Here is a 54,780-nt window from a genome sequence, read left to right as displayed (position 1 = left end):
GTGGGCACCACGCTGCTGAACCTGGTGTTCGCGCCGCTGATCCTGAGCGCCACGGACGTCGGCGCCCAGCTGGGCAGCGGGGCGGTCTGGCGGGCCGTGGCCCTCAACGGGCTGGCCTACCTGCTCTGGTCGGTGCTGGGCGTCGGGCTCGGTGTGCTGATCCGCAGCCAGATCGGCGCCACGGTGACCGGCATCCTGCTCTACCTGGGCGGCGCCATCGGCGCGGCCATCGCCATCGGCCTGCTGGCCGCGAAGTTCGGCGACTGGATCAACCAGCTCCAGCTCCTCGTGCCGTCGCTGGCGTCGTCGCTGATGGTGAGCGGCGCCGACATCCCCGGCAACCCGCCGCGCTGGGCGGGCGCCGCAGTGCTGATCGGGTACGCCGTGGTGGCCGGCGTGATCGGCGTGCTGACCATCCGGCGTCGCGACATCTCCTGAGTTCGATACCGACCCGGCCCCGGCCGGTGACCGCGCGTCACCGGCCGGGGCCGTCGTCGCCTAGCAGGAGTCGACGGACCACGCAGCGTTTGCCGAACTTCTCGCATCTTCTGTGAAACGGACCACCAGCCGGAGGCGAGAATGCCTGCGCCGATCGCACGGCGTAGCCTGGGACGCGTCTGCCGTGCCTCTCGAAACGGGCACGGGAGCCACCGCGTGACATTCACAACCGCGTGAAAGAGGCGATTAGCGGCCGTGTCGACCCAGCAGACTTCGCAGGAGAACCCACTGGCGGGTTTCGGCCCGAACGAGTGGATCGTCGAGGAGATGTACCAGCGTTACCTCGCCGACCCCTCGAGCGTCGACTCGGCCTGGCACGACTTCTTCGCCGACTACCGGCCGGCGCCGGGGGCCGCCACCCCACGCCCCGAGGCCAAGCCCGCTGAGGCCCGCCCCCAGCCGGCCGAGCAGCAGGAGGCCGTCGCCACGGTGAGCCAGCAGCCCGCCGCCAAGCCCGCGCCCGCCCCGGCGAAGCCCGCCGCCAAGCCGGCGGCGAAGGCCCCGGAGCCGGCTCCCGCGAAGAAGGCCGCGCCGGCCAAGCCGGCCGCCAAGGCGCCGACCGCGAGCGCCGCCGGCACCACCCCGCTGCGCGGCGTCGCCGCCAAGATCGTCCAGAACATGGACGCCTCGCTCGCCGTGCCGACCGCCACCAGCGTCCGCGCCGTCCCGGCGAAGCTGCTGGTGGACAACCGCATCGTGATCAACAACCACCTGGCCCGCGGTCGCGGCGGCAAGGTGAGCTTCACCCACCTGATCGGCTACGCGATGGTCCGGGCGCTCGTCGAGCACCCGGAGATGAACAACTCCTTCGCCGAGGTCGACGGCAAGCCGGCGATGGTCCGCCCGGAGCACGTCAACCTGGGCATCGCCATCGACCTGGCCAAGCCGGACGGCTCCCGCAACCTCGTGGTGCCCTCCATCAAGGGCTGCGAGCAGATGGACTTCCGGCAGTTCTGGCAGGCGTACGAGGACGTCGTCCGGCGCGCCCGCCGCAACGAACTGACCATGGAGGACTACGCCGGCACCACGATCTCGCTGACCAACCCGGGCGGCATCGGCACGGTCCACTCGATCCCGCGGCTCATGCAGGGCCAGAGCGCCATCATCGGCGTCGGCGCCATGGAGTACCCGGCGCCGTACCAGGGCATGAGCGAGGCGACCCTGGCCGAGCTGGCGGTCAGCAAGATCATCACGCTGACCAGCACGTACGACCACCGGATCATCCAGGGCGCCCAGTCCGGCGAGTTCCTCAAGGTGATGCACGAGCTGCTGCTCGGTGAGCGCGGCTTCTACGACCAGATCTTCACCTCGCTGCGCATCCCCTACGAGCCGGTGCGCTGGGTGCGGGACGTGGCGGTCGACTCCGAGGGTCAGATCAACAAGACCGCCCGGGTGCACGAGCTGATCCACGCGTACCGGGTGCGCGGCCACCTCATGGCCGACACCGACCCGCTCGAGTTCAAGATCCGCAAGCACCCCGACCTGGACGTCCTCCAGCACGGGCTGACCCTGTGGGACCTGGACCGGGTCTTCCCGGTCAACGGCTTCGCCGGCAAGCAGCGGATGAAGCTGCGCGAGATCCTCGGCGTGCTGCGCGACTCCTACTGCCGCCGGGTCGGCATCGAGTACATGCACATCCAGGACCCGGAGGAGCGGCGCTGGATCCAGGAGCGGATCGAGCGCCGTTACGAGAAGCCCGGCGCCGACGAGCAGAAGCACGTGCTCAACCGGCTCAACGCCGCCGAGGCCTTCGAGACCTTCCTCCAGACCAAGTACGTCGGCCAGAAGCGCTTCTCGCTGGAGGGCGGCGAGTCGCTGATCCCGCTGCTCGGCGAGGTCCTGGAGTGCTCGGCCGAGGGCGGGCTCGACGAGGTCGTCATCGGCATGGCCCACCGTGGCCGGCTCAACGTGCTGGCCAACATCGTCGGCAAGCCGTACGAGAAGATCTTCTCCGAGTTCGAGGGGCACCTCGACCCGCGCTCCACGCAGGGCTCGGGCGACGTGAAGTACCACCTCGGCCAGAACGGCAAGTTCACCACCCCGGACGGCGCGCACGCCGTCAAGGTGTCGGTGGTGGCGAACCCGTCGCACCTGGAGGCCGTGGACCCGGTGCTGGAGGGCATCGTCCGGGCCAAGCAGGACCGGATCGACCTCAAGCTGGAGGGCTACACCGTGCTGCCGCTGGCGGTGCACGGTGACGCCGCCTTCGCCGGCCAGGGCGTGGTCGCCGAGACCCTCAACCTGTCCCAGCTGCGCGGCTACCGCACCGGCGGCACCGTGCACGTGGTGGTCAACAACCAGGTCGGCTTCACCACCGCCCCGGAATACAGCCGGTCCAGCCTCTACAGCACCGACGTGGCCCGGATGATCCAGGCGCCGATCTTCCACGTCAACGGCGACGACCCGGAGGCCGTCGTCCGGGTGGCCCGGCTCGCCTTCGAGTACCGGCAGGCGTTCAACAAGGACGTCGTGATCGACATGGTCTGCTACCGCCGGCGCGGGCACAACGAGGGCGACGACCCCTCGATGTCCAACCCCGAGATGTACAAGATCATCGACTCGAAGCGCTCGGTCCGCAAGCTCTACACCGAGGAGCTGATCGGGCGGGGTGACATCACCGTGGAGGACGCCGAGGAGCTGCTGCGCGACTACCAGGGGCAGCTGGAGCGGGTCTTCAAGGCCACCCGCGACGCCGCGAGCACCCCGCGCAAGCTCAGCCGACCGCGCCGCGAGGCCGAGCCGGAGCCGCAGGTCGAGACCGCCACCGACGCCGCCGTGGTCAAGGCGATCGGCGAGGCGCACGTCAACCTGCCGGAGGGCTTCACCCCGCACAAGCGGATCCAGCAGCTGCTGGAGCGGCGGCGCAAGATGTCCGTCGAGGGCGGCATCGACTGGGGCTTCGGCGAGATCATCGCGTTCGGCTCGCTGCTGCACGACGGGGTCACCGTCCGGCTCGCCGGGCAGGACTCCCGCCGCGGCACGTTCGTGCAGCGGCACGCGTCGGTGGTCGACGCGAAGACCGGCGACGACTACCTGCCGCTGAAGTCGCTCACCGCCGACGGCGAGCGGTCCCGCTTCTTCGTGCACGACTCGCTGCTGTCGGAATACGCGGCCATGGGCTTCGAGTACGGCTACTCCGTGGAGAACATCAACGCGCTGGTCGCCTGGGAGGCCCAGTTCGGTGACTTCGTCAACGGCGCCCAGTCGGTCATCGACGAGTTCATCTCCTCCGGCGAGGTGAAGTGGGGCCAGCGCTCCGCCGTCACCCTGCTGCTGCCGCACGGCCACGAGGGCCAGGGCCCGGACCACACCTCCGGCCGCCCGGAGCGGTTCCTCCAGCTCTGCGCCGAGGACAACATGCGGGTGGCCATCCCGACCACCCCGGCGAACTACTTCCACCTGCTGCGCCGCCAGGCCCTGTCGCCCAAGCGCAAGCCGCTCGTGGTGTTCACTCCGAAGTCGCTGCTGCGGCACAAGCTCTGCGTCTCGCAGGTGGAGGACTTCACCACGGGCACCTTCCAGCCGGTGCTGGCCGACACCGCCGCTCCGGCGCCGGAGCAGGTGAAGCGGGTGCTGCTCTGCTCGGGCAAGATCTACTACGACCTGTTCCAGGCCCGGCAGGAGCGGGGCGCCACCGACACGGTGATCCTCCGCATGGAGCAGCTCTACCCGCTGCCCGTCGAGGAGGTCCGGGCCGCCCTGTCGCAGTACCCGAATGCCGAGGACTTCGCCTGGGTCCAGGAGGAGCCGGCCAACCAGGGCGCCTGGTCGTTCGTCGCGCTCAACCTGCTGGAGCACCTGCCCGAGGTCCGGCTGCGCCGCATCTCCCGCCCTGCCGCCGCCGCCCCGGCGGTCGGCTCGGCGAAGATGCACGAGGTCGAGCAGAACGCCCTGATCGAGGCGGCTCTCCCCCGCCCGTGACCTGACCGCACCGCCGGCACGAGGGGCAGCGACCGTACGACGGCCGCTGCCCCTCCCGCGTGGCGGACCTTCTCCGCCGAGAGGACGCAGATGTACTTCACCGACCGTGGCATCGAGGAACTGGTCGAGCGCCGGGGCGACGAGCAGGTCAGCCTGGAGTGGCTGGGCGAGCGGCTGCGCGACTTCGTGGATCTGAACCCCGAGTTCGAGACCCCGATCGAGCGGTTCGCCACCTGGCTGGCCCGGCTGGACGACGAGGACGACGAGTAGGTCGCCGGAGGCTCCGGTTCAGCGGGCCGCCGCGCCGATGAGGCGCAGGTACCGCTCGACGACCGCCGTCGCGCGCTCGGCGTCGCCGGTGGCCAGCAGGTCCAGCAGGGCGCCGCGCAGCACCGCCAGGCCGAGGGCCGGATCCGCGTCGGCGTCGGCGTCACGCTGGACCTCGGTCAGCAGTCCGAGCCAGTCCGTCACGGTCTGCCGGGCGAATCCCGCCCACGGCCCGTCCGGCTCGCTCAGCGAGCGGCCGTACGCCTCGACCCAGAGGACCAGCATCGGCCGGTGCGCCGGATCCACGAGCCAGCCCCAGGTCGTCCGCACCGCGGCGACGAAGTCGTCGGCGCCGCCCGCCTCTCGGGCCCGCCGGAGCGCGGCCAGCTCGTCGACCCTCGCGCGGCCGAGCAGGGCACGGATCAGCTCGTCCTTGGAGCCGAAGAGGAAGAGCAGGACCCGCGGGCTGGACCCGATGGCGGCGGCGAGCGGGCGCAGCGACAGCTCGGCCAGCCCGTGCGCCAGGGCATACCGGTACGCCCGCTCCAGGAGTTCGTCGCGGCGGGCGCTCCGGGGTCGCTCGTGCTGAGTCACAGCGCTACTCTGCCACTGAAACGACTGTTTCAGTAGTGGAGGGGTTGTCGATGAGCGCGGAGATCCTCATTCGCCCGCTGGGCCGTCCCGGTGACCTCGGCTGGGTGGTGTTGGCCCATGGTGAGACGTACGCGGCCGAGTTCGGTTGGGACGCGAGCTTCGAGGCGCTCGTGGCGCGGATCGTCGCCGACTACGCCGCCGGCCACGACCCGGCACGGGAGGCCGCCTGGATCGCCGAACTCGACGGGGAGCGGGCCGGGTGCGTGTTCTGCGTCACGGCCGACGACCAGACGGCCCAGCTGCGGATCCTGCTGGTGGATCCCGCCGCCCGGGGGCGCCGTCTCGGCGGCCGGCTGGTCGACGAGTGTCTCGCCTTCGCCCGGCGCGCCGGATACGCCCGCATCCGGCTCTGGACCAACCACCCTCTGGTCGCCGCCCGCGCCATCTACCTCTCCCGCGGGTTCCGCCTCGTCGCGGAGGAACCACACCACAGCTTCGGCGCGGACCTCATGGGCCAGGTGTACGAACGGGAGCTGGCACCGGCCGGCGGGTGAACCGACCGTTGACGCGGACGGCGCCCGTCGCGTCCACTGGAGAGTGAGGCGACCGACGAGGACGCGCCGGAACGCCCGCCGCCCGACTCCGGGGAGGCACGGATGAACCCCGAACCGCGCAAGCCGCCGCAGGACGCGGTAACGGTCCGCCACCTGCGCCTCGGCATCGGATCCGTCGGCATCGCGCTGCCGGTGGCGCTGGTCGTCGGGCACCTGGTCGCGACCCGCCGGCTCACCCTGCTCGACTCGCTCAGCGGCTATTACCACACCGAGATGCGCGACGTCTTCGTCGGCGCGCTCTGCGCCATCGGGGTGTTCCTGATCGCGTACCGGTACCGCTGGCCGGACGACGCACTGGGCACCGTCGCCGGGGTGCTGGCGGTCGCGGTGGCCCTCTTCCCCACCACGCTGGGCGCGGCGGCCGGCACCACCAGCCAGAGCGACCGGTGGGTCGGCGTGGTGCACCAGGTGGCCGCCGCGGCGCTCTTCGTGCTGCTCGCGGTCTTCTGCCTCGCCCTGTTCACCCGCCCGGACCGGGTCGGGGTGCCGCCATCCCCGTCCGCCGTGCGGTTCTACCGCGCCTGCGGCGGGATCATCCTGCTGGCGATCCTGCTCGCCCTCGCCAGCACCCAACTGCCCGCCGACGTGCGGCACACGCTCAAGCCGGTGCTGTGGTGCGAGACCGTGGCCGTCTTCGCCTTCGGGGCGGCCTGGGTGGTGAAGAGCGACGCGCTCCTCCGGGCCGCCGGTGACGGGTCGAAGGACCCGGGCGAGGCACCCCGCGATCTTGTAGCGTGAGGTCGTGGCGCGCAGCGTGTACCTGACCAGCGTGGGGTCGGGCGGGGGCAAGTCGACGGTCGCGCTCGGGCTGGCCGAGCTGCTGTCCCGGCAGGTCGAGCGGATCGGCGCGTTCCGGCCGCTGGTCGCCGGCCAGGGCCCCGACCCGATCCTCGCCCTGCTCACCGAGCGCTACCGGGTGCGGCTGCCGATCGAGGAACTGCACGGCGCGACCTACGCCGAGGCCGCCGCCCTGGTCGCGGACGGCCGCCGGGAGGAGCTGATCTCCCGCATCGTGGCCCGCTACCGGGCGGTCGAGCGGCAGTGCCCGGCGGTGGTCGTGGTGGGCAGCGACTTCGCCGACGGTGACGGCGCCGGCCCGCGCGAGCTGGCCTTCAACGCCCGGCTGGCGACCGAGTTCAGCAGCGTGGTGGTCCCCGTGGTGGACGGGTTCGGGCAGGCGCCCGAGGCGATCGCGGGGGCGCTGCGCGGGGCGTACCACGATCTGGAGGACCTGGGGGCGACGGTGGTGGCGGTGGTCGCCAATCGGGTGCCCGAGCCCATGACGCTGCCCGAGCTGCCCGTCCCCGCGTACGCCATCCCGGAGGTGCCGACCGTGTCGGCGCCGACGGTGGCGGAGGTGGCGGCGGCGCTCGGCGCCACCCTGCTCGCCGGCGACCAGGCCGCGCTGGAGCGGGACGTGCTCGACTACGTGGTCGGCGCGGCGCACGTGCCCACCCTGCTGGAGCACTTCACCGACGGGGCGCTGGTGATCACCCCCGGCGACCGGGACGACCTGCTCGTGGCGGCCGGCGCCGCGCACGTCGCCGGTCAGGTCTCCCTGGCCGGCCTGGTCCTCACCCTCGGCGAGCAGCCCGACCCGCGGGCCATGCGCCTGTTCGAGGCGCTGAACACCGGGCTGGCCGTGCTCTCGGTGACCAGCGACAGCTACGACACGGTTTCGGCGTCCAGCCGGATCGAGGGCCGGCCCAGCGTGGCGAACCCGCGCAAGGTGGAGGCGGCGCTGGGCGCCTTCGAGCGCTGCGTGGACACCGTCGACCTGGCCCGCCGGCTGCGGGTCAGCCGGTCGGAGCGGGTCACCCCGCTGATGTTCGAGAACGACCTGATCGACCGCGCCCGGGCGCAGCGCCGGCGGCTGGTGCTGCCCGAGGGCACCGAGGAGCGGATCCTGCGCGCCGCGGAGGTGCTGCTGCGCCGAGGCGTCGCCGACCTGACCCTGCTCGGTCGCCCCGACGAGGTGGCCCGGCGCACCCGCGAGCTGGGCATCGACGTCGGCGACGCGCAGGTGGTCGACCCGGTCACCAGCGAGTGGCGCGACGAGTTCGCCGCCGAGTACGCGAAGCTGCGCGCCCACCGCGGCGTCACCGTCGAGCTGGCGCACGACATCGTGGCCCAGCCCAACTACTTCGGCACCATGATGGTGCGCACCGGCCGCGCCGACGGCATGGTGTCCGGGGCGACCCACACCACGGCGGCCACCATCCGGCCGGCCTTCGAGATCATCCGCACGGTGCCGGGGGTCTCCGTCGCCTCCAGCGTGTTCTTCATGCTGCTCGCCGACCGGGTGCTCGTCTACGGCGACTGCGCCGTCAACCCCGACCCGGACGCCGCCCAGCTCGCCGACATCGCCATCTCCTCGGCCGACACGGCCGCCCGGTTCGGCATCGAGCCGCGGGTGGCCATGCTGTCCTACTCGACCGGCGACTCCGGGTTCGGCGCCGACGTGGAGAAGGTCGCGGCGGCCACCAAGCTGGTCCGGGAGCGCCGGCCGGAGCTGCTGGTCGAGGGCCCGATCCAGTACGACGCGGCGATCGACCCGCAGGTCGCGGCCACCAAGCTGCCGGACAGCCCGGTGGCGGGGCGGGCCACGGTGTTCATCTTCCCGGACCTGAACACCGGCAACAACACGTACAAGGCGGTGCAGCGCTCGGCCGGCGCCGTGGCGGTCGGCCCGGTCATGCAGGGCCTGCGCCGGCCCGTCAACGACCTGTCCCGGGGCGCCACCGTGCCGGACATCGTCAACACGGTGGCGATCACCGCCATCCAGGCCGCCGCCGGGGAGTCGGAATGAGCCGCATCCTGGTCCTCAACTGCGGGTCCTCGTCCGTCAAGTACCGGCTGTACGACGGCGACGAGGTCCGCGCCAAGGGCACCGTCGAGCGGGTCGGCGAGCCGGGCGGCGGGTCGGCCGACCACGAGAGCGCCGTGCGGCAGATCATCGACGGGCTCGACCTGACGGGGCTGGCCGGGGTGGGGCACCGGGTGGTGCACGGCGGGCGGAAGTTCAGCGCCCCGATGCGGATCGACGACAAGGTGCTCGCCGCCATCGAGGACCTCGTCCCGCTCGCCCCGCTGCACAACCCGGCCAACCTCGCCGGCATCCGGGTGGCCCGGGAGGCGCTGCCGGACACCCCGCAGGTCGGCGTCTTCGACACCGCGTTCCACCACACGCTGCCCGAGGCCGCCGCCACGTACGCCATCGACCGCGACCTCGCCGAGCGGTACGGCGTGCGCCGGTACGGCTTCCACGGCACCTCGCACGCGTACGTCTCACGGCGCACGGCGGAACTGCTCGACCGGCCGTACGACGAGCTGAACATCATCACCCTGCACCTGGGCAACGGGGCCAGCGCCTGCGCGGTGCAGGGCGGGCGCAGCGTGGCCACCTCGATGGGCATGTCCCCGCTGGAGGGCCTCGTCATGGGCACCCGCAGCGGCGACCTCGACCCGACGATCATCTTCCACCTGCGCCGCGAGGCCGGGATGGGCGTCGACGACATCGACGACCTGCTCAACCACCGCAGCGGCCTGCTCGGGCTGACCGGGGCCAACGACATGCGCGAGGTGCTGGCCCGCCGCGACGCCGGCGACCCGGCCGCCGCGCTCGCCTTCGACGTCTACCGCCGCCGGCTCACCGGGTACGTGGGCGCGTACTACGCCCTGCTCGGTCGGGTCGACGCGCTCACCTTCACGGCCGGGGTCGGCGAGCACGCCGCCGCGGTCCGCGCGGCGGCGCTCGCCGGCCTGGAGCGCCTCGGCATCGCCGTGGACCCGGCACGCAACGCCGGCAGCGGCGACCGGGTCATCTCCCCCGACGGCGCCGAGGTCACGGTCTGCGTCATCAGCACCGACGAGGAACGCGAGATCGCCCGCGAGACCCGCGAAGTCCTGAACCTCTGACCCCGCGCACCCACCACACCCGCACCCACCGCGCCCACCGCGCCCACCGCGCCCACCGCGCCCACCGCGGCGATCATGAGGCTGGCGGCAGCGAATCGGGAGGAATCGCGCCGCCAACTTCATGATCAACGGGCCGGGCCGGGTGGGACCGACCCGGCCGGATTGGGCCGGGTGGGGCGGGCGGGTAGACGGGTGGGTGGCGGGTCAGTTCAGGGCGAGCCAGGCGATGACGGCGACGACCACCACGGCGGCGACGCCGATGCCGACCATCAGGGGCAGGCGGGAGGGGGCCTCCGCCGCGGTCGCCGCGCTGTCCGGCGAATCGACGAAGGCGCGGAACTGCGCGGTGTTGCCACTCGGGTCGGTGTAGTTCTCAGCCATGCGCGTGACCCTAGCGAAGCCGGCCGGCGCGGACGATCCCGCCGGGCCGGTGGCGGCACAGCGCGGTCCGGCCGGTGGAGGCGCGTCGGGCCGGTCGGCGGGGCCGGACCGGCCGGCCGGCCGCCTACCGTGAGGGCGTGAGGGTGCAGCAACTGGTCGCCGCGCTGCTGGTGGCGCTGGTGGCCGGTTGCGGCCCGGCCGTCGCCGCCACGGACGACCGGGTCCCGTCCTTCCGCCCGGCGCCGCCGCGGCCGTACGCCGTGGGCGTGCGCCACCTCGTCGTCGACCCCGACGGGTCCCGGCCACTGCCGGTCACCGTCTGGTACCCGGCGGAGCCCGCCGCCCCGGCGCACGCCACCACCCAGGAGAGGGGCGGGCCGGTGTCGTCGCCGGACGTGCCGGTGGCCGCCGGGCGGTTTCCGGTGGTCGTCTACAGCCACGGGCTGCACAGCCTCCCCGACCTGCACGCCCCGCTGACCACCCGGTGGGCGGCGGCCGGGTTCGTGGTGGCCGCGCCGACCTACCCGCGGACGAACCTGCGGGCGCGCGACTTCACCCGGGCCGACGTGCGGAACCAGCCGGCCGACGGCTGGCGGCTGATCCGGCACCTGGTCCGCCTCGACGCCCGGCCCGCGGACCCGCTCGCCGGGCACCTCGCGGTGGACCGGTTCGCCGCGGCCGGCCACTCGGCGGGTGGCTTCACCACGGCCGGCATGTTCACCTCGGGGCACTCGCGCCGGCTGCGCGCCGGCATCGTGATCGCCGGCGGCGGGCTGGCCGGCAGCTTCGCCGGTCCGGTGGCGCCCCTGCTGTTCGTGCACGGTGGCGCGGACCCGATCGTGCCGGAGTCGGTCGGCCGGGCCGCGTACGCCCGCAGCCTCGGGCCGGCCGCCTTCCTGGGCCTCCCCGGCCAGGGCCACGGCGAGTACCTGACCCCGGGCCGCCCCGGGTTCGCGCAGGTCCTCGCCGCCACCACGGACTTCCTCCGGTGGACCCTCTACGACGACCGTCGCGCCCGGGACCGCCTGCCCGCCGACGCCGTCCTACCCGGCGTGACCACCCTCACCACCCGCGCCCTCCCCGACCGGGCATGATCCACTCCCCTGCCGCACCGATTCGGCGGTAGCGTCGCTCGCGTGGACGGGCTGGCGGGGCGGCAACTCGACGCGATCCGCGAGGTGGTCGAGCTCACCGGGGCGGCCACGATCGCGGTCTGGCTGCGCGGCGGGTGGGCGATGGACTTCCACCTGGGCGCGGTGAGCCGGCCGCACGTGGACGTCGACTGGTACTGCTGGCGGCGCGACGCCGGCTCGCTGGCTCGCTGGCGGCCCGCCTCGGCGGGCGGGGCTGGCGCGTCGACCCCCGGATGCCGGTCGAGCAGCAGCTCGACCTGGTGCGGGGCGACGTCGAGCTGAGTTTCGCGTACCTGGACCGGGACCGGGAGGGCCGGGTGGTGGTCGGGGCCGGGCCCTGGGCGGGCACCCCGCTGCCGGAGGGGATGCTGGACGCCCCGCCGGGCCGGATCGGCCCGCACACCGCCCCGGTGATCAGCGTCGCCGCTCAGATCGAGTTCAAGGAGATGTTCCCGGTCTGGATGCCCGAGCGGCCCCGCCGACCCAAGGACGCCGCCGACCTGGCCCGGCTGCGCGCGGGCCGGCCGACCGGCTGAGGCGACCGCGCCACACCGGGCGCCACGCCAACCACCCCCTGACCAGCTGAGCCGATCACGTCACGCTGGGTGCGATGCCGGCCGGCCACCCCGGAGCGCGAGGCACAATCGAGTTCATGCGCCGTCGCCCTGCCGCCCTGATCACCGCCGCCGCCCTGCTCAGCACGGGTCTGGCCGGCTGCTCGGGCGACACCGCCCCGGCCGGGCGACCGGCGCCCGCCGTCCCGCCGAAGGCCACCACCCCCGGCCCGCGGGTGCCCGCCGGGCACGCTCCGACGGAGAGCTTCGCGGTCGGCGTACGCCAGCTGAAGCTGAACCGCGACGGCGACCGCCCCCTGCCGGTGACCGTCTGGTACCCGGCGGAGGGCGCGGCCGGTGGCGCCCCGGTGCGGTCCGTGCCGGCGGCGGCCGGGCGGTTCCCGGTGGTGCTGTTCAGCCACGGGCTGGGCGCCCGGCCGGAGGACTATCAGGTGCTGCTGACCCGCTGGGCGGCCGCCGGGTTCGTGGTGGCCGCGCCGAAGTTCCCGCACACCGGCGCCGGTGGTGACGGCAACCCGCTCGACGTGCTCAACCAGCCGGCCGACGTGTCGTACGTGCTGACCCAGGTGCTCGCCCTCGACGGGAAGGCGGGCGACCCGCTGCGCGGCCGGCTGGACCCGGAGCGGGTGGCCGCCACCGGGCACAGCGCGGGCGGGGTGACCACGATCGGGCTGTTCACGGCGGGCCGGGACGAGCGCCTGGACGCCGGCATCGTCTTCGCCGGTACGGCGCTCGGCGTCGGCACCGCGTTCGCCGGGGCCGCCGCGCCGCAGCTCTTCGTGCACGGCGAGGCCGACGAGGTGGTGGGCTACGCCGCCGGAAAGGCGGTCTACGACGCGGTGCCCTGGCCGAAGGCGATGCTCAGCCTGCCGAAGGGCGACCATGGGCGGGTACTGCTCGGCGACGGCAAGGCGTTGCGGGTGGTCGCCGACACCACGGTCGAGTTCCTCCGCTGGACCCTCTACGGCGACGCCGCGGCGAAGAAGCGGCTCCCCGCCGACGCCACCCGTGGCGGCGTGGCCACCCTGGACGACCACCTCTGACCGGTCGCCCAGGGCGGCGGCGCGGTCAGGCGGTGTGGTCGACGACCAGCTTGCCGAAGACGTCGCCGGAGTGCAGGCGGGCGAAGGCGTCCTCGATCCGGCTGAACGGCACGACGCTGTCGACCACCGGGCGCACCTCGTGCTCGGCGCAGAACGCCAGCAGCTCGGTCAGCTCCTCGGGGGTGCCCATCGAGGTGCCGAGGATCTCCAGCTGCATGGCGAAGACCCGGCGGAGGTTCACCTTGGGCTCGTGGCCGGCGGTGGCGCCGGAGACCACGATGCGGGCCATCGGGGCGGCCGACTTCAGCGAGTGGTCGAAGGTGGCCGCGCCGACCGTCTCGATCACCACGTCGGCCCGCTCGGGCAGCCGGGCGCCGGGCTCCAACGCGGTCGCGCCCAGCGCGGTGATGCGCTCCCGCTTGGCGGCGTCGCGGCTGGTCGCGTACACCCGCTTGCCGAGGGCGACGCCGAGCGCGACGGCCGCGGTGGCCACGCCCCCGCCGGCCCCCTGGACCAGCACCGACTCGCCGTCGCCGACCCGGCCCTTGGTGGTGAGCATCCGCCACGCGGTGAGCCAGGCCGTGGGCAGGCACGCCGCGTCGGTCACGGAGAGGCCGTCGGGCAGCGGCAGCAGGTTCATCCGGGGTACGGCCACCCGCTCGGCGAAGGTGCCCGCGTAGTGCTCGGAGAGGATGGAGACCCCGCGCGGGTCGCTCGGGGTGGGCACCACGGGGTAGATGACCACCTCGTTGCCGTCCGGGTCGGTGCCGACCGCGTCGCAGCCGAGGATCATCGGGAGCTGGTCGGCGCTGAGGCCCACCCCGCGCAGCGACCAGAGGTCGTGGTGGTTGAGCGAGCTGGCCCGCACCTGCACGGTGACCCAGTCCTCCTGCGGGTGGGTCGGCTCGGGACGGTCGCCGACGGTGAGCGCGGCGAGCGGGTTGTCGGCGTCGAAGGCCGAGGCATAGGCGGCACGCATGATCGGCACCGTAACAAGCTGAGCGCCCGTTAAGAAGGGGCCCTTCCTGTGCAAAACACGATAAGAAGGGCCCCTCCACGGTCAGCGGCGGGCGACCCCGTCGCGGCGGGCGGCCTCGGCGACGGCCTCCGCCACCGCGGGGGCGACCCGCGGGTCGAGCGGGGAGGGCACGATCGCCTCCGGGGTCAGCGACTCGGCGACCACGTTGGCGATGGCGTCGGCGGCGGCCACCTTCATCCCGTCGGTGATCCGGGTGGCCCGGGCGTCCAGCGCGCCACGGAACACCCCGGGGAACGCGAGCACGTTGTTGATCTGGTTGGGGTAGTCGCTGCGCCCGGTGGCGACCACGGCCACGTGCCGGGCGGCCACCTCGGGGTGCACCTCCGGGGTGGGGTTGGCCAGCGCGAAGACGATGCCGCCCGGCGCCATGCCGGCCACCGCCGCCTCGGGGATCTGCCCGCCGGAGACGCCGACCAGGACGTCCGCGCCGCGCAGCGCCTCGGTGATGTCGCCCTGGCGGCCGTCGGCGTTGGTGGTCTCGGCCAGTTCGGCCTTGGTCCCGGTCAGCTCGCGGTGCCGGCCGATGATGCCCTTGGAGTCGCAGACCACCACCTGGTCCGGGTTGACGCCCCCGGCGACCAGCATCTTCGTCACCGCCACGCCGGCCGCGCCGGCCCCGCTGACCGCGACCCGCAGGTCGCCCAGCTTGCGGTTGAGCAGGGTGGCGGCGTTGCGCAGCGCGGCCAGCACCACGATGGCGGTGCCGTGCTGGTCGTCGTGGAAGACCGGGATGGACAGCGCCTCGTCCAGCCGGCGCTCCACCTCGAAGCAGCGCGGGGCGCTGATGTCCTCCAGGTTGATCCCGCCGAACGAGGGGGCGAGCGCCCGCACGATCGCCACGATCTCGTCCACGTCCTGGGTGTCCAGGCAGACCGGTACGGCGTCCACGCCCGCGAACTGCTTGAACAGCACCGCCTTGCCCTCCATCACCGGCAGCGCCGCGCGCGGGCCGATGTTGCCGAGGCCGAGTACGGCGGAACCGTCGGTGACCACGGCGACGGTGTGCGACACCCACGTGTAGTCGTCGGCGAGGTCGGGGTCGGCGGCGATCGCCTCGCAGACCCGGGCCACACCCGGGGTGTACGCGAGGGAGAGGTCTTCCCGGCTGGTGAGCGGCACGGTCGAGGCGACGGCCATCTTGCCGCCGAGGTGCAACCGGAAGACGGGATCAGCGGGGTCCGGGGTGGACGTAGACATCGGTGACTCCAGGATCTGTCGAGCAGACGGACCGGCCGGCTCGGCGCGCGTGGTCAGCGGCCAGCGGGGCGGCGGTGCGGGGGTCACCCGGGCACTTTCCGAGCATAGCCAGGCACGCCGCACCGGTATGTGATCGGGGTCATATCCACCGCGGCTGTCCGGTGACCCGCCCGGGACGCGGCCAGTACCGGACCACCACCCGGCCCCGCACGTCCGCCACCCCGTACGCCCGGGAGTCGTCGGTGACCAGGTCGTTGTCGCCGCGCAGCCACCAGCCGCCGTCCTGCGGGCGGACCGCGCGCTTGACCACGAGCAGGCCGGGGCGGCTGCGGAAGACCGCCACCACCACGTCGCCGGGGCGGACGGGGCGGCCCCCGGTCCGCACCAGCACGGCGTCGCCGTGCCGCAGGGTCGGGGCCATGGACGGGCCGGTGACCAGGACGGGCGACAGGGGGCCGCGCAGCGCGGGCGCGGCGGGGTCGTCAGCGGCACGCACCGGGGTTTCACCTCCCGCCCGCCGGGGAGCATCTCCAGGAGTAATGTCGTCTTGGATCATCGCAAACATCCCATGGAGGACCCTGATGCGCCTTCCTCGCATCCTCACGCCCCGGGTGACCGCTAGCGCCCACTGCGACCTGCCCTGCGGCGTCTATGACCCGGCGCAGGCCCGGATCGAGGCCGAGTCGGTCAAAATGATCTGCGAGAAGTACCAGTCGAACACCGACCCGGAGTTCCGCACCCGGGCGATCATCATCAAGGAGCAGCGGGCCGAGCTGGTCAAGCACCACCTGTGGGTGCTCTGGACCGACTACTTCAAGCCGCAGCACTTCGAGAAGTACCCGCACCTGCACCAGCTGTTCAACGAGACCACCAAGCTGGCCGGCGCGGCCGGCGCCAAGGGCGCCACCGACCCCGCCAAGGCCGACGAGCTGCTCTCGAAGATCGACGAGATCTCGAAGATCTTCTGGGAGACCAAGCAGGCGTGAGCCTGCCCGCCCAGGCACCGACGATCCGGCCGGCGCGTCCCGAGGACGTGCCGGCCGTCGTCGCCATGGTGCACGAACTCGCCGACTACGAGCGCGCCCCCGAGCAGTGCCACCTCACCGGGGAGCAGCTCACCGCCGCCCTGTTCGGGCCTGCTCCGGCCCTGTTCGGGCATGTCGCGGTGGATGCCGCCGACGAGCCGATCGGCTTCGCCCTCTGGTTCCTCAACTTCTCCACGTGGGAGGGCGTGCACGGCATCTACCTGGAGGACCTGTACGTCCGGCCGGCCGCCCGCGGCACCGGCGCGGGCCGGCTGCTCCTCGCCACCCTCGCCGCGATCTGCGTCGAGCGCGGCTACCGGCGGCTCGACTGGTGGATGATCAACTGGAATCCGGCCGCGCGCTTCTACGCCGCCATCGGTGCCACCCCGATGGACGAGTGGGTGCCGTACCGGCTGGCCGGGAAGGCGCTGCACGAGCTCGCCGCGCAGGTGCCGGCCGCCCCCACGCAGCCGGACGCCTGACCGGGTAGAGTCCCGCACCGGGGGGATGAGGCGTGACTCAACTGACCGGCCAGCCCACGACGGACGACGACGTCGTGCACCTCACGGTGCCCGCCGACGGCGGCTACCTGGGCGTGCTGCGCACCGCCACCGCCGGTCTCGCGGCCCGGCTCCAGTTCGCCCTCGACGAGATCGAGGACCTGCGCATCGCGGTCGACGAGGCGTGCGCCATGCTGCTCGCCATCGCCACCCGCGACGCCGAGCTGGAGTGCCGCTTCGCGGTCACCGAGGACGCCCTCACCGTCGAGGTGACCGTGCCGACCGTGCGGGGCGCCACGCTCCCCTCGGAGTCGTCCTTCGCCTGGAAGGTGCTCACGGCGCTGACCACCTCGGCGAGCGCCCGGGCCGCCGACGGCCGGGCCACCATCTCCCTGCTCACCCGCCGCGCCTCCGGCTTCTGACCGTTCCGGCGCGCCGGCGCGGCCTCACTCGAAGCCGAGCGCGCGGTTGGTCGGGGTGCTCACGAGCAGGCCGGTGACGCCGAGGCCGAGCGCCATGAGCGGCACACCGAGCCAGCCCAGCCCGCCCTGGATCATGTACCAGCCGATCGGCAGCAGCATGAGCTGGAGCACGATGGCCGGCGCCCGGGCGCCGGACCGGCGGCGGGCCAGCGCGCCGCCGAGCGCCCACAGCGCGACCGCCCCGCCGACCGCGAACGCGGTGACGAGCAGCGCCGAGGTCAGGTCGGTGGTGCGCGCCGTCAGGTCGGACCAGATCAGCCACGCCGCGACCAGGCCGAGCGCCACCGCCTCGGCGCGCAGCAGGAGCACCGCCCAGCGGAGCGTGCCGGGGACCGGGCCGGAGTCGATCGTCACGCGCGACACGATACCCGTGGGTAGGCGCGGTACAGTGCCGCCCATGCGGGCCGTCCTGGTGGTCAATCCGAAGGCCACCACCACCAGCGAGCGCAGCCGGGACGTGCTGGTCCGGGCGCTGCGCAGCGAAGTCGACCTGTCGGTGCGCTACACCCGCCGGCGGGGCCACGCCATGGATCTGGCGCGGGAGGCCGCCCAGGAGGGCGTCGACCTGGTGGTCACGCTCGGCGGCGACGGCACGGTCAACGAGGTGGTGAACGGCCTGATGGCCGCCGAGCCGCCGACCTTCCGCACCGGGCAGACCCCGGCGGAGCGGCTGCCCGCGCTGGCCACCGTCCCGGGCGGCTCGACAAACGTCTTCGCCCGCGCGCTCGGCCTGCCCCGGGAGTGGCCGGACGGCACCAGCATGATCCTGGAGGGGCTGCGGCTGGGCCGGTCGCGCACCATCGGGCTGGGCCGGGCGGACGACCGCTACTTCACCTTCTGCGCGGGCTTCGGCATCGACGCGGCCGTCATCCAGCGGGTCGAGCAGGCCCGCAAGCGGGGCCGGGTGTCCACGCCGGCGCTCTACTTCCGCTCCACGGTGAGCCAGTACTTCCTCGCCTCCGACCGCCGGCATCCGGCCATCACGCTGGAGCGCCCCGGCGAGACCGCCGAGACCGATCTGGGCACGGTCATCATCCAGAACACCGCGCCGTGGACGTACCTGGGCGACCGGGAGATCAATCCGAACCCGGACGCCTCGTTCGACCTCGGCCTGGACGTGCTCGCCATGCGGCGGCTGAAGGTGGCCAGCACGGCACGCACGGTGACCCAGTTCTTCTCGCGCCAGCCCGACCCGCACGGCCGGCAGGTGCTCCGGCTGCACGACGTGGCGGAGTTCACCCTGCTCTCGGCCCGCCCCCTGGCCTTCCAGCTGGACGGCGACTACCTCGGTGAGCGGGAAAAAGTCAGATTTGCATCCGTGCCCGCCGCACTGAGAGTAATCTGCTAGGTCTCGGGTACTGCCGTCGGTTGACGCGGACCCCTCACCGCCTCCGGCGGTGTCCGCCACACCGAGGGAAGGTGCCGGAAATGTCAGCAACGTCACGCAGACCGTACTATATTGATCCTCGACTGTGGCACGCCGGGTAACCAGAGCGCTCTGAAACCCGGACAAAAGGGTGGTGAGCCCGCTCACTGTTCGGAGTTTTTCCGAGCGTCACCCTTGACATCACGACAGTTCGTGAAAGTATTCACAAGCGAAGTCGTGTTACCGGGACATTGCCTGGATATGCTCGGCAGGTTGAGCTGTTCCAGCAGGTCCACGGGCCCGCAAGCCTGCTCACGCAGCGCCGAATTGATGGATGCTGACCGTCACCGATCGGCAATGCGGACGCATATAGGAATAGCAACGAAGCGTTATCTGGCCACCCACTTAAGAATGAGGAGTGTTGCCGCCATGGACTGGCGCCACGATGCCGTCTGCCGCGACGAGGACCCGGAGCTGTTCTTCCCGATCGGGACGTCCGGTCCGGCCCTCCTGCAGGTGGAGCAGGCCAAGGCTGTCTGCCGGCGCTGCCCGGTGACCGACCACTGCCTGCAGTGGGCGCTGGAGTCCGGTCAGGACGCCGGCGTCTGGGGCGGGATGAGCGAGGAGGAGCGCCGCGCGGTCAAGCGCCGCGGCGGGCTCCGGGTGCTGCGCGCTCACTCGGCCTGACTCACACGCTGCACGCCCCGGCCGGACACCGGCCGGGGCGTTCTGCTGTCCGGAGCACATGACACCCGGCTACCCCGGCGCCATCCTCGTTGATCATGATGGCGACGCGCGTCACACCGGGCTGCCGACCGGCACGGCGTCGACCCGCCGCAGGACCAAATCGGCCAGTTCGGGAAGGTCGGTCAGCGGTTCGGCGACCGCCGCGGCGCCGGCCCGCTCCGCCGCCGACCGGACCGCGTCGTGGAACAGGCCCGGAGCCAGGAAGTAGGCGGCCACCGCCACCCGGCGGGCGCCCGCCGCGCGCAGCCGGGACACCGCGACACCGGTGCCCGGTGGCGCCGCCGAGGCGTACGACACCCGGGAGGGCACGCCCAGCTCGGCGCCGAGCGCCGCGGCCACCCGCCCCACCGAGCCACGCGCCCGGGGATCGCGGGTGCCCGCCGCGGCCAGCACGACGGCGTCGACGCCGCCCGGCGCCGCCTCGGCCAGCCGGCGGCGCAGCCCGGCCAGCAGCCGGGTGTCCACCGTCCCGTCGGCCGGCCCCAGCACGTCGGTCACCCGCACCTCGATGTCCGCGCCACCCTGACGGGCCGCCGCCACCGCCGCCGGGACGTCGACCTTCCGGTGGTACGCGGCCGTCAGCAGCAACGGCACCAGCACCGCCCGGGGGTGGCCGGCGGCGGCCAGGTCCCGCAGCACCGCGGCGGGACCGGGGTCGGTGTGGTCCAGCCAGCTCGGCAGCACCGGGACGCCGGGGCGGGCGGCCGCCACGGCCCGGGCCAGCGCCCGGGTCGCCTCGGCCGCTCGCGGATCCCGGCTGCCGTGCGCCACCAGCACCACCGGCGGCTCGGCGGTCAGGTGTGCAGACCGCACTCGGTCTTCTCGAACATGGCCCAGCGGCCCGCCCGCGGGTCCTCCCCCGCCCGGGTGCGGCGGGTGCAGGGCCAGCAGCCGATCGAGCCGTAGCCGCGGGCGAACAGCTCGTTCACCGGGATGTCGTAGCGGGCGATGTAGGCGTCCACGTCCCGCTGGCTCCACGCCGCGATCGGGTTGACCTTGACCTTGCCGCGCCGGGCGTCGAAGGCCACCACCGGGGTGTTGGCCCGGGTCGGCGACTCGTCCCGGCGCAGCCCGGCGGCCCAGGCGTCGTACCCGGTCAGCGCCCGCTCCAGCGGCTCGACCTTGCGCAGCTGGCAGCAGTCGTCCGGGGACTTGCTGAACAGCCGGGGGCCGTACTGGCCGTCCTGCTGGCCGACCGTCATCCGGGGGCGGATCGAGCGCACGTTCACGGGCAGCCGCCGGGCCACCTCGTCGCGGACCTTGAGCGTCTCCGGGAAGTGCAGGCCGGTGTCCAGGAAGACCACGTCGACCCCCGGGGCGACCCGGGAGACCAGGTGGGCCAGCACCCCGTCCGCCATCGAGCTGGTCACGCAGAACCGGTCCCCGAAGGTTTCGGCGGCCCAGCGGGCGATCTCCAGCGCGGGCGCGCCCTCCAGCTCCCGGCCGGCCCGCTCGGCCAGCGCGCGCAGCTCCTCCGGGTCGCGCCGGGCCGGGTCGACCGGGGCCGGCCCGCCGATCCCGACCAGGCCCAGGCCGGCGGCGGAGGGCAGGGCGCTCATCGGTTCACCGCCCGGCTCAGCAGGCCGGTGAACTTCACGGTGAAGACCCGGGCGCAGGCGTGGCACTCCCAGGCGCCGTGCCCGGCCTCGTGCGGCCGCAGGTCCTCCTCCCCGCAGTACGGGCAGTAGAGAGGCGCAGATCGGGCATCGCTCATCGCAATTCCTCCTCGTCGACCCTGATCACCCAGTTGGCGAAGCTCTCGCCCTCGGTCCGGCCGGCCAGGTAGCGGCGGGCCAGGCGTTCCACGTACGCCGGAAGCTCCTCGGCGGTGGTCTTGAGGCCGCGCAGCTTGCGGCCGAAGCCGGCGGTCTGCCCCGCGGCCATGCCCAGGCCGCCGCCGAGGTGCACCTGGAAGCCCTCCACCTGCCGGCCGTCCGGGCCCACCACGAGCTGGCCCTTGAGCCCGATGTCGGCGACCTGGGTGCGGGCGCAGGCATTCGGGCAGCCGTTGAGGTGGATGGAGATGTCCGCGTCGAAGTCGCGCAACCGCTCCTCCAGCCGGGCCACCAACTCCTCGCCGCGGCGCTTGGTCTCGACGATGGCAAGCTTGCAGAACTCGATGCCCGTGCAGGCCATGGTGCCGCGCCGCCACGCCGACGGCCGGGCCTCCAGGCCGATCCCGCGCAGCTCCGCCACCAGCGAGTCGGTCCGCTCCGGCGCCACGTCCAGCACCAGCAGCTTCTGGTACGGGGTGAGCCGCACCCGGCCGCTGCCGTGCGCCTCGGCCACGTCGGCGAGCCGGGCGAGCTGGGTGCCGGAGACCCGGCCCACGATCGGGGCGGCGCCGACGTAGTTGTTGCCGTCGCGCTGCGGGTGCACGCCGATGTGGTCGACCGGCTTCGCCGGCAGCGTCGCGGCCGGGCCGTCGAGCAGCGCCCGGCCCAGGTACTCCTTCTCCAGCACCTCGCGGAACTTCGCCACGCCCCAGTCGGCCACCAGGAACTTCAGCCGCGCCCGGTTGCGCAGCCGGCGGTAGCCGTAGTCGCGGAAGATGCCGACCACCCCGGCCCAGACGTCCGGCACCTCGGCCAGCGGCACCCACACGCCGAGGCGCTTGGCCAGCATCGGGTTGGTGGAGAGGCCGCCGCCCACCCAGACGTCGAAGCCGGGACCGAGCTCCGGGTGCTCGACGCCCAGGAAGGCGATGTCGTTCGCCTCGTACGGGGTGTCGACCAGCCAGGAGATCGAGGTCTTGAACTTGCGGGGCAGGTTGGAGTACGCCTTGTCGCCGACGTACCGGCGGACGATCTCGTCGACCGCCGGCGTGGGGTCGAGCACCTCGTCCCGGGCCACCCCGGCGACCGGGCTGCCCAGCACGACCCGGGGGCAGTCGCCGCACGCCTCGGTGGTCTGGAGGCCGACCGACTCCAGCCGGCGCCAGATCTCCGGCACGTCCTCGACCCGGATCCAGTGGTACTGGATGTTCTGCCGGTCGGTGATGTCGGCGGTGTCGCGGGCGAACTCCCGCGAGATGTCCGCGACGACCCGGAGCTGGGCCAGGGTGAGCTCGCCACCGTCCACCCGCACCCGGAGCATGAAGAACTCGTCCTCCAGCTCGTGCGGCTCCAGCACGGCCGTGCGCCCGCCGTCGATGCCCGCCTTGCGCTGGGTGTAGAGGCCCCACCAGCGGAACCGGCCGCGCAGGTCCTGCGGGTCGATCGAGGCGAAGCCCCGGTGGGCGTAGATGTTCTCGATCCGGGCCCGCACGTTCAGCGGGTCGTCGTCCTTCTTGATGCGCTCGTTGGCGTTGAGCGGCTCCCGGTGCCCGAGCGCCCACTGCCCCTCGCCACGCGGCCGGCGCGGGGCCCGGGCGACGGGCGCCGGGGTGTCGGGCCGGGTCGTGGTGGTGCTGCTGACCGCCATCGCGGCGTCCTCCGTTGTCTGCTGTGCCTGGAAGCGCGGACGCGGCGGCCGGCCCTGGGTGAGGGGCCGAGGACGGCGATGTCGATGACGGCCGGCGCGGAACGCGCCCGAGACGGATGGGTCGGGCGTCGTCAGTGGGCCGGACAGATCGCGCTGCGGACGCGGCCGTAATCGACGTGGCGGCGGGCCACGAAGCGGCGGATGACAGCGGCGGTCATAGGGCTCATGCTCCCACAGCCGGCGATGACCGGCCAATGACCGAGTGTGTGATCCCACATCACGGGCAGCGGCGGTCATCGACCTCGGTCCACCGCGTCGGCCCGACGGGGGTGGGGACAAATCGGCGGACCGGCACGGCGGGCGCCGCCGCCGTGTGACGCTGCGGAATGTGAACCCGCCCGCCGAGTCCGAACGGTCCCGCCACCGTCGGGCTCGGCTGGTCTGGGCGGCCCCCGGCCTGCTCACCCTGGTGGTCACGCTGGCCGGGATCGGGCACGCGCAGCCGTGGCGGGACGAGCTGGCGACGTGGAGCGCCGCCACCCGCCCGGTCCCCGACCTGGTCCGGCTGGCCGGCACCATCGACGCGGCGACCGGGCCGTACTACCTGCTCATGCACGGCTGGACCGCGCTGTTCGGCACCTCGCCGACCGCGCTGCGGCTGCCGTCGGCGCTGGCCATGGCCGGGGCCGCCGCGCTCACCGCCCGGCTGGGCGCCCGGCTGGCCGGTCCCCGGGCCGGGCTGCTCGCCGGCCTGCTCCTCGCCGTGCTCCCGGTCACCTCCCGGTACGGCCAGGAGGCCCGCCCGTACGCACTGGCCACCCTGCTGGCCGTGCTCGCCACGCTGCTGCTGGTCGGGGCGCTGCACCGGCCCACCTGGCGGCGCTGGGTCGGGTACGCCGTCGCCGTGGCCGCGCTCGGGCTGCTCCACCTGATCGCCCTCACCCTGCTCGCCGCGCACGCCCTCGTCGTGCTTCTGGTCGCGGCGTGTGGACCGGCGGCGGCCGGACTCGACCCGCCGGCCGGCCCGACCTCCCCGACCGACGAGGCGCAGGCCGTGACCGGCGAAGCCGCCCCGACTGCCGGCAGCACGCAAGCCGTGACCGGGGAGGCCGCCCCGGCTGCCGGCGCGCGTGGCCCGGGCGTCATCTGGCGGTGGCTGGTGGCGCTGCTGCCGGCGGCCGTGCTGGTCGCCCCGCTGGTGCTGGCGGCCGGAGGGCAGCGCGGCCGCCAGCTCGACTGGGTACGCCTGGCCCGCGTCGACGACCTGGCCGCGCTGCCCGGCGCGCTGGCCCAGAGCGGGGTGGTGGGCGGCCTGCTCGTGGGTCTCGCCGCGCTCGGCGCGGGACGGCTCAGCCGGCGGGCGCTGCTGCCGGGGGCCGCCGTGCTGCTGCCGGTGCTGCTGCTCTTCGCGGCCGGCACGGCGGTGCCGCTCTGGGTGACCCGGTACCTGGTCTTCACGGTGCCGTTCGCCTGCCTGCTGGCCGGGGCGGCGCTGGCCGGCGTACGCCTGGCGCCGGCGCTGGCCGTGGTGACCCTGGCCGGCCTGCTCGGGCTGCCCGACCAGGCGGCGCTGCGGCGCACCCACGAGTGGCCGCGGAGCGCACGCGTGGACTACGCGGGCGTGGCCCGGATCGTCGCCGACCACGAGCAGCCGGGCGACGCGGTCGTCTACTCGCCCCGGGACAGCTGGCTCTTCCCGGACCTGGGCCTGACGTACCACCTGGGGGCGCGGCGACCGCGCGACGTGCTGGTGGTGCGCGACCAGCGGCAGCGCGCGGACCTGTGGGCGGCCGAGTGCGACCGCCCGGCGGAGTGCCTGGCCGGCGTGGACCGGGTCTGGCTGGTGGTCACGGGTCGGCGCGCCGACCCGCTGGCGGCGGTGCCCGGTGCCAAGGGCGACGCCCTCCGCGACGCCTTCACGGTCCGCCAGGTCTGGCCCCGCCCCGGCCTCACGGTCGCCCTCCTCACCCGGTGAGCCCTCACCCGCCGGGACCGGGACGACGACCCGGCGCTTACTCCACGGCCGGGGAGGCGCCACACGCGGGAGCGGTCAACCGGCGAGGCGGTCGGCGGTGCCGCGGGCCAGGGGGACGACCAGGACGGCCTCGGTGCCGCCCCGGGCGCCGTTGCGCAGCTCGATGGTGCCGCGCAGCTCGCCGGTGACCAGGGCCCGGACGATCTGGAGGCCGAGGTTGCCGCCCTTCTCGGCGTCGAACTGCTCGGGCAGGCCCCGGCCGTTGTCGGCCACCGAGACGTGCAGCTGCTTGCGGAACCGGTGCGCGGAGACCACCACGGCCGGCTCCGGCGCGCCCTCGGTGCCGGGTGCGCCCTCCTCGCCGGCCGGCGGGAAGCCGTGCTCGACGGCGTTGAGCAGCAGCTCGTTGAGGACCATCACCAGCGAGGTGGCGATCTCGGCGGGGAGCACGCCGAAGCTGCCCTGACGGCGCATGCCGACGGACACCTCGGTGGCCGCCACCTCGGTGGCCGCGCTGGCGACCCGGTCGACGATGCCGTCGAACTCGACCGCCTCGTCGCTGGACATGGAGAGCGTCTCGTGGACCAGCGCGATGGAGGCGACCCGGCGTACCGACTCCTCCAGGGCGACCCGGGCCTCCGGCATGGCCACCCGGCGCGCCTGGAGGCGCAGCAGCGCGGCGACGGTCTGGAGGTTGTTCTTCACCCGGTGGTGGATCTCCCGGATGGTGGCGTCCTTGGTGATCAGGGCGCGGTCGCGGCGGCGTACCTCGGTGATGTCGCGGACCAGGACCAGCGCGCCGATCGGCACGCCCGCGGGCATGAGCGGCAGGGCCCGGGTGAGCATGGTGGCGCCCCGGGCGTCGATCTCCCGCCGGGGCGGGGCCTCGCCGCGCAGCGCGGCCAGCACGGCGTTGCCGGCGTCGGTGCCCTCCAGGGGGTCGCTGGCGAGCCGGCGGTGCAGCTTGGCCAGGTCCTCCCCCACCAGGTGCGAGGCGTAGCCGAGCCGGCGGTACGCGGACTGCGCGTTGGGGCTCGCGTAGGTCACCTTCCCGTTGGCGTCGAGCCGGACCAGGCCGTCGCCGACCCGGGGCGCCGAGGTGGTCTCGCCCGGGTGCCGGGGCGGCGGGAAGGTGCCGTCGGCGATCATCTGGGCCAGGTCGTCGGCGGTGGTCAGGTAGTTCAGTTCGAGCTGGCTGGGCGTGCGGGCGGTGGAGAGGTTGGTGTCCCGGCCCACCACGGCCACGACCTCGCCGGACTCCCCGTCGGCGGTGCGCAGCCGCACCGGGATGGCCTCGTGCCGGGCGGGCACGTCGCCGTACCAGACCGGGTCGCCCTCCCGCCAGATCCGGCCCTGCCGGTGGGCGACCTCCAGGTGCGCCACCTCGGGCCCGCCGACGATCCGGCCGACCTGGTCGTCGAGGTACGCGGTCGGCGCGGTCGTCGGGCGGACCTGGGCCACGCAGAGGAACGTGCCGTCGCCGTCGACCGGCACCCAGAGCAGCAGGTCGGCGAAGGACAGGTCGGAGAGGAGCTGCCAGTCGCCGGCGATCCGGTGCAGGTGGTCGATGTCGGCCGGCCGGAGCGAGGTGTGCTCCTCGGCGAGGTCACGGAGGGTGGACACGCTGAACAGCGTGCCACGCCGGGCCTCACATCGTCGCCGTGACCTTCTTCAACCCGCGCGGGGCGTCCGGGTCCTCGCCCCGGGCCAGCGCCAGCGCCAGGGCGAGCCGCTGCAACGGCAGGATGTCGAGCAGCGGGGCGTACCGCTCGTCGACCTCGGGCACGGCCATCCGGGCGGTCGCCTCGACGTCGGCGGAGCCGACCACCACGACGTCGGCGCGGCGCTCGCCGAGCCGGGGCAGCACCTCGCGCATCGACTGCCCGCCGGGGCCGGAGCCGACCACGGCGAGCACCGGCACGTCGGGGTCGGTCATGGCGAGCGGACCGTGCAGCAGGTCGGCGCCGGAGAAGGCGAGCGCCGGCAGGTAGGAGGTCTCCATCAGCTTCAGCGCCGCCTCCCGGGCCGTCGGGTACGCGTAGCCCCGGCCGGTGGTGACGAGCTGGGCGGCGAACCGGTAGCGCGGGGCGAGCTGGGCCGGGGTGGCGTCGGACAGGGTGCGCTCGGCCAGTTCGGGCAGGCGGGCCAGGCAGGCGCGCTCCTCGGCGGGGAGCACGCCGTCGCCGGCGCGTACCCCCTCGACGAGCATGAGCAGCGCGAGCAGCTCGGCCGTGTAGGTCTTGGTGGCGGCGACGGCCCGCTCGTGGCCGGCGGCGATGTCGATGCTCAGCTCGGCGGTGTCCACCAGCCGGGAGTCGGGGTTGTTGGTGACGGCCAGGGTGAGCGCGCCGGATTCCCGGGCCACCCGCAGCACCTCGGCCAGGTCGGGCGAGCCGCCGCTCTGGCTGACCCCGACCACCAGGGCGTCGGAGAGGTCCGGCCGGGCGCCGAAGACGGTGACGGCGCTGGGCGAGGCCAGCCCGGCGGGCAGGCCGAGGCGGATCTCGGTGAGGTAGGCCGCGTAGAGCGCCGCGTGGTCGGAGGTGCCCCGGGCCGTGAACACCACGTGGCGGGGCCGGCGCTCGGCGATCACCGCCGCGACCCGGGCGATCGGCCCGGCGTGCTCGGCGGAGAGCAGGCGCTCGTAGCCGGCCGGCTGCTCGTCGATGTCGGCGGCCATCCCGGCCCCTGGACGCGTCACTGAGGACCCCCTCCTGCGCGATTGCCGCGCGTTCGGTGCTCAGTCTTGCACCTTTCAGCGGCAACGAGCAACGGAACGAACAGTAGTGCGCAGTGGATCACCATCCGGCCGCATGATCCCCTAGGCTTGCCCGGCTGGCGGACCGACCACCGAGAGGACGACGTGCCCGAGGACGACCCCGCGCTCTCCGCGGAGGAGGAACTCGCGCTGGCCCGGCTGGCGCTGGCCGAGGGAGACCTCCGGCACGCCGCCGACCACGTCGCCGCCGCGCTCGTCCAGGCCCCCACGCTGCCCGAGGTGCACGAGACGCTGGCCCGGCTCGCTGCGGCCGGCGGCGGCGACCTGGACCTGTTCCCGCTCGGCCACCACGCCTTCGTCGGCGCGGTGGTGGCCCGCGCCCACCTGCTCGCCGCCGCCGGCCGCCCCGCCGAGGGGCTCGACCTGCTGGCCGCGGCCACCGGCTACGCCCCCGCCGCCGAGTGGGCGGCCGTGCCCTGGGTGACCGCGCCCGACCTGCCCGAACGGCTCGACCCCGAGCGCACCGCCCGGATCCTCATGCAGATCTGCGCGGCCGCGCCCGACCCGGTCCCGCGCCGGCTGCGCGACCCGCTGCGCCCGTACCTCACCCTGGCCCGCAACGCGGTCACCGTGCACCCGGCCCACCCGCTGCTGCTGGGCGCGGCGTCCGCGCTGGCCCGGCGCCTCGGCGAGGTCGCCCTCGCCGTCACCTGGGCTTCCCGGGGGGTACGCGCACAGCCCACCAAACTCGGCGAGGTGTGGCTCGGTTACGCCTACCGCAGCGCGGGCCGGACCCGGGACGCGCTCGCCGCCCTCGAACGGGCCGTCGCCCTCGACCCCGACGACCTGGCGGTCTACGCCGACATCGCCGGCACCCTCGCCGACAACGGCCGGCTCGACGAGGCGCTGGCCTGGATCGACCGGGCCCTGACCCGGGACCCGACCTTCGACTGCGCCGTGCACACCGCGCACCGGCTGCGCTTCCAGCGCGACGGGGACGTGGCCCACCTGGTGGCCCTCGCCGACTTCGTCCGGGACCACCCCGACGACACCCACGAGCACGGCGACCTGGCCGAGTGCTGCCGCGGCCGCCCCTGGCTCGGGCAGGTGACCCCGGCCGGCGGGCCGGTGCTGGACGCGCTGCGCCAGGCGCTCGCCGCCGAGGCCGGCGCCCCGGTCGCCGTACGCCTCGACGGGCTGGAACCGCCGAGCGCCATGCGGACCGCGGCGACGGCCGCACCGGGGCTGGCCGTCGAGGTGGCCGCGGTGGCCGACCCGGACCCGCGCGAACCCCGCCGGGCCACCACCTGCCAGCTCTGGCGGTACGACGGCACGGTGGCCGCGCCCACCCTGCCCACCCCCTCGGCCGAGGCGGCGGAACGGATCCGGCAGCTCGCCCACCCGGCCTGGCCGCACCCACCGGCCGCCTACGACGCCGCGGTGGCACTGGCCACGCTGGACCTGTCCGATCTGCTCGCCCTGCTGGTGCACCCGCCGGCCGCGCCGGCCACCGCGCTGGGGCGGGTGCTCGCCGGCCAGGACCCGTCGCTGTGGGTGCGCTGCGTGCAGGTCTGGGCCTGCCTCGGCCTGCTGCACCACCGCACCGACGAGCCGTGGGCGGAGTCCACCCGGCGCCGGACGCTGCTGGAACTCGTCTGGGGCGTGGAGGACTGGATCACCGAGGCGGCGTTGTTCGCCCTGGTCACCGCCGCCTGGGTGGACCCCGCCGTACGCCCGGACGTGGCGCGGGCGGTGGCCGAGCGGCTCGCCGACGTGGCGGCCGTGGCCCGCGAGCGCCCGGTGCCGATCGCCGTCTCGCTGGCCCACCTGGCGCTGGCCACCCCGGACCTCGACCCGGCCACCCGCGCGCTGGCCGACGGCCTCATCGGCGGCCCGGCGCCGGACGCCCCGGCCGGTCTCCTGCGCCGCCTCTGGCACCGCCTCACGGGCCTCTTCCGCCGCCACTGACGGAGAAACGGCGCGGCCACGCCGTACCCGGTGACGGGTTCGGCGTGGCCGCGACGGGAGGGTCAGGCGACGGGGGCCTTGCCGAGGGCGGCCTCGGCCTGGTCCTCCGGGGTGGCGTCCGCCGGCGGGGCGTCGTTCGACGACCGCAGCGGGACCTCCTTGATGAACCAGGCGAGCACCGGGACCGCCACGGTGAAGAAGACCGCCCAGAAGAAGACGTGCGAGATGGCGTCGGAGAGCGCGCCGAGCACGATCTCCCGCGCCGGACCGGTGAGCTTCTTGAGCTTCTCCAGGTCCATGCCGCCGCCCTCGCCACCGCCACCGCCACCGGCCAGGGCCGGACCGGCCGCGGAGTCGGCGAGCCGGTTGGCGAAGATCGCGCCGAAGAGCGAGACACCGAAGGAGCCGCCGATCGACCGGAAGAAGGTGGCCGCGCCGCTCGCCGCGCCCAGGTCCTTCTGCTCCACGCTGTTCTGCGCGATGAGCATCGAGGTCTGCATGAGGAAGCCCATGCCGACGCCGAGCACGATCATGTAGGCCGAGGACTCGATCTTGCTGGTCCCCAGGTCCAGGCGGCTGAGCAGGTACATGCCGAGGGTCATCGCCACGCCGCCGACGATCGGGAAGGCCCGGTAGCGCCCGGTCTTCGTGATGGCCCGGCCGACCACCAGCGAGACCACCAGCATGCCGAACATCAGCGGGAGCAGCAGCAGGCCGCTGTTGGTGGCCGAGGCGCCCTGCACGGTCTGCTGGTAGAGCGGCAGGAAGTTCATGGCGCCGAACATGGCGAAGCCGAGCAGGAAGCCGATCACCGAGATGAGGGCGAAGTTCCGGTTGGCGAACAGGCCCAGCGGCAGGATCGGCTCGGGGGCGCGCCGCTCGACGAGACCGAAGGCCACCAGGGCGACCAGGGCGAGCGCCGCGAGGCCGAGGATCTGCGGGGAGGCCCAGTCGTACTGGTTGCCGCCCCACGTGGTGACCAGCACGATCGCGGTGATGCCGACGGAGAGCAGCGCGGCGCCCAGCCAGTCGATCTTGTGCTCGGTGCGGTACTTCGGCAGGTGCATGGTGGTGGCGAGGACCAACAGGGCCACGCCGCCGAGCGGCAGGTTGACGTAGAACGCCCAGCGCCAGGAGAGGTTGTCGGTGATGAAGCCGCCGACCAGCGGGCCGGCCACCATGGCGATGGCCATGATGCCGGCGATCATGCCCTGGTAGCGACCCCGCTCGCGGGGCGGCACCAGGTCACCGATGATCGCCATGACGCCGACCATGAGGCCGCCGGCGCCGAGGCCCTGGACCGCGCGGAACGCGATCAGCTCGATCATCCCGGTGTCGACCCCGCCGAAGAAGCCGGAGCCGGACATGCCGCAGAGCGCGGAGCCGATCAGGAAGACGACCACCGCGGTCAGGAAGACGGTCTTGCGGCCGTAGAGGTCACCGAGCTTGCCCCAGATCGGGGTGGAGACCGTGGTGCCCAGCACGTACGCGGTGACCACCCAGGTGAAGTGGTCGGCCCCGCCGAACTCGAAGACGATCCGCGGCAGCGCGGTGCTGACGATCATGTTGTCGAGCATCGCGAGCATCATCGCGATCATCAGGCCGAACAGCACGACCCGGACGTTGGGCCTCGCTGCCACCTGTGCTGGTTGACTCATGGGTAAGCTCCCCCGAAGATCTGTGACCAACTTACTTGCCGTCCGGCTAGCTACCTTACTAGCCGGACGGTAAGTTGGACACCAGGAACCGTCAAGCGAATTGGGTGGTACGGGTGAGGGAGAGCACAGGCGGCACGCGGGAGCGTATTCAGGCCGTCGCGCTGGAGCTCTTCACCGAGCAGGGGTACGAGAAGACCTCGCTCCGGGAGATCGCCGAGCGGCTCGGCGTGACCAAGGCGGCCCTCTACTACCACTTCAAGAGCAAGGACGAGATCGTCAGCAGCTTCGTCGACGACCGGCTGCGCCGGATGGACGAGCTGATCGAGTGGGCCGGCACGCAGCCCGCCACGCTGGCGACCCGGCGCGAGCTGATCAGCCGGTACGCGGACGCGATGTTCGCCGGCGAGCTGCCCACGGTCATGCGGTTCTTCGAACAGAACCAGACGGTGCTCAAGAGCCTCGCCGCGGGCCAGCAGATGCGCGAGCGGATGATGCGGCTGGCACACGAGCTGAGCCGGGGCGACGACACGCCGGCCGCCCAGCTGCGCGCCGTGCTCACCCTGTTCGCCGTGCACAGCAGCTGGTTCGCGGTCCGCACCCCGGGCGTCACCGACGACGAGCGCAAGAAGATCGCCCTCGAGGTGGCCGACGAACTGCTGGCGAAGATCGCCGACGAGTCCTGACCCGGGCCGGCCGACGGCCGGTGGCGGGCCGGCGGGCAGGGCGGTGCGGTCAGGCGGGCGGCGTGAGGTCCAGGCGCAGGCCCAGCAGTTCCACGCCGGGCACCGGGCTCCAGTCCTTCTCCGGCGCCCGCACGAAGCCCAACCGCGCGTAGAGTCGCCGCGCCACGGGGGCCAGCCCGCTGCGTACGCAGATCACCACGGCCGAGCAGCCCAGCTCGGTGGCGCGGGCCACGCAGGCGTCGACCAGGGCCGCCCCGGCGCCCCGGCCCTGCGCCGCGGGGTCGACGGCGAGCATCCGGAACTCGGCCTCGCCCGGGCCGGCGAGTTCGGCGTACGGGGTGCCGGGCAGCACGAACGTCACGGCGCCCAGCACCTCGCCGGTGACCTCGTCGGCGGCGACCAGCACCTCCCCGGTCTCCGCCCGGGTGGCCACGTCGGCGAGCACCGGGGCGTAGCCGGTCTCGCCCTTGAGCTGCCCGTCGGCCTCGTACGCGGCGACCGTCAGGCGGGCCACCGCCGGGAAGTCCGCCGGCTCGGCCCGGCGGACCAGGAGGCCGCTCAACCGATCACCGCGATGAGGTCACCGTCCTGCACGACGTCGCCCTCGTTGACCGCGATCTGCTGCACGACACCGTCGGACTCGGCGATGACCGGGATCTCCATCTTCATCGACTCCAGGATGACCAGCGTGTCGCCCTCGGACACGGTGTCCCCGGCCGACGCGACGACCTTCCAGACGTTCGCCACCATCTCGGCGCGGATCTCCTCGGCCATCTTCGGGCCCTCCCTCTCGACCGGTTTCCTGCGAACGGTATCCAATCATGACTCCGCTCACGTCCGGCACAGCGCGCCCGGCACGCCGGATCCGCCCCCACCGGTCCCCGGGCACCGCCGTCGGCACTAGCATCAGCGCCGTCGGTTCCCGGCGCCCGGGAACCGGTACGCGACCTCCGCCGCGCTCGCCCGCGGCCGGACCGTGACCAGCACAAGGAGGCAGAGCATGGCGAAGAAGGCCCGCAAGAAGAAGGCCCGGAAGAAGAGCGGCGCCAACCACGGCAAGCGCCCCAACTCCTGATCCCGGATCAGCGAGGAGCCGGCCCCCGGGGCCGGACACACCGGTGGCCCGGGTCCGCACGGACCCGGGCCACCGGTGTGTTCAGCTCGTTCCCGCCGCCGTCAATCGGCCAGCTCGCGGGACTCGGTGGTCTCGAAGACCACCAGCTCGGTCAGGCGCACCCGCAGCCGCTCGCGCAGCTGCTCCGGCGCGGTCTCGTTGCCGCAGCAGCGGGCGACCAGCGCCTTCACCTCCTGTTCGAGGCCGTACTCGCGCAGGCAGGGCCCGCACTCCTCCAGGTGCTCCCGGATCAGGACGCGGCGGTCCTCGCCGCACTCCAGGTCCAGGTAGAGGTAGACCTCCGCCAGCACCTCGCGGCAGTCCGTCTCATGCGGCTGTCCACAGCTCACGGTCACACCTCCCGGCCGGCAGCGGCGGTCGAACCCTTCGACGGCGCGGCGCTGAAGCCCCGCTCCGCCGCGTACTGCTCGAGCAGCTTGCGCAGATTACGACGGCCCCGGTGCAGCCGGGACATGACGGTGCCGATCGGCGTGCCCATGATGTCGGCGACCTCCTTGTAGGAGAAGCCCTCGACATCGGTCAGGTAGACGGCCAGGCGGAACTCCTCCGGCAACTGCTGGAGGGCCTCCTTGACGTCGCTGTCCGGCAGCCGGTCCAGCGCCTCGGTCTCCGCCGAGCGCAGCCCGCTGGACGTGTGCGACTCCGCCTCGGCGAGCTGCCAGTCGGTGATCTCGTCCGTGGGGGCCTGCACCGGCTGGCGCTGCCGCTTGCGGTAGGAGTTGATGTAGGTGTTCGTCAGGATCCGGTACAACCAGGCCTTCAGGTTGGTGCCCTGCTCGAACTGGTGGAAGGCGGCGTACGCCTTCAGGTACGTCTCCTGGACCAGGTCCTCGGCATCCGCCGGGTTGCGGGTCATCCGCAGCCCGGCAGCGTAGAGCTGATCGACGAAGGGCATCGCGTCCCGCTCGAAGCGGGCCCTGCGCTCGTCCGTCTTCTCGGTCGTCAACCGCACGTCCCCTCGCGTCGGATGCTTTCTCGCCGAGGATACGCGTACCCACCTGTCGGCAGATTCACTTCCGGACTCTGTGCCGGTGCTCACCGTCGTCGCCCCCGCGGGCCACTCCGGCGCGTCGAGCAGCTGCCTGAGCTGCCGCGCGTCCCGTTCGTCCCGCTCCCGGCTCCGTGTCTCGGTCGGCACCGGTCACCCCCCTCGGCTGGAAATGTCATCCGGAGGTAGTAACGCGCGCCGTGGGGCGGGACATTCCGTCACCGCCCCACCCGTTCCCGGTCCCGGCCTCGGCCGCGACCGACGCTGGGACCAGGAAGGGCCTGGGAGGGTGGCCCCGGACGCCCGAACCGGACGCCCGACACCATCCGTAGCAACGACCCGCCGCCACCGACGGTCACGCCGCCCCGGCGCCGCCGCCGCGTGTCGCCCCGCCCGGCGCCCGAGGTCGCGGGCCCGGGAGCCACGGTCAGGCGGGGAGCCAGCCGCGGTCGCGGAGCCAGTCGCGGACGACGGCGGCCGTGGCCGCCGGGTCGCCGCGGAGGTCGTGCCGCTCCCCCGGGCGGGTCACCACCTCGACGCCGGGACCCGGCTCGGGCACCCCGAACGGGTCCCGGTCGCCGTTGACCACCAGCGTGGGCAGGCCGGTGCGCAGTTCCCCGTCCCGCGACCGTTCCGGGCGCCCGGGCGGGTGCAGCGGGAACGCCAGCGCGACGATGCCGGCCGCGCCGACGGTGTGCGCCGTGCGGCAGGCCACCCGGGCGCCGCTGGACCGGCCGCCGACCAGCCAGCGGGCCGCCTCCGGGTGGCGGGAGCGGAGCTCGGCCAGCACCGCCGTCCACGCCTCGTCGAGGTGCCCCGCCGGGGCGGGGGCGCGCCGGCGGGCCACCCGGTACGGCTGGGTCACCCGGATCACGCCCGCCCCGGCGCCGACCAGCGCGTCCCGGACCGCCACCAGGTCCGGGGCGTCCACGTCGCCGCCCGCCCCGTGGCCGAGCACCAGCACGGTGGCGCCGCCGGCCGCCGGCAGGTCGGTGTGGACGCGGGCCGGTCCGCGGGGTGTCCCGATCTCGTCGCTGTGCCGCACCGGCCCATTCTGCGGGCGGCGCCGGCCGCGCCGGCCGTCAGGTGGAGAAATGCGGTCGCCCGCGCCCCCGATGGCGGGAACGCGGGCGACGGCGGAACGGAAATCAGCCCGATGGCACCAATGTGAGAAGGCGGTCACGGACCGGCGGGCCGGCCTCGTCGACCGCGTCGGGGTCCGGTTGCACCTCGCTGCGCCAGGCGACCAGCATGGCCCGCCGCTCGCGGGGCGTGGTGCCGCCCCAGACGCCGTGGCAGTCGCCCACCTCCAGCGCCCAGGCCAGGCAGGACCCCTGGACGTCGCAACCGCGGCAGAGCGCCACGGCCGCGTCGGCCGGTTCGTTGGGTGCCGGAAAGAACGTCTCCGGGTCCACGCTCTGACAGGTTCCTCTGGTCCGCCACGCCTCGTCCTGGCGCCGTTCGCGCAGGGCCCGCAGCAGTCGCGGATCTCGCCGCGCGGCGGCCACCTCGTGCGGGCGGGGCATACGTGCCCGTGTCAATACACCCACCTCCCCCGTGGGACCGGCAAAGATCATGAAAGATCGATGGGTGTCATCCGCCCCGTGCGAACAGACGCCCACCACCGGCGCTGTGTTCTATCGCACTTGCGCAGGCGGGGACAAGGGTCTTCGGTAAACATGGCTAAACGGCCGGGCGACGTTTCAGGCGCAACCCCGGCAAATCAGCACACGACAATGTGCTGAGCGTGATCAGAACAACGTCATTTCCGTGTCGGCCTCCGCACGCGCCAGCGGGACCCGGGCGGTCAATTCCGGGCCGTCGTTGCGGACGTCGCCGACCGCCGGGGAGACCGGCCGGATCTCCAGCCCGGCGAGCCACTCCGGAGCCGGCGGCGCGAGCAGCGTGCTGGGCTCGTCGGTCGGGCCGAGCCAGGACGCCCAGCGCTCCCGGGGCAGCAGCAGCGGCATCCGGTCGTGCACCTCGGCCAGCTCGCCGACCGCCGCGGTGGTCAGCACGCTGAACGTGAGCCGGGCCTCGCCGTCCGGGTCCCAGACCGACCAGATGCCGGCGAAGGCCAGCACCGAGCCGTCACGCGGGGTCATGAAGTAGGGCTGCCGCCGGCCGTCGGCCTGCCGGACCCACTCGTACCAGCCGTCGGCCGGAACGAGGCAGCGCCGGCGGGCGAACGACGGGGCGTACGCCCGGCTCGCGGCGACCGTCTCCACCCGCGCGTTGATCATGCGGGCGGCGCCCGCGGCGGTGCGCGACCAGTGCGGGACGAGCCCCCAGCGGCCGACGGAGAGCAGCCGGTGGCCCTCGGGCGCCAGCCGGACGAGCGGCACGGGATCGGTCGGCGCCACGTTGAAGTCGGGCCCCACCCCGCCGGTGGAGTCGGACGACTCGAACAGCGCGCTCAGGTCCCCCGCGCTCCGGGTCGTCGCGTACCTCCCGCACATGGCGCCAACGCTAACCCGCCGCCGGCGTTCCGGCTGTCCCGCCAACCGGGAGCGGGCGCGACGCCCGGTTCCACCGGCCCGCGGAGTTGGCAGAATGTGAGCGTGGGGAATCTGACCGCGACCCGGCCGCCGCAGCCGTGGACCGCGCCGACCGCGAGCGACCCGGTCGCCGCGACGCTGCGCCTGCCCGGCTCCAAGTCGATGACCGCCCGGGCCCTGGTGCTCGGCGCGCTGGCCAGCGGCCCGTCGACGCTCGACCGGCCGCTGCGGGCCCGGGACACCGAGCTGATGGCCGGCGGCCTGCGCGCGCTGGGCGCGTACATGTCGATCTCCGACGACGACCGCTGGCTGGTCCGGCCGCATCCGCTGGTCGGCCCCGCGCACGTCGACGTGGGCCTGGCCGGCACGGTGATGCGGTTCCTGCCGCCCGTTGCCGGCCTGGCCGAGGGCCGGGTCACCTTCGACGGCGACCCGCACGCCCGGACCCGCCCGCTCGGCCCGCTGATCGGCGCGCTGCGCTCCCTCGGCGTCCGCATCGACGCCCCGCCGACCGGCAGCCTCCCGCTGGTCGTCCAGGGCGCCGGCCGGGTCACCGGCGGCGAGGTGGTCATCGACGCCTCCGCCTCCAGCCAGCTCGTCTCCGGGCTGCTGCTGGCCGGGCCCCGCTTCGACCGGGGCGTGGTGGTCCGGCACGAGGGTCCGCCCGTGCCGTCCGCGCCGCACCTGCGGATGACCGTGCAGATGCTGCGCGCCGCCGGAGCCGCGGTCGACGACACCACCCCCGACGTCTGGACGGTCGAGCCCGGCCCGCTGAGCGGGCGGGGCTGGGAGATCGAACCGGACCTCTCCGGCGCGGCGCCGTTCTTCGCCGCCGCCCTGGTCACCGGCGGTGAGGTGACCCTCCAGGGCTGGCCGCGCAGCAGCCTCCAGCCGGTCGAGCAGCTGCGCGGGCTGCTGCACCGGATGGGCGGCGAGGTGACGCTGGGCACCGCCGGGCTGACCGTGCGGGGCACCGGCAGGGTCCGCGGGCTGGACGCCGACCTCTCCGACGTCGGCGAGCTGACCCCGGTGCTGACCGCGCTGGCCATGCTCGCCGACTCCCCGTCCCGGCTGACCGGCGTCGGCCACATCCGGGGGCACGAGACCGACCGGGTCGCCGCGCTGGCGAAGGAGTTCACCGCGCTGGGCGCGGACCTCACCGAGACCACCGACGGGCTGGAGATCCGCCCCCGCCCGCTGCGCGGCGGGACGTTCCGGACGTACGACGACCACCGGATGGCGCACGCCGCCGCGGTGGCCGGGCTGGCCGTCCCCGGCATCGAGGTCGACGACGTCTCGTGCACCTCGAAGACCATGCCGGAGTTCCCGGCACTATGGTCGGGGATGGTGACCGGCAAGAGCTGACGGGGGGACGTCCTGGCGACGAAGCGGCGGGAGTACGACGAGGACGACGTCCGGGTCCGACCCGGCAGGTCGTCGCGCCCGCGTACGCGCACCCGGCCCCGCCACGAGGACGCCGTCGACGGGTTCGTGATCGCCGTCGACCGGGGTCGCTACACCTGCGTGTTCCCGGACGCCGGGCCGGACGACCCGACCGTCACCGCCATGCGGGCCCGCGAGCTGGGCCGCAAGTCGGTGGTGGTGGGCGACCGGGTGAGCCTGGTCGGCGACACCTCCGGCGCCCCCGGCGCGCTGGCCCGGATCGTCCGGATCGCCGAGCGCCGCTCGGTGCTGCGGCGCACCGCCGAGGACGACGCCACGACGGCCGAGGGGCGGCTGGAACGGGTGGTCGTGGCGAACGCCGACCAGCTCGTGATCGTCAGCGCGCTGGCCGACCCGCCGCCGCGCACCGGGTTCATCGACCGCTGCCTGGTGGCCGCGTACGACGCCGACATCGAGCCGCTGCTCTGCCTGACCAAGGCCGACCTGGCCGGCCCGGAGGCGGTGCTCGGCTACTACACCGAGCTGGAGCTGCCGTACGTGCTGATCCGGCCGGACTCGGACCTGGCCGCGCTGCGCGCGCTGCTCGCCGGCCGGGTGTCGGTGCTGGTGGGGCACTCCGGGGTGGGCAAGTCGACGCTGGTCAACCGCCTCGTCCCGGAGGCCGACCGGGCGGTCGGCACGGTCAGCGCGATCGGCCGGGGCCGGCACACCTCGACCAGCGCCGTGGCGCTCCGGCTGCCCCCGCAGCCGGATGCCGACGGCGATCCGGGCTGGATCATCGACACCCCGGGGGTGCGCAGCTTCGGGCTGGCCCACGTCTCCGCGGAGAGCCTGCTGCACGGCTTCCCGGACCTGGTGGAGGCGACGGTCGACTGCCCGGCCAACTGCCAGCACACCGCCGAGGAGGCGGACTGCGCGCTGGACGCCTGGGTGGCCGGCGGCAAGGCCGACCCGCGTCGGCTGGCCTCGTACCGCCGGCTGCTGGCCTCCCGCAGCGGCGAGGGCGATCCGCGCGAGCCGGAGCGGAACCCGGGCGACCCGCTCGCCGGTTCCTGACCGGCGGAACCCCGGCCACCCGCCGCCCGCGGCCGCGCGGGCGTCGCTAGCGTGTCGACCATGACCGGGTACGCCGACGACCTCGCCCTCGCCCACCGGCTCGCGGACGCCGCCGACGCCCTCTCCACGGCCCGGTTCCGCGCCCTCGACCTGCGGGTCGAGTCCAAGCCCGACCTGACCCCGGTCTCCGACGCGGACACCGCCGTGGAGCGGGAGATCCGCGCCCTGCTGGCCACCCACCGCCCCGGCGACGGACTGATCGGCGAGGAGTACGGCGAGCAGCCGGCCACCGGCCCGGACGGGCGGCGCTGGGTCGTCGACCCGATCGACGGCACGAAGAACTTCGTCCGGGGCGTACCCGTCTGGGCCACCCTCATCGCGCTGCTGGAGGGGGACCGGGCCGTGCTCGGGCTGGTGTCCGCCCCGGCGCTCGGCCGGCGCTGGTGGGCGGCCACCGGCGCGGGCGCCTTCGCGGGCCCCGACCTGGCCTCCGGCGCGCCCATCCGGGTCTCCGGGGTGACCACCCTGGCCGACGCCAGTTTCTGCTACTCCTCGCTCACCGGCTGGGAGGAGGCCGGCCGGCTGGAGCCGGTGCTCCAGATCATGCGGGACGCCTGGCGCAGCCGGGCGTACGGCGACTTCTACGGCTACATGCTGCTGGCCGAGGGGGCGCTGGACGTGATGGTGGAGCCGGAACTGTCGCTCTGGGACGTCGCCGCGCTGGTCCCGATCGTCACCGAGGCCGGCGGCACGTTCACCGACCTGGCCGGGCGCCCGGTCCTGGCCGGGGACGGCGCGGGCGACCTCAGCGCCATCGCCAGCAACGGCACGCTGCACGACGACATCCTGGCCCGGCTCGGCCGGCCAGCCGAGCGCTGACCCACCGGTAACCTCTATCCTCGCCAGGTGGTCTCCTCCGGTTGGTGCTTCCTCGCGGCGATGATCGTCGCGTACGGCTTCGCCAACCTCCTCCAGTCGGTGGCCGCGGCGCGGACCACCGTGCACCACACCTTCGATCCCGGGCTGCTGCTCCGGCTGGCCAGTCACCGCACCTACCTGGTCGGGCTCACCTGCCAGGTCGTGGGCTTCGTGCTGGCCTTCCTGGCCCGCCGCGACCTGCCGCTGTTCCTGGTCCAGGCGAGCGTGGCGGCCGGGCTGGGGGTCACCGCCGTGCTCGGCGTGCTGGTGCTCAAGTGGCGGCTACCGGCCGCCGAGGTGGCGCTGCTGGTGCTCCTGTTCGGCGGGATCACCGCCCTGGTGCTGGCCGCCGAGCCGGCGCCGTCCCGGCAGCTCGGCACCGCCGGGCTGGTCGGCCTGGCGGTGGCGCTCGGGGTGATCGCGGTGCTCGGCTTCTTCGCCGTCCGGCTGCACGGCGCGCCCGGCTCCGTGGTGCTGGGTTCGCTGGCCGGGATGGCGTTCTCCGCCGCCGCGGTGGCGGCCCGGCCGCTCGCCTCGGCCGACTCGGCGGAGGCGTTCGTCCGGAACCCGCTGCTCTACCTGCTGATCGCCCACTCGGTGGTGGGCCAGCTCCTGCTCGGCCTGGCCATGCAGCGCGGCTCGACCACGGCCGCGGTGGCCGCGATGGACGCCGCCGGGGCGGTGCCCGCGGCGGTCGTCGGCCTGCTGCTGCTCAACGACCGGATCTGGCCGGGCCGGGAGTGGCTGGCCGGGCTCGGTTTCCTGGCCACGCTGGCCGCCGTGGTCGGCCTGACCCGCTACGCGGAGCCACAGCACCACCACGCGGTGGCGCGGGACCGGGAACCCACGATGATCGGCGCCGGCTCGGCCGTCCGCGCCCGGCGCTGAGTCAGGCCGCCTCGACGGGTCCGCGCTGCTCCGCGGCGACCTCGACCTCGACGGGGGCCGGGGCCTCGGCCGGCTTCCGGCGCCCGATCACCCGCTCGTAGAGCCGCTCCAGCGCACCGGCCGTCCGTTCCCAGGTGTAGCTGCACCGGACCCGGTCCACCGCGGCGTGCCCGTACGCGAACCGCCCGGCGTTGTCGGCGAGGATCCGGCGCAGGGTGACCCCGAGCGCGCGCACGTCCCCGGGCGGCACCAGCTTGCCGGTCACCTCGTCGACCACCGCGTCGGCGATGCCGCCCATGGCGTAGCCGACCACCGGGACGCCGCAGGCCATCGCCTCCAGCGACACCCGGCCGGCGGACGAGTAGTGCGGGGTGCAGGCGACCACGTCGGCGGAGCGGTACCAGGTGGCCATCTGGTCGTGCGGCACCGCGCCGACCAGCTTCACCTGCTCGGCCACCCCGGTCCGCTCGGCCAGCTCGCGCAGCCGGCGCGCCTCGGCGTGGTTGGCGAGCTGCTCGGCCGGCGGGCCGCCGGCGATCACCAGCTCGGCGTCGCCGACCAGCCGCATGGCCCGGATCAGGTCCTCCTGGCCGTGCCCGGGCGCGAGCCCGCCGACGGAGAGGATGCGGGCCCGCTGGTCACGGGGCGCCGCCTCGCCGTCGGGGTGGAACTGCGCGGTGTCCACGCCGGTCGGCACCATCGCCACCGAGGTGCGCTGGAGTCCCATCCGGGTCAGCTCGTCGACCTCGTCGTTGCACTGGGCGACGGCGATGTCGACGGCCCGGGTCAACGCCCGTTCCAGCGGGATCCGCTCCCCCGGCCCGTCGTACCGCCCGCCGAGGTGGCGCAGCTGCTCGACGCCGAGGGAGTGGAAGGTCTGCACCACCGGGATGTCGGTCGCGCGGACGGCGTGGGCCGCGGCCAGCCCGCCGACCCAGTAGTGCCCGTGCACCACCTCGGGGGCCCAGTCGCCGGACCACCGCTGCGCCAGCCAGCGGCCGAACTCGGTCACGTACGGCACCAGCTCGGCGGTGGGCAGCGGGGCGGGCGGGCCGACCGGGACGCGCTCCAGGTGGTAGCCGTCCACGTCGACGGACTCCTGGTCCGGCGCGTCGCGGCGCTCGTACACCCGGACGTCGTGGCCCCGTGCGGCGAGCTCGGCCGCCACCCGCGCGATGTGCTGGTGCGTCCCGACGGTGGGACCGTCGACGGACGGGCCGGCGTGCGCGCACACAAGGCCGACGCGCATGGTGCACCTCCATGCGTTCTCGCGAGCGGTGGGGTCCTCCGGTCAGAGGGTCCCATTAACCAGACCCCGGTGCGCCGAAACCTGGCAGATCGGGAGCCCGCCCGGCGGACCGTCGCACGAATGGGACAGCGCTGCCCGGTCGGGTTCGTGGCAATCTGCCCCGCCCGGACCCTCGGCAACCGTGATCCGGGCAACTCCGCCGGCATGACCCGGCCGGACCGGGGGTACCGGCGGAGAATGCCTCTCACCCGCAGCCTCGACGACGCCACTGTCGTGATCACCGGCGCCTCCAGCGGGATCGGTGCGGCCACCGCGTACGCCCTGGCGCGCCGGGGCGCCGACGTGGTGCTGGCCGCCCGGAGCGAGGAGGCGCTGCGCCGGGTCGCCGACCGCTGCCGGGAACTGGGCGGGCAGGCCCTGGTCGTGCCGACCGACGTGACCGACCCGGAGGCGGTGGTGCGGCTCGCCGCGCGGGCGGCGGCCGAGTTCGGCCGGATCGACGCCTGGGTCAACAACGCGGCGGTGGGCACCGTGGGGCTCTTCGACGAGATCCCGGTGACCGAGTTCCGCCGGGTGGTCGAGGTGAACCTGCTCGGCACCGTGTACGGGACCAGGGCGGCGCTGCCCTGGCTCGAGGCGGCCGGCGGCGGGGTGCTGGTCAACAACGCCTCGGTGCTGGCCGAGGTGGCCATGCCGTACCAGTCGGCGTACAACGCCACGAAGCACGCGATCCGGGGGCTGGCCGACACGGTCCGGCAGGAACTGCGGGTCACCGGCCGGGGCCACGTCTCGCTCTGCACGGTGCTGCCGGCCAGCATCGACACCCCGTTCTTCCGGCACGCCGCCAACCACACCGGCCGGGAGCTGACCCCGCCCCCACCGGTCTACCCGCCGGAGATGGTGGCCGAGACGATCGTCCGGCTGCTGCGCCGGCCGCGGCGGGAGGCGTACGCCGGGGGCGCGGCGCGGCTCATGGGGCTCCAGTGGCGGCTCGCCCCGGCGCTGGCCGAGCGGGTGCTCGGCTGGTACACGGCGCGCACCCAGTTCGGCCCGGGCGTACGCCTGGACGCCACCGGCAACGTGTTCCGGGCCGACGCGGCGGCCGAGCGGACCGACGGGTGGCAGGGCCGGCGGGCGCAGCTGATCCGGCTGACGGCGGCCTTCGGCCTGGCGGCGGCCGGCACGGCCGTCGGCACCGTGGCGGCGATGAGCCGGCGTTCCCGGGCGGACCGCTGATGAGTCCCGCCGACCGGACTGATGCGCGCCGGGGGGCGGGCATGCACAATGGGACGATCATGCCGACGGACGTGCGCTGCCTGGTGGAGACGGACGAGTCCTCCGCCGTGATCCGGCTGACCGGCGTGCTGGACCTGGCCGGGCTCGACGCCGTCCGGGGTGCGCTGCTCGCCCGGCTGTGGCAGCGGCCGGGGGCGGTGATCGTCGACCTGTCCGGGGTGCGGATCGCCGATCCGGCGGCCCGGGGCGTCCTCGACGAGGCGCACCGCGTGGCGGCCGACTGGCCGGCCGCCGGCCTGCTGGTGCTGGACCCGGCCGGGCGGCCGGGCGGCGCCGCGCCGGTCCACCGGTCCCTCGACGCGGCGCAGGCCGCGCTGCGCGACGCGCCGCTGGCCGCGGTGCTCAGCGCCGACCTGCCCCCGGTCGTGGCGGCGGCCCGGGAGGCGCGGGCACTGGTCGTCGACGGCTGTGCCCGGTGGAACATGCCCGAGTTGGCCGAGCCGGCCACGATCGCGGTCACCGAGATGGTCAACAACGTGGTGGCGCACACCGGGACGCCCATGACGGTCCGGGTGGCGCCCCGGGACAGCGCCCTGCACCTGGCGGTCCGGGACCACTCCCACCGGCGGCCGGCGTACGCCGGGCTGGCTCCGCTCACCTCCACGGGAGGCCGGGGGCTGCTGCTCATCGACACGCTGGCCCGGCGCTGGGGCAGCACGCCGGTGCCGGACGGCAAGGTCGTCTGGTGCGTGCTCCACGCCGAGGACGAGGCCCCGCTCCGCGGCTGAGGCCCCTTTTGGCCCCGTTCCTCCCGATCCACCCCGCCGGTTGCGGTTAATCCGGCGAGCGCAGTGGGTAGTTCCCGGTCATGCGCGACGACGAGTACCCCACCCCCGTGTCCGACCCCGAGGCGGAGGGCCTGCCGGACACCGCCGACGACGACTCCAGCGCCAACGACGACGTGCTGACCGGACGCGAGGCGGACGGGCCGGAGCCGGCCCCGCTGCCCGCCGACCGCACCCCGGTGGCCGTGGACCGCTTCGGCACCACCGCCGAGGAGCAGCTCGACGGCGAGTCGCTGGACTACAAGCTCCAGCGCGAGCAGTACGAGCGGCCCGCCGACGACCCGCTGGCCGGCCCGGTCGACCCGGACATCGCGGCCGAGGCGGACAGCGAGGAGGCCGCCGCGCAGGCCCAGCTCGACGCCGACGTGATCGACCCGGGCCCGACCTCCGACCCGCACTCCCCGGTCTCCATCTACGACCACGGCCAGCTCGGCACGGTCGCCGACCACCAGGTGGGGCGGCTGGTCGAGCCGGACGAGGGGGCGCGCACCGACCAGGAGACCGACAACGTCGCCTACGACGCCGGCGCGGCCGGGGGCGGGGCCACCGCGGAGGAGCTGGCCGTCCACGAGACCCGGCCGCCGGAGGCGAGCTGAGCCTCAGCCGTCCAGGCCCCGCTCGATCGCGTACCGGGTCAGCTCGACCCGGTTGTGCAGCTGGAGCTTGCCGAGCGTGTTCTGCACGTGGTTCTGCACCGTCCGGTGCGAGAGCCCGAGGCGTTCGGCGATCTGCTTGTACGACAGCCCCTTCGCCACCAGACGCAGCACCTCGGTCTCCCGCTCGGTGAGCCGGGGTGCGTCGTCGTGCGGGGCGGGCGGCGCGGCGGCCAGCCGGCGGTACTCCCCCAGCACCAGCCCGGCCAGGCCCGGGGTGAAGACCGGCTCGCCGGCCGCCGTGCGGCGCACCGCGTCCAGGAACTCGGCCGGCGCCGCCGACTTCAGCAGGTAACCGGTGGCGCCGGCCTTGACCGCGTCCAGCACGCTCTGCGGCTCGCCGCTGGCCGACAGCATGAGCACCCGCACCTCGGGGAGGACGGCGCGCAGCCCCTGGACCACCTCGACGCCGGAGACGTCCGGCAGTTGCAGGTCGAGCACGACCACGTCGGGGCGGGCCGCAGCGGCCACCCGGACCGCCTGGCGCCCCTCCCCGCTGGTCGCCACCACGACGTGCCCGGCCTCGGTGAGGTCGCGGGCGACGCCCTCCCGCCACATCGGGTGGTCGTCGACCACCATCACCCGGATGCTCACCGGCCGCTCCGCGGCACGGTCAGCTCGATCTCGGTGCCGGTGCCCGGGCCGGAGAGGATGCGCACCTCGCCGCCCAGGTCGGCCACCCGGCCCCGGATGGACTGGGCCACCCCGAGCCGGCCCTGCGCGGCGGCCTCGGCCAGCCGCCCGTCCGGAATTCCCGGGCCCTCGTCGCGTACCGAGACGGTCACCGTCTCCCCCTCGTCCTCGATCAGCACCCAGGCCCGCCCGCCGGCGTGCCGGGTCACGTTGTCCAGCGCCGCACCGACCGCGGCGGCCAGTTCGCCGGCCACCCGCCCCGGCAGCGGCACCGGGGTGGCCGGCGCGGCCACCTGCACGGTCGTCGAGGCGTACCGGTCGAGCAGGTCGCGCAGGTCCCGGGCGTCGCCCGCCCCGTCCGGCGCGGCGCCCGCCCGGCCGATCAGCGCGCGCAGCGCGGCCTCCTGCTCGCCGGCCAGCCGGGCCAGTTCGGCGGCCTCGCCGTCCAGGTCGGCGCCGCGCCGCCGCACCAGCGCCAGCACCTGGAGCACCGAGTCGTGGATGTCCCGGGCCAGCCGCTCCCGCTCCCGGGTGGCCGCCTCCAGCTCCACCGCGCGTTGCAGCCGCGCCTCGGCCTCCACGGCCAGCCGGGCCACGTGCCCCACCACCACGCCGGCCAGCAGCAGGAGGATCACCCCGGTGAGCGAGGACTGGCCGATCCGCTCCCGGGTGGCCAGGTCGGCCACGCCGAGCACCAGCGCGGCCACCGCGCCGCGCCGCCGGCCGCCGGAGACCGCCCAGGCCAGCACCGGCCCGGCCAGCCAGGCGACGGTCAGGGTGGGCACGCCGGAGGAGAGCGCCGCGCGGCCGATCACCCACGGCGTGGCCAGCATGATCGCCAGCACCACGCCGAGGTCGGCCAGGAGCAGGGGCCAGCGCCGTCCGGCCGGGCGCCCGTAGCCGGCCGTGGTCACCCCGGTCCAGGCCAGCATCCCCAGGAGAACGCCGCCGGCGGCGACCGGGTGCGCGTAGCGGTGGGCATCCCGGAGGACCAGCACCCCCACGTACGCCAGCGAGGCGAAGCGGAACACCGCGATGGACCGCCAGAGCGGGACCTCCAGGCCCTCCGGGGACGACGGCATGCGCGACACCCTGCCACAGCCGTGCACCGCCGGGCCGGGAGGTGCGGCGCGAGAAACCCCGACGTACGGTGGAAATGCCGCGAAAACGACCGAGATCCATCGCCGGGACGGGGCCATGACAAACGCAGAACCCCCCGCACCGCGTACGGTTGTGCCCATCGAACCTTCCGTCCTCATCGCCGAGGCCTTCACCCAGGCCCAGGTGACCGAGCTCCGACACTCGGTCACCTCGTGCGCGCACGCGGCGGGGCTGGCCGGGCAGCGGCTCGACGACTTCGTGCTGGCCGTCAACGAGCTGATCACCAACGCGGTCCGGCACGGCGGCGGGCAGGGCCGGCTGCGGCTGTGGCGCGGCGCCGGCGAGCTGGTCTGCGAGGTCACCGACCACGGTCACGGGATCAGCGCGCGGCGGCTCAGCGACCGTGCGCGGCCCGCCCCGGACACCGCCGGCGGCTGGGGCCTCTGGCTGGCCCGGGAGCTCAGCGACACCATGGCGGTGGAGACCGGCGCGGCCGGCACAGTCGTCCGGATCACCACAGCGCTGGCCGCCCGGCGCGTCACCCACCCGTTCGACGGCTGACCCGGCCGGCATCCGGACGGCGGCGGGCCGCTTCAGCCGAAGAGGGCGCTCACCGACTCGCCGTTGTGGATCCGCCGCATGGCCTCGGCCAGGGCCGGCGCCACCGAGAGCACCTCCAGCTTCGGCACCCGCTTCTCCTCCGGGATCGGCACCGTGTTGGTGCAGACCACCTCCAGCACCCCGTCCTGCTCGCTCAGCCGCTTCAGCGCGCCGCTGGAGAAGAGGCCGTGGGTGCAGGCCAGCCGGATCGAGCGGACCTTCCGCTCACGCAGGTGGCTCATCAGCTCGATCACCGTGCTGCCCTTGGCGATCTCGTCGTCCAGCACGATGACGTCCCGATCCGCCACGTCGCCGATGATCGCGCTGATCTGCACCCGGTCGTCGCTGAACCGCTGCTTCGCGCCCGCCGCGACCGGGGTGCCGAGCATCCGGGCGAACGCCGCCGCCTCCTTGGCGTTGCCCAGGTCCGGCGACACCACCACGGTGTTGCTCAGGTCCCGGCCCCTGAAGTGGGCGGCCAGCTCGCGCAGCGCGTGCAGGTGGTCCACCGGGACGCTGAAGAAGCCGTGCACCTGCGGCGAGTGCAGGGTCATGGCCAGCACCCGGTGCGCGCCGGCCGAGGTGAGCAGGTCGGCGACCAGCCGCCCGCCGATCGAGATGCGCGGGGCGTCCTTCTTGTCCGACCGCGCGTACGCGTAGTGCGGCAGCACCACGGTGATCCGGCCGGCGGACGCGCCACGGGCCGCGTCGATCATGAGCAGCAGCTCGACCAGGTGCTCCTGCACCGGCGGCACCAGCGGCTGGATGAGGAAGACGTCCCGCTCCCGGCAGTTCGCCTGCAACTGCACCTCGAGGCAGTCGTTGGCGAACCGGGACACCCGGACCGGGTGCAGCGGAACGTGGAGGTGGGCGCAGATCTCGGCGGCGAGCTCCGGGTGGGCGGTCCCGCTGAACACGGCAATGTCACGCACGTCTGTTGATCGTACGGGTGGATCGGGGAGAGACGGTGGACGCTCCCGCCTCGACTGGGTGGAGTGACTCAGTCCCAGCGGTTGCCGGTGAGCTTCTCGTAGACCTCGACGTAGCGGGCCCGGGTCGCCTCGACCACCTCGGCCGGCACCTCGGGGGCGGGCGGCTGCCGGTCCCAGCCGCTGCCGGTGGCCCAGTCGCGCACGTACTGCTTGTCGAACGAGAACTGGGCGCGGCCCGGCTGGTAGGACTCGGCCGGCCAGAACCGGGACGAGTCGGAGGTGAGCAGCTCGTCGGCGAGGACGAGGGTGCCGTCCGGCGCCCAGCCCAGCTCGATCTTGGTGTCGGCGATCAGGATGCCCCGGTCGGCGGCGATCTCGGCGCCCCGCCGGTAGACGTCGATGGTGATCTGCCGCAGCCGCTCGGCGGTCTCCGCGCCCACCTTGTCGACCACCTCGGCGTACGTGATCGGCTCGTCGTGCTCGCCCTTGGGCGCCTTGGTCGACGGGGTGAAGATCGGCTCCGGCAGGATCGACGCCTCCACCAGGCCGCGGGGCAGCTCGACGCCGGAGACCGCGCCGGTGCGCTGGTACTCGACGAAGCCACCGCCGGTGAGGTAGCCGCGGGCGACGCACTCGACCGGGACCATGTCCAGCCGCCGGCAGCGGATCGCCCGGCCGGCGAACTCCGCCGGCACGTCGGTGGCGGAGATGACGTGATTCGGCACCAGGTCGGCCAGCTGCTCGAACCACCACAGCGACAGCGCGGTGAGCAGGCGGCCCTTGTCCGGAATCGGGGTCGGCAGCGCCACGTCGTAGATGGAGATGCGGTCGGAGGCGACCAGGATCAGGTCCTCGCCGTCGGCGTAGACGTCCCGAACCTTGCCCGAGTGCAGAAGTTCCACGGCGCTAGTACACCATGGGTGTCGGCCGCCGCCCGGTGCGGCCACCGGCCGTCCCGGCCGCACCGGCGTTGACACCTCCACCCGGGCCCTGTGTAAATGATCCGTCCGCAGCAGCCGCCCGCACCCCGGGAGAAACCCGTGCGCGCACCGCAGTCCGTACCCCGCCCCGGCGTCGACCGGCGGCGGCTGCTCGGCGCGCTGACCGGGCTGCCCCTGCTCGCCGGCGGGCTGTCCGGCTGCGGCCCGGAGGAGGAGGCCCCGGTCGACGACGGCCCCATCGAGTTGTCGGTGTTCTGGTGGGGCGGGGCCCGCCGGGCCGAGGCCACCGAGAAGGCGCTGCGCCTCTACTCCCAGCAGAACCCCCGGGTCAGCTTCCGGGTGACCTGGCAGGGGCTGACCGGCTACTACGACCGGCTGGCCACCCAGGCCACCGGCGGCAACGTGCCCGACCTGTTCCAGATCGACGACACCCTGCTCACCGAGTACGCCCGCCGGGAGATCGTCCTCGACCTCAGCGCCTACGTCGCCGACAACCGGCTCGACCTGCGCGGCCTGCCCGAACACCTGGCCCGCTACGGCCGGGTGGACGAGCGGACCGTGGCGGTGCCCGCGGCGCAGACCAGCGCGGCGTTGGTCTACAACCGGGACCTGCTGCGCCGCCTCGGGCAGCCGGAGCCGCGCACCGGCATGTCGTGGCGGGAGTACGCACGCTGGGCCGCCCGGGTCACCCGCGCCTCCCGCAACCGGGTGGCCGGCACCATGGATCCCTCCGGCGACTACCGGGCGCTCTGGCTCTGGCTGCGCGGCCTGGGCAGCGAGCTGTACCAGGGGCGGCAGCTCGGCTTCAGCTCTGCCGAGCTGCTCGACTGGTTCGAGTTCTGGGAGGTCGCCCGCTACGACCGGGCCACCCCGAGCGCCGCCCTGGTGGAGCAGGCCGACAGCGGCGAGCTGGCCCGCCAGCTCGTGGTCACCGGCCATGCGGCCGCGTCGTTCGCCTGGTCGCACCAGTTGCCGGAGCTGCAACGGCTCACCGACGACGAGCTGGGCGTGAGCGCCTTCCCGGGCACACCCGCGGCGCAGTGGCCCCGGGCCTCCATGTACTGGGCCGCCTTCCGCGGCAGCCGCCACCCGGGCGTGGCGGTCGACGTGATCAACTTCTTGACCACCAACGTGGCGGCCGGCCGGATCCTGGGCATCGAGCGCGGCCTGAACGCCGCCCTCCCGGTCCGCACGTTCGTCGTCGACGGTGTCACCGACCGTGCCGAGAAGCGGGTGGCGGCCCTCGGCGCCGAGCTGGACGAGCTGACCGGGCCGGCGCCCGCGCCGCCGCCGAAGGGGCACGCCAAGGTGCGTACCCTGCTCATCGACGCGGCCGAGAGCATCCGCGCCAAGCGCTCGGGCGCCCGGACGGCGACCTCGCGGTTCATGGCCCAGGCGACCGCGGCCCTGGCCGAGTGACCGCCGCCCGCCGCGCCCGGGGCGCGGCGGGCGGACCGGTTCCCGTCAGCGCGGCGGACCGCCGCGCCGGCCCCGCATCATGCGCAGCACCAGCAGCACGATCACCACGACCACCGCCAGGCAGCAGAGCAGCCCGAGGAAGCCGAAGCCGCCGCCCCGGGACCGCCGCCGGGCGGCCTCCACCACCAGGTCCCCCGTACCCGTGGAGGCCCAGGCCGCGACCGGCACGAACACCGAGAGCACGACCGCACCGAGGACCGCGCTGAGGCGGCCCCACCATCTGTTCCATCCAGACATGCCTCCCATCCTCGCCGAGAAGCGCAACCGGGGCAGGACGGACGGGCCGGATCAGGGCAGCCGGAAACGGCGAAAGGCCCCGGAGCGAACTCCGGGGCCTTTCGCGACGAGTAGCGGGGACAGGATTTGAACCTGCGACCTCTGGGTTATGAGCCCAGCGAGCTACCGAGCTGCTCCACCCCGCGTCGGCTTTCACAGCCTATCTCATGTCCGCCGTGGAGATCAGCCGGGTTCCCCGATCCCGCCGGGTGGCGAGGGTCACCGTCGCCGTGGCGGCGCCCCCGGACACGACGAAGGGCCCCGGAGTGAACTCCGGGGCCCTTCGTGACAAGTAGCGGGGACAGGATTTGAACCTGCGACCTCTGGGTTATGAGCCCAGCGAGCTACCGAGCTGCTCCACCCCGCGTCGGCTGGTCAACCGTAGCGCACCGACCCCAGGGGGCGCAAAACGGGTCGTCAGGTCAGCCACCTCCGGATCGCCTCGACCGCCCGGCGGCTGTCCGCGTCGAACTGCGCGCGGTCGGTGGAGGTGCCCTCCCAGCCCTGCTCCCAGAGCACGGTCACCACGTCACCGCGCCGGATCGCCCGGATCAGGTGCACCTCGTCGCCGCCGGTCGGGTCGCCGTTGACGTCGCGGGACAGCGTCCGGGTCTCGAACAGCACCGACTCGTCGCCGTATCCGGTGTCCCGGAGCAGGCGCTGGCGTTGCGTCGCCTCCGACGTTTCCGAGACCGGCTGCTCCGGGCAGTCCCGCACGGCCTGCCGCAACTCGGCCAGCGCGTCGTCGGCCCGCCCGGGCCGGTAGACGGTGATGCTGTTCCGGTAGCTCCCGTCCGGGACGTACCCCTTCGGCGTGTCGGCCAGCTTGAACGCCAGGCTGCGGGCACGGCGGGTGACGACCGCCGACTCCCCCGGCTCGGCGCCGCAGAGCGCCGGGAGCACCGGTCCGGGGACCTTCGCGGCGCCGATGCCGGTGTCGTTGGCGGCAGCCAGGGTGAAGAAGGCCCGGTCCGGGATGCTCGTCGGGCCGGGGTCCGGCGGCTGGCCGCTCGTCTTCGGCGGCGCATTCGGGGTACGCGCGGGAGGCGAGGGCGTGCGGCTCGGCGTGGGCGAGGGCGGGGCCACCGTGGGCGACGGCGAGGGGCCGTCGGTGGTGGTGGCCGGCGCCGGGTCGACGTCCGGCCCCGCGGCGAGGACCCAACGCGTGCCGGCGGCGGTGCCGGCGACCAGCACGGCGACGGTCAGCGCCCCGAACGCGGCCCGCTGCCGGGCCCGACGGTCGGCCCGCCGGCGGACCCGGTCCGGGGCCGGGAGCACCCGCTCGTCGGTGTCGGCGGCGAGCGCCCGGTAGAGGCCATTCAGGTCACGCGACATCATTCACCTCCAGCTCCTCGGCGGCCACGCCGGGCAGCAGTTCGGCCAGCCGGGCCCGTCCCCGGGACAGCCAGGACTTCACGGTGCCGGCGGGAACACCGACCTCCCGGGCGATCTCCTCCACCGACAGGTCGAGCAGGTAGTGCAGGGCCAGGGCCTGCCGGTGCCGGGCCGGCAGCTGCCGGAGCGCCCCGACCAGCAGCACGGTGTCCTCACCCGGCGGCCCCACGTCGTGGGGCGGGCCGGTGCGGCTGGCCGCGAGACGCCAGCCCCGCAGCCGCCGCCACCGGTCGGTGGCCAGCCGGTTGATCACCAGCCGCAGCCAGGCCTCCGGCGCGGGGTGGGCGGCGAGCTTCCCCCACTGCCGCCAGGCCCGGGCGTAGGCCTCCTGGACGAGGTCCTGCGCCTCACCGGCGTCGCCGGCCACCGCGCGGCCGTACCGGAGCGCCCGACCCGACGTGCTGCGGTAGAAGTCGTCGAAGGTGTTCGCGTCGCGCATCGTGGCTCCCGCCTCCCTGTCGCCCACCTGCTCTGATGACGGTGGAGACCGGCACCGGGTTGCGGGTGTTCCGTCCGGTACGCGACACGAGCCGCGGTCCGGACCGCCACGGGTCACGGACCACGGGCTCGCGTGGTCGGCTCGGCGTCAGCCGTTCGGTGACGGCGACGACGAGGGTGAGGCCGGTGGCGACGCGGACGGGCTGCCGCTCGGGGCCGGGCCGGGCGACGGGTTGGCCGCCGCCTGGGCCTGCTGGAACGCGGCCATCGCCTCGTCCAGTGCCTTCAGCGCCCGCCCGTACCGCTCGAAGTCGCCGGACGCCTGCGCGGCCCTCACCTCGGCGATGGCGCTCTGCACCTTGCCGGCCGCCTCGGCCAGCTCGCCGGTGAGCACCGGCGGGGACGTGCCGCCGGTCGTCGGCGGGTTGTCACCGGTGCTCGGCGGCGGGTTGCCGGTGGCCGCCCGCTTGCCCTGCTCGACGAGCTGCTTGATGCCGTCGCTCAGGTTGTTGGCGAGCACCACGTACGAGCCGCCGTCGCCGTAGGAGAGCAGCACCTTCTGCAGCAGCGGGTACGCGTCCTGGTTGCTGCTCTTCACGTAGACCGGCTCGACGTAGAGCATCCCGGCGGCGAACGGCAGCGAGAGCAGGTTGCCGTACTGCACCTGCGCCTGGTTGGAGGAGAGGAAGTTCAACTCCCGCCGGATGTCGGCGTTGTTGGTCATCTGCTGGTGCACCTGCGTCGGCCCGGAGATCCGGGTCTGGTCCGGCAGCTCCAGCACCTCCAGCTTCGGCTGCCCGTCGACGTACGACCCGGAGATCAGCGCGGCCAGGTTCTGCCGGCCGTTCGGGGTGACCGCCGAGGTGAGCTGGAAGCGCGGCCCCTCCTGCCCGGGGAACTGGGTGAAGAGGTAGTAGGGCGGTTGCTTCTGGCCGCTGTCCGGCGCGTCCGGCACGTTCGGCACCTGCCAGAAGTCCTGGCCGGAGTAGAAGTCGCCCGGGTCGGTGACGTGGAACTTGGTGAGCAGATTGCGCTGCACCTTGAACAGGTCGGCCGGGTAGCGGAAGTGCTCGGCCAGCTCCGGCGGGATGTCGCCCTTGGGCAGCACCAGCTCGCCGCCGAACGCCTTGTTCCACGCCTTGAGCACCGGGTCGGTGTCGTCGAACGCGTAGAGCTTGACCGTGCCGTCGTACGCGTCGACGGTCGCCTTCACCGAGTTGCGGATGTAGTTGACGTTCTCCCGGGCCAGCTGGAAGGTGCCCCGGCCGGTCAGCTCGTCGGCCGTCTCGGCCTGGAGGTTGACCCGCTCGGCGTACGGGTAGGTCGCCGCCGTGGTGTAGCCGTCGATGATCCAGAGGACCCGACCGTTGACCACCGCCGGGTACGGGTCGCCGTCCAGCGTGAGGAACGGCGCGACCTTCTCCACCCGGTCCCGCGGGTTACGCACGTAGAGCAGCTTCGAGTCGTCGTTGACCGCCTCGGAGAGGAGGAAGTTCGACTCCTGCTCCTTGATCGCGTAGAGCAGCCGCCGGGTGAACGAGCCGATCTCGACGCCGCCCGCGCCGGTGTAGGTGTAGTACTGCTCGCCGCCGGTCGAGGTCGGGCGGTCGAACTCGACGTTGCGGTCTCCCGTCTGCCCGACGATCGCGTAGTCGTCGGCCTCCATCCGCTCGCCGTAGTAGATCCGCGGCTGCTGGGCCGGGATCTGCTCGGTCTGCGAGGAGCACGCCTCCTGGGCCTTCTCACCGAGGAAGCCGGAGACGAAGTACGGCTGGCCGCCGCAGACCACCTGGTTCGCCGGGGCCCCCACCAGGCCGTACCCGTGGGTGTAGACGGTGTGCCGGTTGATCCAGTTGTTGTTGGGCAGCTCGCCGTAGTTGATCTCGCGCACCCCGACCACGTAGTCGGAGGTCTTGCCGCTCACCGCGTACCGGTCGATGTCCAGCTTCGAGCCGAAGTCGTAGAAGCCGCGGACCTGCTGGAGCTGGGTGTACGTCTCGGAGACCAGCTGCGGGTCGAGCAGTCGGACGTTCTGCACCACCGAGGTGTCGGTGGCCAGGCTGGCCGGCGGGATCAGGTTGTCCGCCGCGTAGCCGGTGCTCTTCGTGCCGCTCAGGCCGAAGGCGGCCCGCGTCGCCTCGATGCTGCGCTCGATGTACGGCGCCTCCTTGTCCCGGGCGCTCGGCTTGACCTCGAAGGTCTGCACGGCCCACGGGTAGATGCCGCCGATCGCCACGGCCGAGACGCCGAGCAGGGCGAGCGCGATGCCGGGCCAGACCAGGTTCCGCATCCACGCGTTGGAGAACACGATGATCGCGACGGCCACCACCACGGCGATCCAGGCGAGGATCTCCTTCGCCGGGAGCAGCGCGTTGATGTCGGCGTAGCC

At 74.1% G+C, this 54,780-nt stretch carries 57 protein-coding genes, 2 tRNA genes and 1 pseudogene (2 of these 60 only partly in view); 29 read left to right on the top strand and 31 right to left on the bottom strand.

The genetic code is table 11. The features are described 5' to 3' along the window. From FXF50_RS20665 to FXF50_RS20655, 3 genes are all read left to right on the top strand, one after another. Positions 1 to 438, top strand: partial view of an ABC transporter permease gene (locus FXF50_RS20665; protein WP_148430295.1) — the 3' portion only. 387 nt of this gene lie to the left of the window's left edge; 438 of the gene's 825 nt are visible here — the last part of the coding sequence; its start codon lies off the left edge, out of view; it ends in the stop codon at positions 436 to 438. Between the two features lie 255 nt (positions 439 to 693). Next, entirely contained in the window at positions 694 to 4,419 is a 3,726-nt protein-coding gene (locus FXF50_RS20660; RefSeq protein WP_148430293.1) for a multifunctional oxoglutarate decarboxylase/oxoglutarate dehydrogenase thiamine pyrophosphate-binding subunit/dihydrolipoyllysine-residue succinyltransferase subunit, read from the top strand. A gap of 90 nt (positions 4,420 to 4,509) precedes the next feature. Beyond that, positions 4,510 to 4,689: a DUF6104 family protein gene (locus FXF50_RS20655; protein ID WP_089009804.1), complete on the top strand. Its 180-nt coding sequence runs from the start codon at positions 4,510 to 4,512 to the stop codon at positions 4,687 to 4,689. 18 nt (positions 4,690 to 4,707) lie between these two features. Here the strand turns inward: FXF50_RS20655 and FXF50_RS20650 are convergent, their stop codons facing one another. Beyond that, a complete protein-coding gene (locus tag FXF50_RS20650) occupies positions 4,708 to 5,280 on the bottom strand; it encodes a TetR/AcrR family transcriptional regulator (protein WP_148430291.1) in 573 nt (190 codons plus the stop codon). A gap of 50 nt (positions 5,281 to 5,330) precedes the next feature. On the opposite strand from FXF50_RS20650, the gene FXF50_RS20645 reads away from it, so the two are divergent. The 4 genes from FXF50_RS20645 (at position 5,331) to FXF50_RS20630 (ending at position 9,812) form a co-directional block, all read left to right on the top strand. Beyond that, on the top strand, positions 5,331 to 5,834 hold the full coding sequence (locus tag FXF50_RS20645) for a GNAT family N-acetyltransferase (protein ID WP_148430289.1): 504 nt from the start codon (positions 5,331 to 5,333) through the stop codon (positions 5,832 to 5,834). Between the two features lie 102 nt (positions 5,835 to 5,936). Continuing rightward, positions 5,937 to 6,632: a DUF998 domain-containing protein gene (locus FXF50_RS20640; RefSeq protein WP_148430287.1), complete on the top strand. Its 696-nt coding sequence runs from the start codon at positions 5,937 to 5,939 to the stop codon at positions 6,630 to 6,632. A gap of 4 nt (positions 6,633 to 6,636) precedes the next feature. Beyond that, complete coding sequence (pta, locus tag FXF50_RS20635) at positions 6,637 to 8,703, top strand: phosphate acetyltransferase (protein WP_148430285.1); 2,067 nt, start codon at positions 6,637 to 6,639, stop codon at positions 8,701 to 8,703. Continuing rightward, positions 8,700 to 9,812, top strand: coding sequence for an acetate/propionate family kinase (locus tag FXF50_RS20630; protein ID WP_148430283.1), 1,113 nt, complete (start codon positions 8,700 to 8,702; stop codon positions 9,810 to 9,812). The genes pta and FXF50_RS20630 overlap by 4 nt, the downstream gene beginning before the upstream one ends. A gap of 204 nt (positions 9,813 to 10,016) precedes the next feature. Here FXF50_RS20630 and FXF50_RS29395 read toward each other — a convergent pair whose 3' ends face one another. Beyond that, on the bottom strand, positions 10,017 to 10,193 hold the full coding sequence (locus FXF50_RS29395; RefSeq protein ID WP_187399749.1) for a hypothetical protein: 177 nt from the start codon (positions 10,191 to 10,193) through the stop codon (positions 10,017 to 10,019). A gap of 137 nt (positions 10,194 to 10,330) precedes the next feature. Here FXF50_RS29395 and FXF50_RS20625 point away from each other — a divergent pair, with 137 nt between their 5' ends. From FXF50_RS20625 to FXF50_RS20615, 4 genes are all read left to right on the top strand, one after another. Then, positions 10,331 to 11,287 carry an alpha/beta hydrolase gene (locus FXF50_RS20625; RefSeq protein WP_148430281.1) on the top strand — a complete coding sequence of 319 codons (957 nt, stop codon included), beginning with the start codon at positions 10,331 to 10,333 and terminating at the stop codon, positions 11,285 to 11,287. Positions 11,288 to 11,329: 42 nt separating this feature from the next. Then, a complete protein-coding gene (locus tag FXF50_RS29950) occupies positions 11,330 to 11,608 on the top strand; it encodes a nucleotidyltransferase domain-containing protein (protein ID WP_255510129.1) in 279 nt (92 codons plus the stop codon). Next, positions 11,560 to 11,862: a hypothetical protein gene (locus tag FXF50_RS29945; RefSeq protein ID WP_255510128.1), complete on the top strand. Its 303-nt coding sequence runs from the start codon at positions 11,560 to 11,562 to the stop codon at positions 11,860 to 11,862. The genes FXF50_RS29950 and FXF50_RS29945 overlap by 49 nt, the downstream gene beginning before the upstream one ends. 116 nt (positions 11,863 to 11,978) lie before the next feature. Beyond that, positions 11,979 to 12,944 carry a chlorophyllase gene (locus tag FXF50_RS20615; RefSeq protein WP_148430279.1) on the top strand — a complete coding sequence of 322 codons (966 nt, stop codon included), beginning with the start codon at positions 11,979 to 11,981 and terminating at the stop codon, positions 12,942 to 12,944. Positions 12,945 to 12,969: 25 nt separating this feature from the next. Here the strand turns inward: FXF50_RS20615 and FXF50_RS20610 are convergent, their stop codons facing one another. The 3 genes from FXF50_RS20610 to FXF50_RS20600 all read right to left on the bottom strand — a co-directional run bounded on the left by FXF50_RS20610 (position 12,970) and on the right by FXF50_RS20600 (position 15,676). Beyond that, a complete protein-coding gene (locus FXF50_RS20610) occupies positions 12,970 to 13,932 on the bottom strand; it encodes a zinc-binding dehydrogenase (RefSeq protein ID WP_187399748.1) in 963 nt (320 codons plus the stop codon). A 72-nt stretch (positions 13,933 to 14,004) separates the two neighbouring features. Further along, complete coding sequence (locus FXF50_RS20605) at positions 14,005 to 15,180, bottom strand: NADP-dependent malic enzyme (protein WP_148430275.1); 1,176 nt, start codon at positions 15,178 to 15,180, stop codon at positions 14,005 to 14,007. A 139-nt stretch (positions 15,181 to 15,319) separates the two neighbouring features. Further along, positions 15,320 to 15,676 carry a S24/S26 family peptidase gene (locus tag FXF50_RS20600; RefSeq protein WP_148430273.1) on the bottom strand — a complete coding sequence of 119 codons (357 nt, stop codon included), beginning with the start codon at positions 15,674 to 15,676 and terminating at the stop codon, positions 15,320 to 15,322. Between the two features lie 85 nt (positions 15,677 to 15,761). Here FXF50_RS20600 and sodN point away from each other — a divergent pair, with 85 nt between their 5' ends. From sodN to FXF50_RS20585, 3 genes are all read left to right on the top strand, one after another. Next, a complete protein-coding gene (gene sodN / locus FXF50_RS20595) occupies positions 15,762 to 16,166 on the top strand; it encodes a superoxide dismutase, Ni (RefSeq protein ID WP_091318510.1) in 405 nt (134 codons plus the stop codon). A gap of 65 nt (positions 16,167 to 16,231) precedes the next feature. Beyond that, positions 16,232 to 16,687: a GNAT family N-acetyltransferase gene (locus FXF50_RS20590; protein WP_148430457.1), complete on the top strand. Its 456-nt coding sequence runs from the start codon at positions 16,232 to 16,234 to the stop codon at positions 16,685 to 16,687. A gap of 32 nt (positions 16,688 to 16,719) precedes the next feature. After that, positions 16,720 to 17,127: an ATP-binding protein gene (locus FXF50_RS20585; protein WP_148430271.1), complete on the top strand. Its 408-nt coding sequence runs from the start codon at positions 16,720 to 16,722 to the stop codon at positions 17,125 to 17,127. Positions 17,128 to 17,151: 24 nt separating this feature from the next. Here FXF50_RS20585 and FXF50_RS20580 read toward each other — a convergent pair whose 3' ends face one another. Then, positions 17,152 to 17,541, bottom strand: coding sequence for a hypothetical protein (locus FXF50_RS20580; RefSeq protein WP_148430268.1), 390 nt, complete (start codon positions 17,539 to 17,541; stop codon positions 17,152 to 17,154). A gap of 43 nt (positions 17,542 to 17,584) precedes the next feature. Here FXF50_RS20580 and FXF50_RS20575 point away from each other — a divergent pair, with 43 nt between their 5' ends. Together FXF50_RS20575 and FXF50_RS20570 are read left to right on the top strand one after the other, a co-directional pair. Continuing rightward, positions 17,585 to 18,535 (top strand): diacylglycerol kinase family protein, encoded by a 951-nt coding sequence (locus FXF50_RS20575; protein WP_148430266.1) that lies wholly within the window; start codon positions 17,585 to 17,587, stop codon positions 18,533 to 18,535. A gap of 447 nt (positions 18,536 to 18,982) precedes the next feature. Further along, positions 18,983 to 19,240, top strand: coding sequence for a WhiB family transcriptional regulator (locus FXF50_RS20570; RefSeq protein WP_088975879.1), 258 nt, complete (start codon positions 18,983 to 18,985; stop codon positions 19,238 to 19,240). A 111-nt stretch (positions 19,241 to 19,351) separates the two neighbouring features. On the opposite strand, the gene FXF50_RS20565 is transcribed toward FXF50_RS20570, so the two are convergent. From FXF50_RS20565 to FXF50_RS20550, 4 genes are read right to left on the bottom strand one after another with little or no spacing between them, the layout of a single operon-like run. Next, the gene (locus FXF50_RS20565) at positions 19,352 to 20,113 is read right to left on the bottom strand and encodes a sirohydrochlorin chelatase (protein ID WP_370464132.1); all 762 of its coding nucleotides are present in this window, start codon (positions 20,111 to 20,113) and stop codon (positions 19,352 to 19,354) included. Further along, positions 20,095 to 20,859: a phosphoadenylyl-sulfate reductase gene (locus FXF50_RS20560; protein WP_148430264.1), complete on the bottom strand. Its 765-nt coding sequence runs from the start codon at positions 20,857 to 20,859 to the stop codon at positions 20,095 to 20,097. The genes FXF50_RS20565 and FXF50_RS20560 overlap by 19 nt, the downstream gene beginning before the upstream one ends. Continuing rightward, a complete protein-coding gene (locus tag FXF50_RS20555; protein ID WP_120573286.1) occupies positions 20,856 to 21,014 on the bottom strand; it encodes an IS1 family transposase in 159 nt (52 codons plus the stop codon). The genes FXF50_RS20560 and FXF50_RS20555 overlap by 4 nt, the downstream gene beginning before the upstream one ends. Then, entirely contained in the window at positions 21,011 to 22,723 is a 1,713-nt protein-coding gene (locus tag FXF50_RS20550) for a nitrite/sulfite reductase (protein WP_148430262.1), read from the bottom strand. Before FXF50_RS20550 ends, FXF50_RS20555 begins: the two co-directional genes overlap by 4 nt. Positions 22,724 to 23,111: 388 nt before the next feature. Here FXF50_RS20550 and FXF50_RS20545 point away from each other — a divergent pair, with 388 nt between their 5' ends. Further along, a complete protein-coding gene (locus FXF50_RS20545) occupies positions 23,112 to 24,698 on the top strand; it encodes a glycosyltransferase family 39 protein (protein ID WP_255510126.1) in 1,587 nt (528 codons plus the stop codon). A 75-nt stretch (positions 24,699 to 24,773) separates the two neighbouring features. On the opposite strand, the gene FXF50_RS20540 is transcribed toward FXF50_RS20545, so the two are convergent. Then, positions 24,774 to 26,321: a PAS domain-containing sensor histidine kinase gene (locus FXF50_RS20540; RefSeq protein WP_148430260.1), complete on the bottom strand. Its 1,548-nt coding sequence runs from the start codon at positions 26,319 to 26,321 to the stop codon at positions 24,774 to 24,776. A 25-nt stretch (positions 26,322 to 26,346) separates the two neighbouring features. Then, a complete protein-coding gene (locus tag FXF50_RS20535; protein ID WP_148430451.1) occupies positions 26,347 to 27,378 on the bottom strand; it encodes an SIS domain-containing protein in 1,032 nt (343 codons plus the stop codon). 183 nt (positions 27,379 to 27,561) lie between these two features. Here FXF50_RS20535 and FXF50_RS20530 point away from each other — a divergent pair, with 183 nt between their 5' ends. After that, positions 27,562 to 29,385, top strand: coding sequence for a tetratricopeptide repeat protein (locus FXF50_RS20530; protein ID WP_148430258.1), 1,824 nt, complete (start codon positions 27,562 to 27,564; stop codon positions 29,383 to 29,385). Positions 29,386 to 29,447: 62 nt separating this feature from the next. Here FXF50_RS20530 and FXF50_RS20525 read toward each other — a convergent pair whose 3' ends face one another. Continuing rightward, a complete protein-coding gene (locus tag FXF50_RS20525) occupies positions 29,448 to 31,043 on the bottom strand; it encodes an MDR family MFS transporter (RefSeq protein ID WP_148430256.1) in 1,596 nt (531 codons plus the stop codon). Between the two features lie 113 nt (positions 31,044 to 31,156). Here FXF50_RS20525 and FXF50_RS20520 point away from each other — a divergent pair, with 113 nt between their 5' ends. After that, positions 31,157 to 31,726, top strand: coding sequence for a TetR/AcrR family transcriptional regulator (locus tag FXF50_RS20520; protein WP_148430254.1), 570 nt, complete (start codon positions 31,157 to 31,159; stop codon positions 31,724 to 31,726). A gap of 49 nt (positions 31,727 to 31,775) precedes the next feature. Here FXF50_RS20520 and FXF50_RS20515 read toward each other — a convergent pair whose 3' ends face one another. Together FXF50_RS20515 and FXF50_RS20510 are read right to left on the bottom strand one after the other, a co-directional pair. Further along, a complete protein-coding gene (locus FXF50_RS20515) occupies positions 31,776 to 32,288 on the bottom strand; it encodes a GNAT family N-acetyltransferase (protein WP_148430252.1) in 513 nt (170 codons plus the stop codon). Continuing rightward, complete coding sequence (locus FXF50_RS20510) at positions 32,285 to 32,500, bottom strand: biotin/lipoyl-binding carrier protein (RefSeq protein WP_089012714.1); 216 nt, start codon at positions 32,498 to 32,500, stop codon at positions 32,285 to 32,287. Before FXF50_RS20510 ends, FXF50_RS20515 begins: the two co-directional genes overlap by 4 nt. Positions 32,501 to 32,726: 226 nt before the next feature. Here FXF50_RS20510 and FXF50_RS30295 point away from each other — a divergent pair, with 226 nt between their 5' ends. Further along, positions 32,727 to 32,801: a 50S ribosomal protein bL37 gene (locus FXF50_RS30295; protein WP_369700219.1), complete on the top strand. Its 75-nt coding sequence runs from the start codon at positions 32,727 to 32,729 to the stop codon at positions 32,799 to 32,801. 101 nt (positions 32,802 to 32,902) lie between these two features. On the opposite strand, the gene rsrA is transcribed toward FXF50_RS30295, so the two are convergent. The 5 genes from rsrA to FXF50_RS20485 all read right to left on the bottom strand — a co-directional run bounded on the left by rsrA (position 32,903) and on the right by FXF50_RS20485 (position 36,308). After that, positions 32,903 to 33,190 (bottom strand): mycothiol system anti-sigma-R factor, encoded by a 288-nt coding sequence (gene rsrA / locus FXF50_RS20505; protein ID WP_148430250.1) that lies wholly within the window; start codon positions 33,188 to 33,190, stop codon positions 32,903 to 32,905. Positions 33,191 to 33,192: 2 nt separating this feature from the next. Then, positions 33,193 to 33,999: a sigma-70 family RNA polymerase sigma factor gene (locus FXF50_RS20500; RefSeq protein WP_148430248.1), complete on the bottom strand. Its 807-nt coding sequence runs from the start codon at positions 33,997 to 33,999 to the stop codon at positions 33,193 to 33,195. A gap of 277 nt (positions 34,000 to 34,276) precedes the next feature. Then, entirely contained in the window at positions 34,277 to 34,894 is a 618-nt protein-coding gene (locus FXF50_RS20495) for an alpha/beta family hydrolase (protein WP_148430246.1), read from the bottom strand. Between the two features lie 103 nt (positions 34,895 to 34,997). After that, positions 34,998 to 35,390, bottom strand: coding sequence for a WhiB family transcriptional regulator (locus tag FXF50_RS20490; RefSeq protein ID WP_148430242.1), 393 nt, complete (start codon positions 35,388 to 35,390; stop codon positions 34,998 to 35,000). A 210-nt stretch (positions 35,391 to 35,600) separates the two neighbouring features. Then, on the bottom strand, positions 35,601 to 36,308 hold the full coding sequence (locus FXF50_RS20485) for an SOS response-associated peptidase (RefSeq protein ID WP_148430240.1): 708 nt from the start codon (positions 36,306 to 36,308) through the stop codon (positions 35,601 to 35,603). 102 nt (positions 36,309 to 36,410) lie between these two features. Here FXF50_RS20485 and aroA point away from each other — a divergent pair, with 102 nt between their 5' ends. The 4 genes and pseudogenes from aroA (at position 36,411) to FXF50_RS20465 (ending at position 40,714) form a co-directional block, all read left to right on the top strand. Continuing rightward, positions 36,411 to 37,712: a 3-phosphoshikimate 1-carboxyvinyltransferase gene (aroA, locus tag FXF50_RS20480; protein WP_148430238.1), complete on the top strand. Its 1,302-nt coding sequence runs from the start codon at positions 36,411 to 36,413 to the stop codon at positions 37,710 to 37,712. A 159-nt stretch (positions 37,713 to 37,871) separates the two neighbouring features. Continuing rightward, complete coding sequence (rsgA, locus tag FXF50_RS20475) at positions 37,872 to 38,807, top strand: ribosome small subunit-dependent GTPase A (RefSeq protein ID WP_148430449.1); 936 nt, start codon at positions 37,872 to 37,874, stop codon at positions 38,805 to 38,807. Between the two features lie 60 nt (positions 38,808 to 38,867). Further along, a complete protein-coding gene (gene hisN, locus FXF50_RS20470) occupies positions 38,868 to 39,686 on the top strand; it encodes a histidinol-phosphatase (protein ID WP_148430236.1) in 819 nt (272 codons plus the stop codon). Positions 39,687 to 39,746: 60 nt separating this feature from the next. Continuing rightward, positions 39,747 to 40,714 (top strand): annotated as a pseudogene (locus tag FXF50_RS20465) (hypothetical protein). Here the strand turns inward: FXF50_RS20465 and FXF50_RS20460 are convergent. After that, the gene (locus FXF50_RS20460) at positions 40,615 to 41,862 is read right to left on the bottom strand and encodes a glycosyltransferase (RefSeq protein ID WP_148430232.1); all 1,248 of its coding nucleotides are present in this window, start codon (positions 41,860 to 41,862) and stop codon (positions 40,615 to 40,617) included. The pseudogene FXF50_RS20465 and the gene FXF50_RS20460 overlap by 100 nt on opposite strands. 237 nt (positions 41,863 to 42,099) lie before the next feature. On the opposite strand from FXF50_RS20460, the gene FXF50_RS20455 reads away from it, so the two are divergent. The 3 genes from FXF50_RS20455 to FXF50_RS20445 all read left to right on the top strand — a co-directional run bounded on the left by FXF50_RS20455 (position 42,100) and on the right by FXF50_RS20445 (position 44,539). Beyond that, entirely contained in the window at positions 42,100 to 43,098 is a 999-nt protein-coding gene (locus FXF50_RS20455) for an SDR family oxidoreductase (protein ID WP_148430230.1), read from the top strand. Positions 43,099 to 43,157: 59 nt separating this feature from the next. Next, the gene (locus tag FXF50_RS20450) at positions 43,158 to 43,886 is read left to right on the top strand and encodes an ATP-binding protein (RefSeq protein WP_255510125.1); all 729 of its coding nucleotides are present in this window, start codon (positions 43,158 to 43,160) and stop codon (positions 43,884 to 43,886) included. Positions 43,887 to 43,966: 80 nt separating this feature from the next. After that, positions 43,967 to 44,539: a DUF5709 domain-containing protein gene (locus tag FXF50_RS20445; protein WP_148430226.1), complete on the top strand. Its 573-nt coding sequence runs from the start codon at positions 43,967 to 43,969 to the stop codon at positions 44,537 to 44,539. A gap of 3 nt (positions 44,540 to 44,542) precedes the next feature. Here the strand turns inward: FXF50_RS20445 and FXF50_RS20440 are convergent, their stop codons facing one another. Both FXF50_RS20440 and macS read right to left on the bottom strand, forming a co-directional pair. Next, a complete protein-coding gene (locus FXF50_RS20440; protein WP_187399752.1) occupies positions 44,543 to 45,175 on the bottom strand; it encodes a response regulator transcription factor in 633 nt (210 codons plus the stop codon). Positions 45,176 to 45,186: 11 nt separating this feature from the next. After that, positions 45,187 to 46,311, bottom strand: a complete 1,125-nt coding sequence (gene macS / locus FXF50_RS20435) for a MacS family sensor histidine kinase (RefSeq protein ID WP_148430224.1) — start codon at positions 46,309 to 46,311, stop codon at positions 45,187 to 45,189. Positions 46,312 to 46,426: 115 nt separating this feature from the next. On the opposite strand from macS, the gene FXF50_RS20430 reads away from it, so the two are divergent. Then, on the top strand, positions 46,427 to 46,891 hold the full coding sequence (locus FXF50_RS20430; RefSeq protein WP_148430221.1) for an ATP-binding protein: 465 nt from the start codon (positions 46,427 to 46,429) through the stop codon (positions 46,889 to 46,891). A gap of 32 nt (positions 46,892 to 46,923) precedes the next feature. Here the strand turns inward: FXF50_RS20430 and FXF50_RS20425 are convergent, their stop codons facing one another. Continuing rightward, positions 46,924 to 47,862 (bottom strand): ribose-phosphate pyrophosphokinase, encoded by a 939-nt coding sequence (locus FXF50_RS20425; protein WP_148430219.1) that lies wholly within the window; start codon positions 47,860 to 47,862, stop codon positions 46,924 to 46,926. 68 nt (positions 47,863 to 47,930) lie between these two features. Continuing rightward, positions 47,931 to 48,764 (bottom strand): phosphoribosylaminoimidazolesuccinocarboxamide synthase, encoded by an 834-nt coding sequence (locus FXF50_RS20420; protein WP_148430217.1) that lies wholly within the window; start codon positions 48,762 to 48,764, stop codon positions 47,931 to 47,933. 138 nt (positions 48,765 to 48,902) lie between these two features. Here FXF50_RS20420 and FXF50_RS20415 point away from each other — a divergent pair, with 138 nt between their 5' ends. Then, positions 48,903 to 50,222, top strand: a complete 1,320-nt coding sequence (locus tag FXF50_RS20415) for an ABC transporter substrate-binding protein (RefSeq protein WP_148430215.1) — start codon at positions 48,903 to 48,905, stop codon at positions 50,220 to 50,222. A 45-nt stretch (positions 50,223 to 50,267) separates the two neighbouring features. Here FXF50_RS20415 and FXF50_RS20410 read toward each other — a convergent pair whose 3' ends face one another. The 6 genes from FXF50_RS20410 to FXF50_RS20385 form a co-directional block, all read right to left on the bottom strand. Then, positions 50,268 to 50,519 (bottom strand): hypothetical protein, encoded by a 252-nt coding sequence (locus FXF50_RS20410; RefSeq protein ID WP_148430213.1) that lies wholly within the window; start codon positions 50,517 to 50,519, stop codon positions 50,268 to 50,270. A 111-nt stretch (positions 50,520 to 50,630) separates the two neighbouring features. Continuing rightward, a tRNA-Met gene (locus FXF50_RS20405) sits at positions 50,631 to 50,704 on the bottom strand. Positions 50,705 to 50,851: 147 nt separating this feature from the next. Further along, positions 50,852 to 50,925: transfer RNA gene (locus FXF50_RS20400), tRNA-Met, on the bottom strand. A 50-nt stretch (positions 50,926 to 50,975) separates the two neighbouring features. After that, a complete protein-coding gene (locus FXF50_RS20395) occupies positions 50,976 to 51,893 on the bottom strand; it encodes a hypothetical protein (protein ID WP_148430210.1) in 918 nt (305 codons plus the stop codon). Next, positions 51,883 to 52,392: an RNA polymerase sigma factor gene (locus FXF50_RS20390; RefSeq protein WP_148430208.1), complete on the bottom strand. Its 510-nt coding sequence runs from the start codon at positions 52,390 to 52,392 to the stop codon at positions 51,883 to 51,885. The genes FXF50_RS20395 and FXF50_RS20390 overlap by 11 nt, the downstream gene beginning before the upstream one ends. A 147-nt stretch (positions 52,393 to 52,539) precedes the next feature. After that, positions 52,540 to 54,780: the 3' portion of a UPF0182 family protein gene (locus FXF50_RS20385; protein ID WP_187399745.1), read on the bottom strand. It continues 735 nt past the right edge of the window; 2,241 of the gene's 2,976 nt are visible here — the last part of the coding sequence; its start codon lies beyond the right edge, outside the window; the stop codon is at positions 52,540 to 52,542.

The organism is Micromonospora sp. AP08 (assembly GCF_008085935.1).
Classification (GTDB): Bacteria; Actinomycetota; Actinomycetes; order Mycobacteriales; family Micromonosporaceae; genus Micromonospora; species Micromonospora chersina.
Note: the sequence above shows the minus strand (reverse complement) of the source record. Positions and strands in the feature narration are given on the sequence as shown.

What these genes read in the sequence shown, in the direction of transcription:
- FXF50_RS20640 (WP_148430287.1), top strand. Translation starts at nt 5,937, where the DNA reads ATGAACCCCGAACCGCGCAAGCCGCCGCAGGACGCGGTAACGGTCCGC.
- FXF50_RS20605 (WP_148430275.1), bottom strand. Translation starts at nt 15,180, where the DNA reads ATGTCTACGTCCACCCCGGACCCCGCTGATCCCGTCTTCCGGTTGCAC.
- FXF50_RS20450 (WP_255510125.1), top strand. Translation starts at nt 43,158, where the DNA reads ATGCCGACGGACGTGCGCTGCCTGGTGGAGACGGACGAGTCCTCCGCC.
- FXF50_RS20555 (WP_120573286.1), bottom strand. Translation starts at nt 21,014, where the DNA reads ATGAGCGATGCCCGATCTGCGCCTCTCTACTGCCCGTACTGCGGGGAG.
- FXF50_RS20440 (WP_187399752.1), bottom strand. Translation starts at nt 45,175, where the DNA reads ATGGTGGTCGACGACCACCCGATGTGGCGGGAGGGCGTCGCCCGCGAC.
- FXF50_RS20575 (WP_148430266.1), top strand. Translation starts at nt 17,585, where the DNA reads ATGCGGGCCGTCCTGGTGGTCAATCCGAAGGCCACCACCACCAGCGAG.
- FXF50_RS20430 (WP_148430221.1), top strand. Translation starts at nt 46,427, where the DNA reads ATGACAAACGCAGAACCCCCCGCACCGCGTACGGTTGTGCCCATCGAA.
- FXF50_RS20560 (WP_148430264.1), bottom strand. Translation starts at nt 20,859, where the DNA reads ATGAGCGCCCTGCCCTCCGCCGCCGGCCTGGGCCTGGTCGGGATCGGC.
- FXF50_RS20510 (WP_089012714.1), bottom strand. Translation starts at nt 32,500, where the DNA reads ATGGCCGAGGAGATCCGCGCCGAGATGGTGGCGAACGTCTGGAAGGTC.
- FXF50_RS20570 (WP_088975879.1), top strand. Translation starts at nt 18,983, where the DNA reads ATGGACTGGCGCCACGATGCCGTCTGCCGCGACGAGGACCCGGAGCTG.
- FXF50_RS20395 (WP_148430210.1), bottom strand. Translation starts at nt 51,893, where the DNA reads ATGTCGCGTGACCTGAATGGCCTCTACCGGGCGCTCGCCGCCGACACC.
- FXF50_RS20455 (WP_148430230.1), top strand. Translation starts at nt 42,100, where the DNA reads ATGCCTCTCACCCGCAGCCTCGACGACGCCACTGTCGTGATCACCGGC.
- FXF50_RS20445 (WP_148430226.1), top strand. Translation starts at nt 43,967, where the DNA reads ATGCGCGACGACGAGTACCCCACCCCCGTGTCCGACCCCGAGGCGGAG.
- FXF50_RS29945 (WP_255510128.1), top strand. Translation starts at nt 11,560, where the DNA reads ATGCCGGTCGAGCAGCAGCTCGACCTGGTGCGGGGCGACGTCGAGCTG.
- FXF50_RS20535 (WP_148430451.1), bottom strand. Translation starts at nt 27,378, where the DNA reads ATGGCCGCCGACATCGACGAGCAGCCGGCCGGCTACGAGCGCCTGCTC.
- FXF50_RS20655 (WP_089009804.1), top strand. Translation starts at nt 4,510, where the DNA reads ATGTACTTCACCGACCGTGGCATCGAGGAACTGGTCGAGCGCCGGGGC.
- sodN (WP_091318510.1), top strand. Translation starts at nt 15,762, where the DNA reads ATGCGCCTTCCTCGCATCCTCACGCCCCGGGTGACCGCTAGCGCCCAC.
- FXF50_RS20485 (WP_148430240.1), bottom strand. Translation starts at nt 36,308, where the DNA reads ATGTGCGGGAGGTACGCGACGACCCGGAGCGCGGGGGACCTGAGCGCG.
- FXF50_RS29395 (WP_187399749.1), bottom strand. Translation starts at nt 10,193, where the DNA reads ATGGCTGAGAACTACACCGACCCGAGTGGCAACACCGCGCAGTTCCGC.
- FXF50_RS20550 (WP_148430262.1), bottom strand. Translation starts at nt 22,723, where the DNA reads ATGGCGGTCAGCAGCACCACCACGACCCGGCCCGACACCCCGGCGCCC.
- macS (WP_148430224.1), bottom strand. Translation starts at nt 46,311, where the DNA reads ATGCCGTCGTCCCCGGAGGGCCTGGAGGTCCCGCTCTGGCGGTCCATC.
- FXF50_RS20645 (WP_148430289.1), top strand. Translation starts at nt 5,331, where the DNA reads ATGAGCGCGGAGATCCTCATTCGCCCGCTGGGCCGTCCCGGTGACCTC.
- FXF50_RS20390 (WP_148430208.1), bottom strand. Translation starts at nt 52,392, where the DNA reads ATGCGCGACGCGAACACCTTCGACGACTTCTACCGCAGCACGTCGGGT.
- FXF50_RS20590 (WP_148430457.1), top strand. Translation starts at nt 16,232, where the DNA reads ATGGTGCACGAACTCGCCGACTACGAGCGCGCCCCCGAGCAGTGCCAC.
- FXF50_RS20410 (WP_148430213.1), bottom strand. Translation starts at nt 50,519, where the DNA reads ATGTCTGGATGGAACAGATGGTGGGGCCGCCTCAGCGCGGTCCTCGGT.
- FXF50_RS20460 (WP_148430232.1), bottom strand. Translation starts at nt 41,862, where the DNA reads ATGCGCGTCGGCCTTGTGTGCGCGCACGCCGGCCCGTCCGTCGACGGT.
- FXF50_RS20615 (WP_148430279.1), top strand. Translation starts at nt 11,979, where the DNA reads ATGCGCCGTCGCCCTGCCGCCCTGATCACCGCCGCCGCCCTGCTCAGC.
- FXF50_RS20525 (WP_148430256.1), bottom strand. Translation starts at nt 31,043, where the DNA reads ATGAGTCAACCAGCACAGGTGGCAGCGAGGCCCAACGTCCGGGTCGTG.
- hisN (WP_148430236.1), top strand. Translation starts at nt 38,868, where the DNA reads ATGACCGGGTACGCCGACGACCTCGCCCTCGCCCACCGGCTCGCGGAC.
- FXF50_RS20630 (WP_148430283.1), top strand. Translation starts at nt 8,700, where the DNA reads ATGAGCCGCATCCTGGTCCTCAACTGCGGGTCCTCGTCCGTCAAGTAC.